Source organism: Sanguibacter suaedae, assembly GCF_016342785.1.
GTDB classification, from domain to species: Bacteria; Actinomycetota; Actinomycetes; order Actinomycetales; family Cellulomonadaceae; genus Sanguibacter; species Sanguibacter suaedae.
Genome location: NZ_JAEINH010000013.1, coordinates 1 through 57,671, shown reverse-complemented (window position 1 = coordinate 57,671; position 57,671 = coordinate 1). Strand labels below are relative to the sequence as shown.

The window sequence follows — 57,671 nt, the reverse complement described above, 5'->3', positions numbered from 1 at the left end:
CGGGCACCGCGGCCCGTGTGTGCGGTCGTCGTCGCGGGGCGCGTGGCGGGTCGCGACTGCTCGCCGTCGGACCACAACCAGTGTCCTGGCTGGTCACCGGCGGTGCGGGAGCGCGGGAAGGGGTCGGTCGTCACGGGGCAACGGTATGCCAGGAGTGTGCGGATCCGAAGGAGGCGTCGTCGACAGGACGGGTGGATGGTGGTGCGGGTGGGGGGCTCAGGTCGCTGGGACGAGGAACCCGTCGCGCACCAGGCCGCGGACCGCGGGCAGGAGCTCGGCGGCGAGGTCCGCGGAGCCCACGTCGAGGAGCGACGCGAGGGCACCGACGATCCGCCCCACGGCCAGCTCGCCGTCGCACGCCCCGACGAGGGCGGCGAGCCCCGTCGACGCCTGCACCCCGCGGCCGAGCCCGTCGCCCTGGCGGACGACGACGACGTTCGGGTCGCTCGCACCGGGCGTGTGGTACCGCTCCTCGGAGACGTCAGCGGCGACCAGGAGGTGGGCGGCGGCGAGCGCGGCGTCGTCGCGGGCCTCGAGCCAGTCGTGGGCGGCGAGGCTCGCGGCGAGGTGTGCGCCGAGGGGCTGGCGCACGGAGCCGGTGTGCTCCTCGAGACGGCGCAGGGAGGGTGCGCGGCCGTCGGCGGGGCGGCGGAGGGTGACGATGCCGAAGCCGACGGCCTCGACGTCGCGGGACGCGAAGTCGTCGAGCCACGCCCCGTACGCGTGCGCCCACCCGGCGGGCTCGCGCTCCGGGGTGGTGCCGCCGTCGCGGATCCACGTCTCGGCGTACTCGGCCGGGTCCTGCACCTCTCGCTGGATCACCCACGCGTCGAGGCCGGTGCCGTCGAGCCACGCGCCGACGCGGTCGCGCCAGTCCTCGCCGCGGCGGTGCTCCCAGTTGCCGAGGAGCTGCGCGACGCCGCCGGGGGCGAGGTGGGTGCCGACGCCGGTGACGAGGTCGCGGACCAGGTCGTCGCCGGAGCGGCCGCCGTCGCGGTACTCGTACGCGGGGAGACCGCCCTGACCGTCGGCGCCCCCCTCGCCCCCGGCGGCGCGCGGGGTGATGACGAACGGCGGGTTGGAGACGACGAGGTCGAACTCCTCGCCGGCGACGGGCTCGAGCATGGACCCGTGGCGCAGGTCCAGCGCGGTGCCGTGGAGGGCGGCGTTGAAGCGGGCGAAGCCCAGCGCTCGCCGCGAGATGTCGGTGCCGACGACGTGGTCGCCGTGCCGGGCGGCGTGGAGCGCCTGGATGCCGCAGCCGGTGCCGAGGTCGAGGACGCGCTCGCGGTGCTCGCGGACGGTCACCTGGGCGAGGGTGGTCGAGGCGCCGCCGGCGCCGAGGACGTGGTCGGCGGCGAGGCGGCGGCCGGTGGCGAGCTCCCCGAGGTCGGAGGCGAGCCACCAGGTGACGGGGCCTGCGGCGTCGACGGCCGCGTAGGGGCGTAGGTCGACGAGGGCGCGGACGGTGTCGTCGGGCGCCGCGCCGGAGCGTTCGACGAGCCCGAGGGCCTGGGCGCCGTCGGTGCCGAGCGTCGGCAGGGCTGCGTCGAGGGACGCCACGGGGACGGGGGCGCCGAGGACGAGGAGGCGCGCGAGGACGGCCCTCGGGTCCTGGGGTGCGCCGGCGGTGGCACGGAGGGCGGGCAGGGCGTTCTCGCGGTGCAGGGCCGCGGCGGCGAGGGGGCCGAGGACGTCCTCGACGCCGTCGACGGTGTAGCCGCTGCGGTGGAGGTCCGCCCGCAGGCGGTCGACGAGCCCGGGGTCCGCGGACGGTGTGTTCGACATGGTTCCCATGATCGCGCACCCGGGAGCGGCCTCCGGGATCGCGACGACGGCCGGGACGCGGACGAGGCCGCACCCGTGGGGTGCGGCCTCGTCGGTGGAGCGGCTCGGGTCACTCGGCGGCCGAGCACTCCTCCTCGATGAACGCGTCGACGTTGTCGCTCGCCTCGTTGACGCCCTCGGTGTCGATCTTCTCCATGGCGGCGGTCATCTCCTCCGCCTGCTCGGGGTCGGTGAAGTCGAGGCCCTCCATCGCTCCGTACATCTCGTCCATCGCGCCGGAGAGGGTCTCCCAGTCGTCCTCGATGTCGCTCGGCGGCTCGATGTTCTGGACCTCCTCGCGGGCGTCCGCGACGGCCGCGTCGACCGCGTCGCTGTCCGTGTAGTCGAGGTCCTCGAGGAACCCGGCGGACTGGACGGACTCCACGTCCGCGCAGAAGGCCTCGAGGTCGCCGCCGCCGCCCCCGCACCCGGTGAGGAGGGTCGCGACGAGGACCGCGGCACCGGAGGCGGCCGCGAAGGTCTTGCGGTTCGTGTGGGTTGTCATGCGCTCATCCTCCGGCCCCGTGGTGCGGTGCTGCAACCGGGTGCCACGGGGAGGACTCCCCACCGTCCCGGTCAGGACATGACGCGCAGGTGGGCCAGGAGTGGCAGGTGGTCGCTCCCCCTCCGGGCTGCGTCGCTGGTCACGACCCCGACGGCCTCCACGGCCACGGCGCTCCCGACGAGCACGGCGTCGATGCGTCGGCGCGGGTTCGCGACCGAGAACGTCACCTCGTCCGTGGCGGCCCCGGCGTCGCGCAGGCGGGTCCCGAGCGTCTGCCAGCTGGGACCGTCGGGCGTCTCGTTGAGGTCGCCCGCGACGACGCACCGCTCCGCACCGAGGCGGTCGACGACGTCGAGGAGCCGGGCGCAGTGGTCGGCCCGCTCACGGGCGTCGAGGCCCAGGTGGACGCTGAGGACGACCACGTCACCGAGGTCGACGAGGGCGTACCCGCGGCGGGTGGGCCACACGAGGCGCGCGCGGCGGTACCACCACCTCCACGGCAGCGGGCGGCCCACGGCGCGCACGACGCGCGCCTCCGTCCCGGGCGAGACGAGGACGGCAGTCGTGAAGGAGCCGAACGGCCCGCCTCCGGGGACGACGCAGCGCATCCCCGCACGGGCGGCGAGCCGGCGCATGCGTCGACGACCCGTGGGGTGCCGGGTGGCCTCCTGGACGGCGACGACGTCGGCCCCCGAGGCGCGCAGGACGTCGACGACGGCGTCCTCGTCGACCTTGAGCTCCTTGATGTTGTAGCTGAGCACGCGCAACGGGCGGCTGGGCTCGGGCTCGGGCTCGGCCGCAGGGGTGGTCGCGGGGTCCTGTGCCGTCATGCGCCTCACCCTAGGTCCGGCCTGTCAGGCCCGCTCGAGGAGCGTGAGGACCTCGGAGTGCGTGGTCTGCGGGAACATGTCGAGCACCTGGGCCCGTCGCGGGCGCAGCGAGGGCATGGCGGCCAGGTCGCGCGCGAGGGACCCGGCGTGACAGCTCGAGTAGACGACGTGCTCCACGGACGACTCCTCGAGCCACCGGCTGAGCTCGGGGCCGATGCCCCGCCGGGGCGGGTTGACGACGACGAGCTCCGGCGCCGCGGGAGCGCCCAGCGCGAAGACCGTCGCGTCGCCCGCCTCGAACACCGCACCGTGCCCGGCCTCCGCGGCCGAGAGGCGCGCGCTGGCCACGGCCTCCGCGCTCGTCTCGATGCCCACGACTTCGCGGCCGGGCTCCGCGCAGTGCAGGGCGAACCCGCCCACCCCGCAGTACAGGTCCCACACGGACGACGGGGACCGCTCCCCCACCCACGCGCGCGCCTGGCGGTACAGGGCTGCGGCGACGTCGGTGTTCGTCTGGAAGAAGCTCTGGGGACGCAGGTGGAGGTCGACGTCGTTGACCCGCATCCGCAGGGTCTGCGCCTCGGTCAGCACGATCTCCCGGTCGCCCTCGACGACGGCGCGGTGCTCGGGGAGGAGGTTCACGGACACGACGCGCAGCGTGGGCAGCGCGTCGTGGAGGGTGGGCAGGTGCTTGCGGATGCGCGTCACCGGCTCCTGGGAGCGGGTGACGAACCGCAGCATGAGCTCTCCGTCGGGCGACTCGGTGAGCAGGAGGTTCTTCAGCTCACCACGCCGCGAGGGGACGTCGTACGGGGCGAGGCGGGCGGCGCCCACGAAGTCCGCGAGCGCGGGCAGCGCCGCCTGGATGCCGGGCGTGTGCAGGCCGCAGCCACGGAGGTCCACCCCGTGACCGGTGGCGTCGAGGATCCCGAGGGTGGGATTTGCGGTGGTGCCGCCGACGACCATCTTGGCCTTGTTGCGGAACCCGGCCTCGGGGCTCGCCACGGGCGGCAGCCACTCGAGGTCGTCAGGGTCCCCGAGCTGCGTCTGCGCGTGCCGCTGCTTTCCGGTGAGCTGGACGGCGTAGGGCTGCTCGATCAGCGTGCACGACCCGCAGCGCTGCGCCTCGTGGTACGAGCAGTGCATGCCTCGAGTCTAGGTGCCGGGGCGAGGCCGTCCGGCTCCCCCGTCCCGGCAGGCGTCAGGTGGTGGAGGTGGGGCGGGCCTCGTGACCGGGGCGGCCGTTCGTGCGGTTGCGTTCCTTCATCTGCGCCTCGTAGACGTGGCGCCGTCCGTCGAGGACCTCGTCGCGCACGGTCTGCTCCCACCCGCGGAACGTGGACCAGTAGGAGTCGTCGTAGTCCTCGACCACCTGGAACGTCCACCGGCCGTCGATGACGTTGCGGCCCACGAGGTCCGCGCGGACGCGCTCGGCGAGGTCGGCGTGCCCGGCGGCCTCGAGCTGGTCGAGGGCGTCGGCGAGCTCGTTGTCGGCACGACCGGTGAGGCGGTGGAAGGCGTAGAGCATGCCGCGGGCGTGCTCGACGACCTCGAGGGCGGCGGTGATCTTGCCGACGGCCTCGACGGCGGCGTCGCTCACGCCGTCGGGCACCTGGTGCTCTGCGTCCGGGGCGTCGTTCGGGTGCGTCATGGGTCCATCGTGGTGCGCGGCCCCGGGCCTCGCACGTCGGGAGCGGCGCCCGCCCCGGCGAGGGGCTCGTCGTCGGCCCCGGCGTCGATGCGGGCCACGCGCAACCGGCTGAGGACGATCGCGGCGACGGCGATCCCGGCGGCGACGACGGCGATGCCGATGCGCAGGACGTGGTTCGCGTCGTCGGGGACGCTCATGGCGACCACCGCCGGGGCCACGAGGACGGCGACGAGGTTCATGACCTTGATGAGCGGGTTGATGGCGGGGCCTGCGGTGTCCTTGAAGGGGTCGCCGACGGTGTCGCCGATGACGACGGCCTCGTGGGCGGGCGACCCCTTGCCGCCGTGGCGGCCGTCCTCGACGATCTTCTTCGCGTTGTCCCACGAGCCGCCCGAGTTGGCGAGGAACACGGCCATGAGCACGCCCGCCCCGATGGCACCGGCGAGGAAGCCCGCGAGAGGACCCACGCCGAGGCCGAACCCCACGGCGATGGGCGCGAAGGCCGCGAGGAGACCGGGGGTGGCGAGCTCGCGCAGCGAGTCGCGGGTGCAGATGTCCACGACGCGCCCGTACTCGGGACGCTCGTCGTACGTCATGATGCCCGGGTGCTCCCGGAACTGGCGGCGCACCTCGAGGACGATGGCGCCCGCCGCCCGGGTCACGGCGTCGATGGCGAGGCCGGAGAACAGGAAGACGGTGGCGGCGCCGAGGATGACGCCCACGAGGGTGACGGGCGAGATGATCTCGAAGCTGAGCATCGAGGCGACGATGCCGCTGGGGGCGGCGCGCTCGCCGACGTCGTGCAGGGCCTCGTTCACGGCGTCGGCGTACGACCCGAAGAGCGCCGTCGCGGCGAGGACCGCGGTGGCGATGGCGATTCCCTTGGTGATGGCCTTGGTCGTGTTGCCGACGGCGTCGAGGTCGGTGAGGACCTGCGCCCCGGCGTCGTCGACGTCGCCCGACATCTCCGCGATCCCCTGGGCGTTGTCGGACACCGGACCGAAGGTGTCCATGGCGACGATGACGCCGACGGTGGTGAGCAGCCCGCACCCGGCGAGGGCTACGAGGAACAACGACAGCCACACGGACCCGCCCGCGAGGAGGAACGCCCCGCAGATGGTGGCGGCGATGATGCCCGACGTGTACACGGCGGACTCGAACCCCACCCCGATGCCGGAGAGGACGACGGTCGCGGCACCGGTGCGCGACGTGGCGGCGACGTGCAGGGTGGGCTTGGACGTGGTCCCCGTGAAGTAGCCGGTGACCCAGAGGATCACCCCGGCGAGGACGACACCGAGGACCACGGCGAGGCTGGCGACGAGGCGCGGGTCGCTGCCGACGTCCCCCAGGTCCGCCGTCCCGGGGGACTCCGCGAACGTCGCGGGCAGGTAGAGGTAGGCGGCGACGGCGGCGAGCACCGCGCCGAGGAGCGCGGAGAGGTAGAAGCCGCGGTAGATGGCCCGCAGGCCGCTCTCCGTGCCCCGCACCCGGGTGATGGCGACGCCCACGACGGCGACCACGGCCCCGACGGCGGTGACGATCAGCGGGAACACGAGGCCCTGCTCGCCCATGGTGGCGCGCCCGAGGATGAGCGCGGCGACGAGCATCACGGCGTACGACTCGAAGAGGTCGGCGGCCATACCCGCGCAGTCGCCCACGTTGTCGCCGACGTTGTCGGCGATGGTCGCGGCGTTCCGGGGGTCGTCCTCGGGGATGCCCTGCTCGACCTTGCCCACGAGGTCGGCGCCCACGTCGGCGGCCTTGGTGAAGATGCCGCCACCGACCCGCATGAACATCGCGAGGAGGGCTGCGCCGAAACCGAAGCCCTCGAGGACGGCGGGCGCGTCGGCCCGGAAGAGGAGGACGACGCCGGCCGCACCGAGGAGCCCCAGGCCGACCACGCACATGCCGACCACTCCCCCGGTGCGGAACGCGATGCGCGCTCCCTCCGCGCGCGCGCCGGGCCGCAGCGCGGAGGCGGCGACGCGGACGTTCGCGCGGACGGCGAGCCACATGCCGAGGTACCCGATGGCGGCGGAGAAGCCGGCGCCGACGAGGAAGGCGACGGAGCGTCCGACGCGGACGCCCGTGTCGCCGGGGAGCAGGAAGAGGAGCCCGAACACGACGACCGCGAAGAGCGCGAGGGTGCGGAACTGTCTGCTGAGGTACGCCGACGCACCCTCCTGGATGGCGAGGGCGATGGTCTGCATCGCGGTGGTGCCCTCGTCGGCGGCGAGCACCTGGCGGCGCAGGACGACCGCGACGACGAGGCAGAGCGCCCCCACTGCGGCGATGACGCTGACGATGACGACGCTGGTGGTTCCGAGCTCGAGCATCCGTCCTCCTTGACGACTGCGAGAGACGACGTCGTAGTGACGTACGTCACACGGCGTCGTGAGGTGTCCGGCAGTCTACGCACGAACCGGACATCTGGCACGGTGGCCGAAGGAGCGCGGGGGTGCGGCGCAGGACCCGCCCCAAGGTTCTGGGGCCGTCGCGCGTCATGAACAGTGACGGTCACCGAGGACAAGGGGAGCAGGACACATGGAGGACTGGGAACAGGCGATGGGAGAGCTGGTGCGCACACGGCACCGCGCCCTCCTCGGGTACGCCTACCTGTTGTGCAACGACGTGCGGGAGGCGGAGGACCTGGTGCAGGACGCCCTCGTCAAGGTGTTCTCGCGCAGGTCCGTCCCGCAACGCGAGGCCGGCGAGGGGTATGTCCGCAAGGCGATCTTCACGCTCTACCTCGACGCCTACCGCCGACGACGCCGCTGGGCGGGCATCAGGCACCTCGTGGGCACGGCCGACCGCCGGGAGAGCACCGACGCCGCGACCGGCGACCTGCTCGACATCACGGCCGCGATGCAGCGCCTCCCACCACGCCAGCGCGCCTGCGTGGCGCTGCGCCACCTCGACGACCTCACGGTCGCGCAGGTCGCCGCCGAGCTCGGCATCGCCGAGGGCACGGTGAGCCGCCACCTGCACGACGCGCACGCCACCCTCCGGCACCTGCTCGCCGACCTCGCCCCCGCAGCGGCCCGCGACACGGACCACCGCCCCGCCGACCCACGAACCACCACCGAGCAGAGGAGCCACCAGTGAACGACGACCTCCACACCTCGCTCGACCGAGCCGTCGACGACGCCGTCGCCCAGGCGGCACCGCCCGAGCAGGTCCACCGCACCGTCGCCCAGCGCATCCGCGACGTCCGCCGCCGCCGGCCGACGCTCGTCATCGGCTCCACCCTCGGCGGCCTCGCCCTCGTGGGCGGAACCGCGTTCGCCGCGGTGCAGCTCGTCGGAGGCGACGAACGCCGCGAGGTCCCCGACGTCATCAGCGCACCGCGACCCGACGCACCGGAGCCCTCCGCCGAACCGACGGAGGTGCCGACACCCGAGCCGTTGAGCCTCGAGTGCGGTGCACCGGTCGACGACCGGCCTGTGCTCACCACGCCGTTGAGCGTGGAGAGCGAGCTCACGGCCTCAGGTGAGGGCCCGTGGACCATCAACACCCAGGCGGCGTCGATCATCCCGACGTACCTGAGGAACACGACGTCCCAGTCGCTCGACCTCACCCTGGAGGAGAACGCTGGCGTGCATCTCGTGCAGGACGGGGTGGTGGTCGCCGAACCCGTCCGCGGCGCGGTGGATGCCCCGGACGTCACGCTCGAGCCGGACGAGCGGCAGATCCTGCTCGACGGCCGTGTGGTCATGTGCGACGGGAGCGTGGACGTCCGCCCGGGCGACTACCAGGCGTACGCGGCGCTCGAGGTGACGGTCGTCGGAGGGCCGTGGGCCGGCACCAACGACGTGGTCGGCGGTCCGTGGGCCGTGACGGTCCCCGCGCCGGACCCGGTCGTGGAGGCACCGGACGACGGTGCGCCCGACGCACCGTCCGGCGGGTCGGGCGGCGGGGAGTCCGTCGACGAGGTGTGGCCCGAGCCGGTCGACGAGGCCGTCGCGTTCCAGGGGCAGAACCCGGGGACGACGGCGGTGTGGTTCGCGGTCATCCCGCCGGCGGAAGCGACGGGTGGTGGCGACCACCCGGTCCTCGAGGCGGCACAGGCCGAGCTCGCGGCGCTGGGGTACGAGGTGACCCAGACACCGTTCATGTGCCAATTGTCGGCCTACGAAGTGTTGGGCGTCCCCGACCCGCAGCCAGGCGAGTGGGACGCGTGGGGCGTCGCACTCTTCTTCGCGTCGCGTGCCGACGCGGAACGGTGGGTGGAGCTCGCCGGGATGAACGTGGTCGGGATCGTGGAGGGCGAGGTGTTCTGCCACTTCGACTGACCCTGGTCACGACCCAACGTTCCGGGCCGCTCGAGCGTCCTGACCGTATGAGACGACCACCGACCCGCCTTGGCGGGTCGGTGGTCCCGGGACGACGAGAGGGAGCCGATGCCCGACAGGGACTCCGACCTGACCGAGCTGGTGCGCACCAGGCACCGCGCCCTGGCCGGGCACGCCTACCTGCTGTGCGGCAACGCACGGGAGGCCGAGGACCTCGTCCAGGACGCCCTCGTCAAGGTGTTCGACTCCCGGAAGCCACCGGCGTCGGGTGCGGCGGAGACGTACGTGCGTCGCGCGATGCTCACCATCTACCTGGACGGGTACCGGCGACGACGCCGGTGGTCGGGCATCCGGCACCTCGTCGGGGCGAGCGACCGCCAGGAGGCCGCCGACATCGCATCGGCCGATCAGCTCGACGTGGCCGTCGCCCTCGACGCCCTCACGCCGCGCCAGAGGGCGTGCGTGGTGCTGCGCTACTACGAGGACCTCACCGTCGCGCAGGTCGCCGACCGCCTGGGGTGCGCGTCGGGCACCGTGAAACGCCACCTCTTCGACGCGCACGCCGCCCTCCGCGGCCTCCTCGGGCCGTTCGTCGAGGACGACGAACCACCACCGGTCGCGCCGCGCGACCCCGCCACCCCGCACCGGTTCGCCCCCGCACAACCGAGCACGGCCCCCTCGAGGAGACTGTCATGAACCACGAGCTCCGCCGATCCCTCACCGACCTCGCCGACACCGGCGCCGGGCAGGTCGCCCCGCCCGAGACCATGATCCGCACCAGCCTCGACCGCCTCACCGCACGGCGGCGCCGACGCCGGCCCGCCGTCGTCGCAGGCGCCACCGCCGCGGCCGTGGTCCTCGCCGGGAGCGGGGCGTGGGCCGTCCAGCGCCTCGTCGAGGACCGTGTCGAGGATGCCGTCGTCGCGAACGTCCCCGACCTCATCGGGATGCCCGGCGGCGGGTTCAACCCGCGCGCCTACTGCGGGGCACCGGAGTCGTCGCTCCCCGAGCAGACGGCCACGGACCTCACCCTCGACCACGTCACCGAGATCCCCGAGACGAGCCCCAGCGACCCGAACCACAGCCGTTTTCTCGGGGACCTGCTGCTCGAGAACGGGACGAGCACCGCGCACGGGATCGTCCGGGGCACCTACCCGGGGTACTTCCTCCTCGAGGCCGGCGTGGTCGTGGCCACCCCGGCCCCCCCGACGGCGAACGCACCCGGGTTCGGTCTCGAGTCGACACCCGCAGGTGGCAGCACGGACGTCAGGTGGACCCTGCTGCCCTGCGGGGACGATCCCCGGGCGGACATCGCCCCGGGCGAGTACACGGCCTACGGCCTGGCTGCCGTGCAGGGCGTGAAGGACAAGGAGTCGTACGAGATCCTCGTCGGCGGCCCGTGGTTGGTCGACGTCCCCACCATCGAGGACCCCGTGCTCGCGACCGCCGACCCGGATGTGGCCGCGCCGTGGTGCGGTGCCGTCGTCCCGGACGCCGCGCGCACCGGGGACGGCTCCCTGGCGATCTCCACCGACGACCTCCCGGAGACCGCCCGGACAGGCGACCTGATCTCCTTCGGCGCGAGCCTGACGAACACCTCCCCGGACCAGCTCGTGGGGACCGCACAGACCCCTGTGTCCGTCGTCGCCGTCCGCGACGGAGTCGTGGTCGGCACGCAGCACGGCCAGATACCGAGCACGCTGGGCACCTACTCTCTCGACGGGTTCGACCTGCGCCCCTGGGATCCGACGGAATCCGTGTCGATGCTCCCGAGCGCCTCAACCACGACCGAGGTCTACCTATGGCTCGAGGCGTGCGACCCCGCCGAGGACGGGTCCAGCGTCTCCGGCAGCCCGACACGCCTTCCGGCCGGTGACTACGAGGTCTGGGCGACGTACGACCACCAGATCAACACCCGCACGCCGGTCGCCGCCGACGGGACTCCCGGCGAGGCCGTCGCCGCGGACGAGCTGGTGTCGGTCGTGACGAGGGTCGGGGACATCACCGTCGAGCCCGTGCCGGTCCTCGGGGAGGACGACGCCGAGGACTGACTCCCCCGGTGGTCGTCGGGAAAGAAGTTCCTCACCACCCCCAACGAACGGGGTGAGCTCTCCGTCATGCAGGGTGAGAGACGACGACGACCACCAGAAGGGGCCTTCATGGCTGACTGGGAATCCGCGCTGGACCACCTGGCGCGCACCCGACACCGTGCACTCATCAGGTACGCCTACCTGCTGTGCGGCGCGGTCCGCGAGGCCGAGGACCTCGTGCAGGACGCGCTCGTGAAGATCTACGCGCGCAAGCACCTGCCCGCTGCGGACGACGCCGAGGCGTACGTCCGGCGGGCCATCCTCACCATCTACCTCGACGGGTACCGGCGGCGCCGCAGGTGGTCCGGGATCAAGCACCTCGTGGGGATCAAGGACCACCAGGAGTCGCCCGAGCTCGCGACGAGCACCCAGGTGGACGTCGCCGTCGCGCTCGACGGGCTCAGCCCGCGGCAGCGCGCGTGCGTGGTGCTGCGCTACTTCGAGGACCTCACCGTCCCCCAGATCGCGACCACCCTGGACTGCGCCGAGGGGACCGTGAAACGTCACCTGTCCGACGCGCACGCCCGCCTCGCGACCGTCCTCGGGCCGCTTCACACGCCCGACGAGCCGGGACCTGCCGCACCGGCGGCAACCCCCAGCCCCATGAAGACCTTCCAGCCACCAGCCCGGTCCGACAACGCGACCCCGAGGAGCCAGTCATGAACCACGACCTGCGCCGGTCGCTGCACGACCTCGCCGACACGGGCGCCGACCACGCCACCCCCGCACCCGCGTTCGTGGGCTCCGTCACCGACCGTGTCGCCCGGACCCGCAGGCACCGCCCCTACGTCATCGCCGCCGCGACCACCGCCGGTGTGCTCACCGCGAGCGCCGCCGCCGCGCTCGGGTACTCGTTCCTGTCCGACTCCGACCGACCGGCCTTCCCCGACCGGATCACGCCGGGTCACGGGACGGAGAGCCCCTCGGAGACTCCCTCCGCCCCGGTGGGGTCCGTCGTCCTGGAGTGCGGTCAGCCGGTGGGGGACGTCCAGCCGTACAGCACCCCGCTGAACCTGGAGACCGAGCTCGCCGCCGAAGGGGACGGGCCGTGGAGCATCAACCCCCAGGCGGCGTCGATCATCCCCACGTACCTGACGAACACGACGTCCCAGACGCTCACCCTGACCTTGGAGGAGAACGCGGGCGTGTACCTGGTCCAGGACGGAGCGGTGGTCGCCGAACCCGTCCGAGGAGCTGTGGACGCGCCGGACGCCACGCTCGAGCCGGACGGGCGGCACGTCCTGGTCGACGACCGCGTGGTGATGTGCGACGGGACGGTGGACGTCCCGGCCGGCGACTACGAGGCCTACTCGGCGCTCGAGGTGACGATCGGCGACGGGCCGTGGGCGGGGACGGACGACGTCGTGGGCGGGCCGTGGCCCGTGACGGTCGCCGCACCTGATGCAGGCGTCGAGCTCGCGGAGCTCGACCCGTCGGCGGCCGCGCCGCAGTGCGGTGCTGCGATCACCGACCAGAGGGAGACGTTCCGTGCGTCGACGGGGGCCGATCTGGCCACGGTCCAGCCTGCTGCCGAAGGGGTGGATGTACCGCTGACCATCGGGAACCCGTTGTTCCAGCGGTTCTCCGGGACCGTTCCCCGGCCGACGCTCGTCGCCGTGCGGGACGGTGTGGTGGTCGGTGCGCTGCCCGTCGAGGACCCGCCCGTCGAGCCCTTCGACATGGAGGCGCTCGCGACCACCGAGACGAGCGGTCGCCTGAGCCTCCTCGCGTGCGGACCGGGGGGTGCGGCGGGTCCTCTGCCCGAGGGGCGTTACGAGGTATGGGTCCACCAGCCGTACCGGGTGACGTCGCGGACGGAACCCGACCGGTCCGGGTACGGCGGCGAGGGCATGCGCCCGGTGGACGAGACGCACACGATCCAGATGAAGGCGGGGTACGTGTGGATCGACGCCGAGGGGGCGTCCGTCCCCACCCCGCTCCAGGCAGCGGGGTGGCCCCGTGCCCTCGACACGATGCACGCGTTCCTCAACCCGGGCACCGGTCAGAGCGTCGTCTGGTTGTCCTTCGTGGAGGACGAGGCGGCTCGGGCGAGCCTGCGCGAGCTCGGCTACCCGGACACGCCGATCCCGGGGTACTGCCAGCCCGGGGTCGGGGACGAGACGTCCTTCCCGAACATCAACGAGGCGGGCATCGGCGTCGCGTTCACCGATCCGGCCGACGCCGCGGCGTTCGCGGACCTCTACGAAGGGACCGTCGCAGCGGTCGTCGATCTGGAGGTCTACTGCATCATCGACTGAACGGAGGCCTCCGGGCTCCGTGCAGGACCTCGACGGCACGGCTCCGCGAGGCACGTCACACCCCGTCGTCGATCGTCAGGTCGGTGGCACCCCGGTCCCCCCGGGGTGCCACCACCGGTCAGCCCGCCGGTGCGGCGGCGACCGCGACGAGGAAGCCGGGGGCGCGGAGCCCCTCGGACGCGAAGGCTGCCGCGACGTCGCCGGCGACCTGCTCCACCTCGGAGGCGTGCACGAGGGCGATGGCGGACCCGCCGAAGCCGCCGCCGATCATGCGCCCACCGAGCGCGCCGGCCTGGACGGCGGAGTCCACGGCCACGTCGAGCTCGTGGCAGCTCACCTCGTAGTCGTCGCGCAGGGACTCGTGGGCCGCGGTGAGCACGGGGCCCACGGCGGTGGTGCGCCCGGAGTCGAGGAGGTCGACGACCTCGCGGACCCGCTCGATCTCCGTCACCACGTGCCGCACGCGGCGGGCGACGACGGCGGGGTCCTGACCCGTGCCGTCGAGGGCGCCCGGTGCGGCGAGCGTCGCGAGTGCGGCGTCGAGGTCCGTGACCTCGCGCAGCGTCCCCACACCGAGGACCCGGGCGGCGGTCTCGCACGTGTCACGGCGGGCCGCGTACTGGCCGTCGACCAACTGGTGCTCGGCCCGGGTGTCGATGACGAGGAGCGCGAGGTCGTCGGCGGCGAGGTCGAAGGGGATGTGCCGCACGTCGAGGCTCACGCAGTCGAGGAGCAGCGCGTGCCCGGCCTGCGCGCGCAGCGACGCAGCCTGGTCCATGCCGCCCGTGGGCGCGCCCGCCATCTCGTTCTCCGCCCGGATGCACGCGGCGGCGAGGACCTTGCGGCCCGCGTCGGACACCGCGTCCACCGGTCCGGCGAGGCCGAGGCCGTGGACGGCGTCGAGGGCGACTGCGACGCTCGCCTCGAGGGCCGCGGAGGACGACAGGCCCGCGCCGTAGGGGACGCACGACGTCACGGCCGCGTCGAAGCCGCCCACGTCGTACCCGGCCTCGCGCAGCGCCCACGCCACACCCACGACGTACGCGGGCCACCCCGCCACACCGCCCGGGACGACGTCCGCGAGGGTGCCCTCCCAGGGGGTGGGTTCCTGCGCGGACGACAGGCGCACCCGGCCGTCGTCGCGGCGCCGCAGGGCGACGTACGTCCGGTGCGGCAGGGCGAACGGGAGCACGAAGCCGCCGTTGTAGTCGGTGTGCTCACCGATGAGGTTGCCGCGCCCGGGCGCGGACCACACACCGTCGGGCTGCTCACCGAAGACGTCGGCGAACAAGGTGGTCGCGGCCTGCGACCCGTCCTCGACGCTCCACGCGTCGAGCCACTCCGCGGGGAACTCGCTCACGACTCCTCCGTCCCGGCGCCGAGCTGCACGAGCCGGTCCGCGATGCGCTCCGGCGTCGTGTCGCTGATCCACGCGCCCATGCCGGACTCCGAGCCCGCGAGGTACTTGAGCTTCCCCGGTGCGCGGAGGATGGAGAACAGCTGCAGGTGGAGGCGCAGGTCATCACGGCCCTCGCCCACGGGTGCCTGGTGCCACGCCGCGATGTACGGGGCGCGCGTCGGCGTGCCGTCCTCCGCGGGCGGGAAGAAGCGGTCCATGCGGCCCAGGAGGTCGAGGTACACGTCCGCGAGGTCAGCGCGCTCCTCGTCGGTGAGGGCCGGCAGGTCGGCGACGTCGCGCCGGGGGGCGAGGTGGATCTCGATGGGCCAGCGTGCCGCGGCGGGCACGTACGCGACCCAGTGCTCGGACTCGAGGACGACTCGGCGCCCGGCCCGCAGCTCGGCGTCGAGGACGTCGCGCAGGAGGTTGCGGCCGGTGCGCTCCCGGTGGGCGCGCGCCTGACGGAGCATGACCTCCGTCTTGGGCGTGAGGTACGGGTAGGCGTAGATCTGCCCGTGCGGGTGGTGGAGGGTGACGCCGATCTCCTGGCCGCGGTTCTCGAAGCAGAAGACCTGCTCGATGCCCTCGACGGCGCTCAGCTCGCTCGTGCGGTCGGCCCACGCCTCGATGATGGTGCGCATGCGGCGCGTCCCCACCGTCGACAGGGACTGGGTGGAGTCCGGGGAGAAGCAGATGACCTCGCAGCGCCCGACGGCCGGGCGGACCTGCCACAGCTCCTCACCGTCCAGGTGCGTCACCTCGTCCGTGGTGCCGGGGACGCGCATGAGCGACGGGAAACGGTTCTCGAAGACGACGACGTCGTAGTCCTCCGCGGGGATCTCCCCGTCGGAGTACGCCGCGCCCGGCCTGGCGGGGGCGAGCGGGTTCGCGTCCGCCGGGGGCAGGTGCGTGCGGTTCATGCGGTGCGCGGCGTGCGGCACCCACTCGCCCGTGAGCACGTCGTACCGCATGGTGGGGCCGGTGACGGGCTGCGTCGTCTCCGCGCCGTCCGGGCCCGTGGTGACGATCGGGTCGTAGCGGCCCGGCAGGGGGCGCGGGTCGTCGAGGCGACGGGTCGCCTGCCCCGAGACGTACGGCTCGGAGTCGTCGAAGTAGAACAGGTCACGCCCGTCGGCCAGGGTGGTGGCCGTCCGGCGGACGGTCGGGCCGGTGGGGGTTGGTGCGTCGGTACTCATGGTGCCTTCCATGCTGGTCAGACGGCGGTGATGTGGAGCAGGACGAGGTGCTCGGGCAGCTGGACGGGCGCCTGGACACCGACACGGTCGAGGGTACGGCCCGTGAGCGTGACACCCTCGTCCCACCACGACAAGCGCTGGTGCCCGGTGCGGTCCCCGATGTCCCCGCCCGGGTCGAGGGGCGCCACCCGGTAGCGCCGGTCGGGGTCGAGCCCCGGCAGGCGTACGCGGCCCGGCGCCTCGGACGGGCCGGTGGCGAGCTGCACGACGGCCATGATCGCCTCGGTGCGGTCCGCGTCGACCACGCCGTGCACCCACGTGGTGGGCTCCGGGTGGTCGGCCCGCACCACGGTGCCGGTGTGCAGGAGTGGGCGGTGGCGCTTGTGCAGCGCGATCCAGCGCGCCAGCTCGGCCTTGTCGTCGGCGCCCGCCGACGTGAGGTCCCACTCGATGCCCAGGTGGCTGAAGAACGCCGTCCCGGCCCGGAACGACAGGTCGTGACGACGACCCGTGGTGTGCGAGTGCGGCGACCCGATGTGGGAGCCCATCATCTCCGGCGGCACGAGGAGGCCCGTGCCGGCCTCGATGCTCTGCCGCTCGAGGGCGTCGATGCAGTCCGACACCCAGATGCGGTCGGTACGGTCGAGGATCCCCAGGTCGGCACGACCACCGCCACCGGAGCAGGACTCGATCTCGACACGCGGGTGGCGGGCGCGGATCTCGTCGAGCAGGCGGTAGAGCGCCTCCGTCTGACGGTGCACGCCCGCCTGCCCGGTCGGCGAGTGGCCCGCGTCGACGAGGTCGCGGTTGTGGTCCCACTTGACGTACCGCACCGGGTACTCGCTGAGGATCGCGTCGATGCGCTCGAGCACGTGGTCGAACGCCCCCGGGTGACCCAGGTCGAGGACCTGCTGGTTGCGGGCCTCCGGCGGCAGGCGGTCCCCCGTCGCCATGATCCACTCCGGGTGGGCGCGCGCCAGGTCGGAGTCCGGGTTGACCATCTCGGGCTCGAACCACAGCCCGAACTCCATCCCCAGGCCCTCCACGTGCTCCACGAGGGGGTGCAGGCCGTCCGGCCACACGTCCTCGTCGACGTACCAGTCGCCCAGTCCCGCCGTGTCGTCGCGGCGGTGCCGGAACCAGCCGTCGTCGAGGACGTACCGCTCCACGCCGATCGCGGCGGCCTCGTCCGCGAGCGCCCGGAGCCTGTCGAGGTCGTGATCGAAGTACACGGCCTCCCACACGTTGATGTGCACGGGACGCTCGGCGCGACCGTTCGCGGTGCTCGGGTGCTGCGGGCGGGCCCGGAGCAGGGAGTGGAACCGGCCGGACATCTCGTCGAGGCCGTCACCGTAGGACCCGAGGACCCACGGGGTCGTGTACGTCTCGCCCGGGGCCAGGATCACCTCTCCGGCGAGGAGGAGCTCGCCGGCGGCGAGGTGGCGCGCCCCGCCCTGGATCTTCTCGGCGACGATGCGGGAGTTCCCCGACCAGGCGACGTGCACGGCCCACACCTCGCCGGAGCGGTACCCGAAGCCGGTGCGCCCGGCGGCGACGAGGAGCGTCGCGTCGTGCCCGCGGCCCTTGCGGACCTCGCGCAGGTGGGTGCCGAAGGTGAAGGGCTTGCGCTGGGCGGCGCGCTCGCGGATCCAGCGGCCGGTGAAGTCGAGGATCTCGTCGGCCTCGGTGGGGACGGGCAGGGAGAGGTCGACGGAGGAGAGCGTGTAGTCGGGGTGCTCGGCGCCGGTGGCCGCGGTGTTGGTGAGCGCTGCGCGGGTGCGGACGACGCCGGACGCGAGGAGGTCGACGTCGAGGGCGAGGTCGAGGGCGGCAGCCGTGTCGGTGGCGTGGACGGTGAGGCGCCGGGCGCCGGGGCGGTCGCCGTCGCCGAGGGTGGTGCCGGTGACGCGGAACGCGGTGGAGAACGCGCCACCGTGGCGGTGCCCGGTGACACCGGGGGTGCCGAGCCACCCGGCGGACTGCTCGGGGACGACGGACAGCGGGACGGGGTGGTCGAGCGTGCCGCCGACCACCTGGGGGACGCTCGCACCACGCAGGGCGAGGAGCTCGGCGTCGTCGACCGGGCCGAGGTCGGCGCCCCAGTGGAGGACACGCGGCAGGAGGGGGCCCTCGACGTCGAGGACGAGGCTGACACCTGCGGCGCGCAGGTGGACGATCGGGGCGTGCGTGGTCACGACGGTGACTCCTTCGTCTCGGCGGGCACGGCTTTATTTCTATTCCGAAACTTAGTCGTGTGTCAACATCCGGTACCCACCGCGCCGAGGACCGAGGCTGGCCGTGGCACCGGGCCGAGGAGATCGTTGACACATGGAATAAACTCCGTCCCGATGGACGCGCACCCCACCTGGACGCCGCTCTCGGGCGCTCCGCGCCGCGTGGCCCTCGAGGTCCTCCTCGACGGTCCGCTCGCGCGCAGCGAGCTGAGCCGACGCCTGGGCCTCTCCCCCGGGAGCCTCACACGGCTCACCCGGCCCCTCGTCGACTCCGGCCTCCTCGTCGAGCTCGCCCCCGTCGAGGCGACGCTCGGCCGGCCCACCCGGCCCCTCGCCGTCGTCCCCTCCTCCCACCACTTCGTGGGCGTCAAGCTCACCGGTGACCACGCCTACGGCGCCGTCACCGACCTGCGCGCCACCGTCGTCGTCGCCGAGGACACCGCCCTCACCGCGACCGACCCGGACGCCGTCGTCGACGTCGTCACGGACCTCGTCCGGCGCCTCGTCTCACGGCTCGCCGACGCGCGCCCCGGCGCCGGCGTCACCGGGCTCGGGGTGAGCCTCGGCGGTCACGTCGCCGACCAGACGACCGTCACCCACGCCTCCCACCTCGGATGGGACGACGTGCCGCTCGCCGCACGCCTGGGTCGCGCCACCGGGCTGCGGACCGTCGTGGAGAACGACGTCGTGGCGCTCACCGAGGCCACCCACTGGTTCGGCGAGGGGCACGGCAGCGACCGGTTCGCGCTCGTGACCATCGGTGCGGGCATCGGGTACGGGCTCGTCGTCCACGACTCGGCCGTGACCAGCCCCGAGGCCGGTCACAGCCTCCTCTCCCACTTCCCGGTCGCCCCCGCCGGCCCCCCCGGCCCCTGCGGGCACCACGGGTGCGCCACCTCCATGCTCACCATCGGGTCGCTCGTCTCCCGCGCCGCCGAGCGCCTCGGGCGGCCCGTCACCTACGACCAGCTCCTCGACCTCGCCGCCGCGGGCGACCCGCCCGCCCGCGCGCTCGTCGACGAGTCCGGGGCGGCGCTGGGCCGCATGCTCGCGGCCGTCGCGAACCTCACCATGCCCGAGCGCATCGTCCTCGGCGGTGAGGGCGTGCGCCTCGCGACCGTCGCGCACGACGCGCTCCTCGCGGGCCTGCGCAGCGAGCGCGACCCGCACACCGCCGTTCCCCGGATCGAGCTCCAGAGCCCCGAGCTCGCCCTGTGGGCCCGCGGCGCGGCCGTCGTCGCCATCCAGGCGTTCGTCCTCGGGAAGGAGGACACCGCAGAAGTCACCCGCTGACCAGCGCGCGGACGGTGCCGCGGACTGGCACGCTGGGCCCAGCGAGACACGACACGAGCTGGGGGACGCATGAACAGGGCACGAGCCGTCCGGCTGCTCGTGCCTGCCGCCGCGAGCGCGACCGGCCTGACCCTCGGTGCGGTGTTCCTCGTGGTCGCCCGCGTGCGCGGCAGCAAGCCCCTGCACCCCGACGGGATCGTGCTGCCCGCCACCATCCAGCTCACCGCCACCGACGACGTCCACGGTGCGCGCGAGCTCGGGTCCCCACGTCGCCTCCAGGCCGTGGTACGCCTGTCACGCTCCGCGGGGCTGCCCGACGGGTGGCCCGACGTCCACGGGATCGCGATCCGGTGGGAGCACGAGGGACAGCACCAGGACGTCCTGCTCTCGTCGTCCGGCCTCGGTCGCGTCTCGCGGTTCCTGCTCGTCCCCCGCCGGGCACCGCTCTCCGGCCCGTACTCGACGCTCATGCCGTTCCAGGGTGAGGACGGGCCTGTGCTCCTCGCCGCCGTCCCGGAGCGGCGCGGGAAGAGCCAGGTGGCGCGCGGCCCGCAGCGCACCCAGGACGTCACCTCCCTCGACCTCGTCCTCCTCACCGCCCGTCCAGGCGGGCGGTGGCACCGCCTGGGTCACCTCGTCGCCGAGGCCCTCGAGCGCCCGCACGACGTGCCCCTGAGGTTCGACCCGGTGGCGAACTGCCCCGACGGCCTCGCCACCTATGGCTGGCTGGCGCGACTGCGCAGGCCCGCCTACCGGGCGGCGCGTGCGGGTTTCACCGCCTAGCCGCAGAGCGGCGTCTCGGCAGCCGGCTGCTCCGTGGCAGGCGCTGGCTCCTCGACGGGAGCCTCCGGTGCCGCCGGCTCCTGCGGCGCGGGCACCTCGCCGTCCGCACCGGGGGCCTCCGGTGCGGGCTCCGGCTCCTGGACGATCGGCTCGTCCGCCGAGATCCGCTCCCACAGGACGTCGGCCTCGCTCGTCCACACGACCCTGTTGCGGTTCGTGGGCGCCGTGACGTTGGGCACGGTCACGGTCACCAGGGCGGACGGCTGCAGCCCCCTGAGGCTGTACCCGAGCCCGGCCAGCGACGGCAGGCTCGCCAGTCCCGGGCTCACCGCGAGCGACTTCGTCACCTCGTCGAGCACGGCCACCAGCCTCCCGGGGTCACCGAGGAGCGCGTCGCCCTGCACCTCCTCGAGGACCGCCGACATGAAGTACTGCTGACGCTCGATCCTCGCGAGGTCGGACCCGGCGTCGAGGCCGAACCCGCTGCCCTTGCGGGCACGGAGGAACGCGATGGCCGTGGTCCCGTCGAGCACCTGGTCGCCCGCGCCGATGCTCAGCCCGGCGTCGGACGACACCATCGGCTCGGGCAGGCACATCGGGATGCCGCCGAGCGCGTCGATGATCTTCACGACGCCGTCCATCTTCACGACGACGTGCTCGTCGGTGACGACCCCGGTCGCCTTCTCGAACGTGCGGCGCGAGCACGCCGCCGCGGACGTGAGGTCCTCGTCCGCGCCCGCACCGAGGGCGAAGGCGGAGTTGAAGCTCGACGACGCGTACGAGGGGCTCACCGAGCCGTCCGTGTGGGTGCACTCGGGGATCGGCAGGAGCGTGTCACGAGGGATGGAGACCACCTCGACACGCGAGCGGTCCCCGGAGATGTGCAGCAGGAAGGATGTGTCCGATCCCACACCGTCGGCCGCACCGCCGATCGCGACATTCTCCTCGTCCCGGATGTCGGTGCCCATGACGAGGATGTTGAGGTCCTTGCCGTCGAACTCGTCGTCCGGGTCCGGGTCACGGGTCGGGCGGTCCTCGCCGAGGAGCGCCTCGACGTCCCCCGTCTCGATGTTCCCCTGGAGACGCAGGTACGTGGCACCGACGCCCACCAGCGCGAACGCCACGGCGCCGGTGAGCACGAGCGCCACGGCACGGCCCACGGGCCCTACGGACCGACGGGGGCGGACGTGCCGGGCTGGACCGGTGCTGGTCGGGGCATCCACCTGCCCAGCGTATGTGCCCGGCGCACCGGGTCATGCCCAGGACTCGCGCACCGGTGGGAGAATCGACGACCGTGGCCCGTGTCGACGAACTCCTGACGGTCCTCCTCGCCGGAGGGCGGCGCGAGGGCCGGCTCACGCACGTCGAGCACCTGCCCGCACGGACCGGGACGCGGGGCGCGTGGCCCACCTGGGCCGACCCGTCGATCGTCGCCGGGTACCGGTCGCTCGGTGTCGAACAGCCGTGGCTCCACCAGGTCGAGGCGGCGCAGGCGGCATGGGACGGCCACCACACGGCGGTCGCGACGTCCACCGGCTCCGGGAAGTCCCTCGCGTTCTGGCTGCCGGCGCTCACGGCGGTGCGCGGTGACCGGGCGGCGGAGACCTTCGACCCCGGGCGCATCGAGTCCGCGCGCGACCGCGGTACGGTCCTGTACCTCAGCCCCACGAAGGCCCTCGCCGCCGACCAGCTCGCGTCCGTGACGCGCCTGCTCCGCGCGTCGGGCGTCCGCGACGTCCAGGTGGACACCTGCGACGGCGACACCCCCTTCGAGGCGCGGCGGTGGATCCAGGAACGGGCCGACGTGGTCCTCACCAACCCCGACTACCTGCACTTCTCGATGCTCCCCCAGCACGCCCGGTGGGGCAGGTTCCTGCGGTCCCTGCGCTACGTGGTGGTCGACGAGGGGCACGCCTTCCGAGGCGTGTTCGGGGCGCACGTCGCCCTCGTGCTGCGCCGCCTGCGGCGCCTGGCGGCCCACTACGGCCAGGGCGACGGGCCGACGTTCGTCGTGGCGTCGGCGACGACGGCCGACCCCGCGCAGAGCGTCGCCCGCCTCGTCGGGGCGGACGCCGCTGACGTCGTCGCCGTGACGGACGACGCGAGCCCCGCCGGCCGGCGGACCTTCGCCCTGTGGGAACCTCCCGAGCTGCCGGCCGTCCCGGGCGGCAGGGGCGCCGCCGGTCCCGGCGACGGAGACGACGGAGACGACGCGGACGTGGTCGACGCCGTCGACGTCGCCGGGCCGCGGCCTCGCCGCTCGGCCACCGCGGAGGCCGCGGACCTCCTCGCCGATCTCACAGCCCACGGTGCTCGCACCCTCGCGTTCACGCGGTCCCGGCGCGGGGCGGAGTCCGTCGCGGTCACCACCCAGGACCACGTCCGCGCCGTCGACCCGTCTCTGCCCGGACGGGTCGCCGCGTACCGGGGCGGGTACCTGCCCGAGGAGCGGCGCGCCCTCGAGGCCGCGGTGCGCAGCGGCGAGATCCTCTCGCTCGCCACGACCAACGCCCTCGAGCTCGGGGTGGACATCTCCGGGCTCGACGCGGTGATGATCATCGGCTGGCCCGGGACCCGCGTGTCCCTGTGGCAGCAGGCCGGCCGCGCCGGGCGGGCGGGCGCCGACGGCCTCGTGGTGCTCGTCGCCCGCGAGGACCCCCTCGACACCTACCTCGTGCACAACCCGGACGCGATCTTCCGCACCCCGGTCGAGGCCACCGTCTTCGACCCCACCAACCCGTACGTCCTCGCCGGGCACCTCTGCGCGGCCGCCGCCGAGCTGCCGCTGCGCACCAGCGACCTGCCCCTCCTCGGTGGTGACGTCGCCCGCACCCTCCTCGAGGGGCTCACCGAGCGCGGCACCCTGCGGCGTCGCTCGTCCGGCTGGTACTGGACGCACCACCAGAGCGCCGCCGGCTTCACGAACATCCGCGGCGAGGGCGGCACCCCGGTGTCCGTCGTCGAGACGGACACCGGGCGTCTCCTCGGCACCGTCGACGCCGGTGCGGCCGACGGGTCCGTCCACGACGGCGCCGTGTACGTCCACCAGGGAGAGACGTTCGTCGTGGACCGCTACGACCTCGCGGACTCCGTCGCGCTCGTCACCCGGCAGGACGTCGCCTACGGGACGTGGTCCCGGTGGGTCACGTCGATCGCGGTCGTCGAGGAGACGGAGGGGACGGCCTGGGCGGCAGGTGCCGCACCCGGGCCGCGAGCACTCGGCGGGCCGCGGGCCGCTGCTCTCCCGCCCGCCGCGGACGGCCGCGCCCACGTCGAGTGGGGGCTGGGCACCGTCGACGTGTCCACCCAGGTGGTGAGCTTCCAGCGACGACGCGTCCCCGGCCAGGAGGTCCTCGGCACGGAGACGCTCGACCTGCCCGTGCGCACCCTCCGCACCACCGCCGCCTGGTGGACCGTGTCCGCCGAGCTCCTCGAGGCTGCCGGCGTCGACCCCGACGCAGCTCCCGGTGCCCTCCACGCCGCGGAGCACGCGTCCATCGGCCTCCTGCCCCTGCTCGCCACGTGCGACCGGTGGGACCTCGGTGGGGTCTCCACCGCGGTGCACGTCGACACCGGACGGGCCACCGTCTTCGTCCACGACGCCTTCCCCGGCGGCGCCGGGTTCGCCGAGCGCGGGTACAACCTCGCCGCCCGGTGGCTGCGCGCCACGCGTGAGGCCATCGCCCGGTGCCCCTGTACCGACGGCTGCCCCGGGTGCGTGCAGTCCCCCAAGTGCGGCAACGGCAACAACCCCCTCGACAAGGGCGCCGCCGTGCGCCTCCTCGACGCCGTGCTCCTCCACGCACCCTGACACCGGGCATCCGGCCCGTCCGGTACGGACGCGGGACCACCCGCTCGCCCCCTCATGCCCGCACCGCGCGGGCCGATAGGTGGTCGAGGCCATGATGATCACCGAAGCACGCGAGACGACAGGCGCCACGGCAGCGCTGATCCTCCACCATGCCCGCACGCAGGGCGGGGAGGAGGCCGTCGCGGAGGTCCTGCGCCGCTCCGGTGTCCCCTACACGGCGGACGAGCTCTCGCTGACGTCGAACTGGACCAGCTACGCGACGCGCCTGCGCCTCCTCGAGGCCCTCACCGAGACGCTCGGCGACCCGCGCGCCGCGTTCGCCGCCGGCACGGCCGCCGCGACCGTCGGCGCCGACCACGCCGGACGCCTCCTCGTCCGCTTCTTCTCGTCACCCCGGGCCGTGTTCCGTCTCATGGGCCGCGGCATAGAGAACTACTCGGCGACCGCGCAGGTGGAGAGCCTCGCCACCACCCGCACGTCCGCGACCGTGCGCTACACGACCATCCCCCCGTACGAGCCGTCACGCCTCGACTGCCTCCTCACCCAGGGCTTCCTCGCGTCGTTCCCCGTCGGGTTCGGCCTCCCCCTCGCCGACGTCGAGCACGACGAGTGCCAGGCCGACGGTCACCCCGCCTGCGTGTACCGCTTCACGTGGGCGCGCCGCAAGCTCCGGCACCTGCGCAGGACGACCCACGCCGTCGCGCGCCTCGAGACCGAGGCGCTGCGCGGTCAGCTGCAGGACCTCCAGTCCGCCGCGTCCGACCTGGTGCGCAGCGAGCACGTCGTCGACCTTCACGAACGCATCGTGGACCGTGCCACGTCCCTCGTCCACGCCGCGTACGTCCTCGTCCTCGACGGCCCCGGCTCACCCGTCAGGTCGAGGTCCGTCACGGTGGACGAGGCCCTCGAGCTCGCCGCCACGGACACCCTGACCTCCCCTCCCGGTACGCGGGCGGTGGTCTTCGACGTCGCATCCACCCGGCGCACCTACGGGCGTCTCCTGGCGGTCCGCCGCCCCGACCTCCCCTTCTCGGACGCGGACCGCTCCCTCCTCGAGGCCTACGCCCGGCACGCCGCGGCCGCCCTCGACCTCGTCACCGCCCTCGAGACCAGCCGCCGCGAGGCCGCCCGCGCCACCGCGCTGCTCACCTTCGCCAACGACCTCACCAGCGCCCGCGGGGACCTCGCCGTCGCCCAGGTCGCCGCCCAGGTGCTGCCCGGCACCGTCGGCGGACGGACCTCCGCGGTGCTCCTGTGGGACGAGGACGACGGCGAGCTCCGGGTGGTCGCGACCGCCGGGCACGACGACGCCCAGACGCGTGCCCTCCAGGGTCGCCGGCTGCGCGCCGACGCCACACCCGAGCTCGTGGCGATGCTCACCCACCGCCTGCCCGCCGTCGTCGACGTCGCCGGCGCCAGCCCGGAGCTCGCCGCCCTGCTCCAGCTCGTCGGGACCGGCGCGATGATCGTCGTTCCGCTCCTCGCCGGGGACGCCCTCCTCGGGGTCGTGTCCGTCGGCTGGGCCGCGCCGCTCCCCGAGGAGGCCCAGCGCGAGGCCCTCGTGCGGCTCACCGGTGTGGCCGACCAGACAGCGACGGCCCTCCAGAACAGCCGCCTCGTCGCCACCGTCGAGCACCAGTCGCTCCACGACTCCCTCACGTCGTTGCCCAACCGGGTGCTCTTCGCCCGGCGCCTCGACACCGAGCTCCGCACCGCCGAGGAGGACCGCAGCACCGCCGTGCTCTTCTGCGACCTCGACCGTTTCAAGCAGGTCAACGACCGCCTCGGGCACGCCGCCGGCGACGAGATGCTCCGGCAGGTGGCCGTGCGGCTGCGCGGCCAGCTCCGTGACGGTGACACCGTCGCGCGCCTCAGCGGCGACGAGTTCGCCGTGCTCCTCACCGACGTCACCGACGAGCAGCACGCCGCGTCCGTGGCCCGGCGTCTCGTCGGGTGCCTCGACCAGCCGCTGCGCATCGACGGCCGCGAGGTCCGCATCACGTCGAGCATCGGGGTCGCTGTGCACCACGGCCCCGGCGGGCGGTCGGACAAGCTCCTCGGGGCGGCCGACTCCGCGATGTACGAGGCGAAGCTCCGCGGCCGTGACCAGGTGGCCCTCGCCGGCACCGTCGACACGTGCCTCGTGCCCCCGTCCTTCGAGAACGAGCTCTCCCGCGCCCTGAGCGACGGGCAGCTGCGCCTGCACTTCCAGCCCGTCGTGGACCTCACCGGACCCGAGGGCGGAACCGTCGTCGGCGCCGAGGCGCTCCTGCGGTGGGAGCACCCACGGCTGGGGCTCCTCGCACCCGGGTCCTTCCTGCCCCTCGCCGAGGAGACCGGGCGCATCGTCGACCTGGACCTGTGGGCCCTGGAGAACGCGTGCCGCGCGCTCGCCGGGTGGATGCCCCCGCCCCAGAAGGCCGGAGGCGTGCCGCCGTTGCGTGTCGCCGTGAACCTCGCACCCGCGACCCTCGTCGACGACCGCCTCGTGCCCGCCGTCCGCAGGGCGCTGAGCTCCAACTTCCTCGATGCCGAGCAGCTCCACCTCGAGCTCGTCGAGAGCAGGTCCCTCAGCGACGTCCCCGGCGTCGTGGCGCGCCTCGTCGAGCTCCGCAGGCTCGGTGTCCGCATCTCCCTCGACGACTTCGGCACCGGGTTCTCCACGCTCGCGTGGCTGCAGTCGCTGCCGGTCGACCAGATCAAGATCGACCGGACGTTCGTCAGCGCCATGAGCTCCGACGGGTCCCTGTCCCTGGTCCGTGGCGTCCTCGCGCTCGCCCGCGAGCTCGACATCGAGGTGGTCGCCGAGGGCGTCGAGGAGCCCGAGCAGCTCGCCATGCTCCGTGCCGCCGGGTGCGACATGGCCCAGGGGTACCTGCTCGGCCGCCCCAATCCCGGTTTCGGGCCGTCCGTCGAGGACCACACCGCGACCTGACGGGCCTCCCGTGGGACACTGGAGGGTCGTGCGCACACCCGCGCCACCACCCAGCCCGCGGCCACCACCCACGGTCGCCCCGAGGAGTCCGCATGAGCACCAGAGCGTCCGCCCGCGCCGGGACCCCGGTGGCGTCGGCGCCCCTGAGCGTCTTCGACATGTTCCGCATCGGCATCGGCCCGTCGAGCTCCCACACCGTGGGCCCGATGCGCGCCGCCCGCACGTTCGCCGAGGAGCTCGCCGCGACGGGCAGGGACGTCGCCCGCCTGCGGGCCGACCTCTTCGGGTCGCTCGGGGCGACCGGTCGCGGCCACGGTACGGACCGTGCCGTCCTCCTCGGCCTCGCCGGGCACGAGCCCGAGACCGTCGCCTCGGACGTGGTCGAGGGAGCCCTCGACGAGGTCGCCGGGAGCGGCACGCTCGACCTCCTCGGCGGGCGGCGCGTCGCGCTCGACCTCGCCCGCGACGTCGTGTTCCGTCCCCGTGACGTCCTCGACTTCCACCCCAACGGCCTGCGGCTCACCGCGTGGGGCGACGAGACCGGTGCGGAGGAGGACGCGGAGCCGGTCCTGTCGCGCACGTACTTCTCCGTCGGCGGCGGGTTCGTCGTGCCCGACCCCGAGGGCGATGCCCCCGCGGCGCCCCCCACCGACGAGACCGACGACGACCCGCACCAGCGCCCGCACGCCTTCGCGTGCGCGGACGACCTCCTGGACCGGTGCTCCGAGTCGGGCCGGAGCATCGCGGGCGTCATGCTCGCCAACGAGTGCGCCACCCGCACCGAGACCGAGGTCGAGACCGAGCTCCTGCGCATCTGGGCCGCCATGGACGAGTGCATCGACGCCGGGTGCGCCGCGACGGGCACCCTCCCCGGCTCGCTGCGCGTGCCCCGCCGCGCCCACGTCCTCCACGAGGCGCTCCTCGGCGAGGGCGCCAACGACGATCCCCTGCGCGCCATGGACTGGGTGAACCTCTACGCTCTCGCGGTGAACGAGGAGAACGCCTCCGGGCACCGCGTCGTCACGGCGCCGACCAACGGGGCGGCCGGCATCGTGCCGGCGGTGCTGCGCTACTACCGGACCTTCGTGCCCGGGGCCGACGACGCCGGCACGGTGCGGTTCCTCCTCGCCGCGGCGGCCATCGGGATCCTCGTGAAGACCAACGCGTCCATCGCTGGTGCCGAGGTGGGCTGCCAGGGCGAGGTGGGTTCCGCGTGCGCCATGGCCGCCGCCGGGCTCGCCGAGGTCCTCGGGGGCACCCCGGAGCAGGTGGAGAACGCCGCGGAGATCGCGATGGAGCACAACCTGGGGCTCACGTGCGACCCCATCGGCGGGCTCGTGCAGATCCCCTGCATCGAGCGCAACGCCATCGGCGCCGTGAAGGCCATCAACGCGGCCCGCATGGCGCTGCGCGGCGACGGCCGGCACACGGTGAGCCTCGACGCGGTCATCGAGACCATGCGTCAGACCGGCGAGGACATGCACTCCAAGTACAAGGAGACGTCGCTCGGCGGGCTCGCCGTGAACATCGTCGAGTGCTGAGGGGGACGCCATGCCGTTCGCTGACGAGCTGCTGGGGGTCGAGGCCGTCCACGGGCTGGTGGAGGTCCTGGAGGCCGCGTCGCCGGGCACCCGGTTCGAGCACGTCCGGGCGACGACCGGGCCGCTCGCGTCCCTCGCCCTGCGGGACCGCGCCCATCTCGTCAAGGACGCGCTGCTGGCCGACGTCCCGGGGACCGTCGACGACCTCGGCGCGCTGCTGCGCCGCTGCCTCACGGACGACCGCCTCACCGGCTGGATGGTCTGGCCGGTGACGGAGTCCGTGTCCGCGAGGGCGATCGCCGACGGCACGGACTCGGCGCTCGACACCGCCCTCGACCTCCAGGCCGCCCTCACGGGACGGCTCACCGCGGAGTTCGCGGTCCGCCCGCTCCTCGCGCACGACCTTTCCCGGTCCCTCGCCGCCGCCCGGCGCTGGGCGGACGACGGCGACGAGCACGTGCGGCGCCTCGCGAGCGAAGGCACACGACGCCACCTGCCGTGGGGGACCAAGGTGCCCGGCCTCGCGACGGACGCGACGGTCACCCTCCCGATCCTCGACGCCCTGTACCGCGACGAGAGCGAGTACGTGCGGCGCTCCGTCGCCAACCACCTCAACGACCTGAGCCGGGCGGACCCCGACGTCACGGTCGCCACGGCGCGCCGGTGGCTCGCCGATCCCGCGCCGACCACGCCGGCCCTCGTGCGCCACGCGCTGCGCACCCTCGTGAAGCGCGGCCACCCGGACGCGCTCGCCCTCCTCGGTTTCGCCCCTGCACCGCACGTCAGCGCCGAGCTCGCGCTCGGCGCCGCGCAGGTGCAGGTCGGGGAGTCGCTGGGCCTCACGGTCACGCTCCGCAACGACGGGCCCGCGACCACCCGTGTGGTCCTCGACTACGTGGTCCACCACCTCCGGGCCGACGGGTCACGGTCACCGAAGGTCTTCAAGCTCACCACCCGGGAGCTCGCACCCGGACAGACCGTGCACCTCGACCGAACGCACTCCTTCAAGGTCATCACGACGCGCCGCTACCATCCCGGCACGCACACGATCGGGCTGCAGGTGAACGGGCGGCCGACCGCCGGGGTCGACCTCGAGCTCCTCCCCGCGCCCGGGGCTGGGGCTGGGGCTGGGGAGGCGTAGCGTGCTCCGCCGACGTCCCGTCGTCAGCGGCCGAGCCGGGCCTCCACGGCGGCGAGGAGCACGCACGTCGCGACGCCGTCCATGGAGGTGGCGACGTCGTCGAGCGACGGGAAGCTCGGTGCCAGGCGGATGTTCGTGTCCTGCGGGTCCGTGCCCGAGGGGAACGCGGACCCGGCGGCCGTGAGAGAGATCCCGGCCTCCTTGGCGAGCCGGACGACGCGTCGGGCGGTGCCGGGCACCACGTCGAGGCTCACGAAGTACCCGCCCTCGGGCTCGGTCCACCTCGCGACCCCGGCGCCGCCGAGGCGGTCGTCGAGGATCTCCAGGACGCGGGCGAACTTGGGGGCGAGGATCTCGCGGTGCCGGGCCATGTGGGCGCGGACGCCGTCGGCGTCCCCGAAGAAGCGCAGGTGGCGCAGCTGGTTCACCTTGTCGGGGCCGATGCTCTTCTTGCCGTGGTGCTCCTGGTACCAGGCGATGTTCTGGGCGGACGCGCCGAAGAAGCTCACGCCGGCTCCGGCGAAGGTGATCTTCGACGTGGACGCGAGGACGAGGGGCCGGTTGGGGTTGCCGGCCTCGGCGGCGATCCCGAGGACGTCGTGCGCGGGCGCGCAGTCCTCGACGAGGCTGTGCACGGCGTAGGCGTTGTCCCACACGACGCGGAAGTCCGGGGCCGCGGCGGGCATGGACATGAGCGCGCGGGTGACGTCCTCGGAGTACACGGCGCCCGTGGGGTTGGAGTACGTGGGGACCGTCCACATGCCCTTGACGGCGGGGTCGTCGGCGACGAGCGCGCGGACGACGTCCATGTCGGGCCCGTCGTGGTGGAGCGGGACGGGGACGGTCTCGATGCCGAACGACTCGCTGATCGCGAAGTGGCGGTCGTAACCGGGGCTCGGGGCGAGGAACTTCACGGCGGGCTCCTGGGACCAGGGCCGCTCGGAGTCCGGGGTGCCGTGGAGGAGCCCGAGGACGACGAGGTCGTGCATGATCTCGAGGCTCGCGTTGTTGCCGGCGAGGAGGTTGTCCACCGGGACGTTGAGGAGCTCCGCGAAGATGGCCCGCAGCTCCGGCAGCCCGGCGAGCCCGCCGTAGTTGCGGGTGTCGAGGCCGGTGCCGTCACGGTATGAGTCGCCCGGCAGGGCGAGGAGGGCGTTCGAGAGGTCGAGCTGCTCGGGGGCGGGCTTGCCGCGCGTGAGGTCGAGCGAGAGGCCCTTCGCGACGAGCTCCGCGTACGTCGCGGACAGGCGTTCGTGCTCGGCGGCGAGCTCGTCGGGCGTGAGGGCGTCGATCGCGGGCTGTGACGGCATCCTGGGGCAACCTCTCACCGGCGCTGGGCCGGACGTGTGCACGGACAGGCCGGTGGGCCTCCTCGAACCCTAGCGGCCCGGGCGCCGCCGGGCAGGGACCGACCGTCCGGCGGGAGGGGCGGCCGGTCCGGCGGCCGTCACTGGAGGATGGCGCGGGTGACCGCTGCCTGCTCGGTGAGGACGCCACCGATGACGCCCTGCGTCTCGTTGATCTGCTCGACGACGCCGCGGATCTCGGCGAGCGCACCGACGACGCGCTCCACCTGGTCCTGGATCCCGCGGACCTTCTGGTCGACCTCGGTGGTGGCGCGGGCGGTCTCGCTGGCGAGGTCCTTGACCTCCTTGGCGACGACCGCGAAGCCGCGACCGGACTCGCCGGCGCGGGCGGCCTCGATGGTGGCGTTGAGGGCGAGGAGGTTCGTCTGGCCGGCGATGCGCTGGATGACCTTGACGACCTCACCGATCTCGGCGCTCGACTCGCCGAGGCCGGTGACGGCCACCTGCGCCTCGTCGGCGAGGCGCTGTCCGTCGGTGGCCACACCTGTGGCGGCGAGGACGTTGCGCTCGACCTCGCCGATGGACGCGACGAGCTCGTCACCTGCGGTCCGGAGGCGGTCGGCGCTCTCGAAGCGCTCCATGGCCTGGCCGAGGAGGACCGCGGTGTTGCGCAGCGCGTCGCGTCGGCCTTCGGTGAGGGTGAGGCGGGTGGTGGCGAAGAAGTCCATGGTGCCCACGACGCGGCCGCCCACGACGATGGGCAGGCACACACCGGAGCGGACGCCTGCGCGGCCGGCGGCGGGGGCGCGGACGCAGTCGGTGACCTCCGCGAGGTCGGGGGCGAAGACGAGGTCGCGGGTGCTCCAGGCGCGGCCGGAGAGGCCGACGCCCTCGACGAACGTGGCGGCGCGCGTGACCTCGCGGAACTCCTCCCCGGCGCTGCCCGACTCCTGGCGGAAGTGCAGGGCGTTGTCGCTCGGGTCGACGGCCCAGTACGAGCCGTAGGCCCATCCGAAGCCGGTGCGGATGGTCACGAGGGCCTCGGCGAGGGCCTCCTCGCGGCTGTGCGCGGTCACCACGCCGCGCAGCACGGAGTTCACGGCGGCCATGTCCTCGGCGGCCTCGGCCTGGCGCTCGGCGACGGTGAGGCGCTCCATCGCCTGGGAGACGAGGGTGCCGATGCAGCGGAGCGCGTCGAGGCGCTGCGGGGACGGGTCGATGGTCTCGAGAGCGAAGAAGTCCATGGTGCCGGTGACGCGGCCCGACTCGATGACGGGGAAGCACACGCCGCTGCGGACCCCGGCGCGTCGCGCGGCAGGGGCACGGACGCAGTCGCGGACCTCGCCGAGGTCGGGGACGAAGACGAGGTCGCGGGCGCGCCACGCCCGCCCGGAGAGGCCGACGCCCTCCGCGAAGGAGGCGGAGAGCGTCACCTTCTGGAACTCGTCGTTGACCGTGCCGGAGTCCTGCACGAACCGCAGGACGGAGTCGCCGTCGGGGATGCGCCAGTAGGAGCCGTACGCCCACCCGAAGCTCTCACGGATGACCTCGAGTGTGCGTCGCAGGGCGTCCTGACCGGTCTTCGCGGCGGCGATCTCGGCGACGACGGCGGTCACCGCCTCGACGTCTGCTCGCGCCTCATCGACCTGGACCTGGTCGGCTCTCGCTCGGGTCGTGCTGCGACGCATGGGGTCTCCTCGGATGCCGTCGGCGCACGATGCGCCTCGTGTGATTGCTAGATCGGCTAGTGACCGGGGGTATGTAAATCCTCAACTGTGTGATCTGCGCCGCGCGGCGGAGATCACCCGGTGGCCTGCACCGCCCAGGACGGGCCCCTCACGCCCCGCCCGGGAGCGCGTCGTGCGCACACACCGTTGACCTGCGCTCTCGAACGGGAACTGTTGCGACCGCCCGTGCGTTGCACCCACCATGGACGATGATTGTCATAGACCCGACGGCCACCGTGCCGTCCCCGACTCCTTCACCGCCCCCCAGACCCTCGGGGCCGAGCCCGCTCCCGCAGCACCTCTCCCGGAGGTGACCGCGTGACGACCGAGTGGCTCCTCCTGCTCCTCGTGGTCCTCCTCATCGGCGCGAACGCCCTGTTCGTCGCAGCCGAGTTCGCCCTCGTCACCGTCGACCGGCCCCGTGTGGCCCGTGACGCAGAGGCCGGCGACAAGCGCGCGGTCTCCGTGCAGAAGGCCCTGCGCACCCTGTCGACCCAGCTCTCCGGCGCGCAGCTCGGGATCACCGTCACCAGCCTCGTCGTCGGCATGATCGCCGAGCCGTCCATCGCGGCCCTCCTCGGGGGGCCGATCAAGGCCACCGGTCTCCCCGAGGCCACCGCCGTCGGAGTCTCCCTCACAGCCGCGTTCCTCATCGCGACGATGACCCAGATGGTCTTCGGGGAGCTCGTCCCCAAGAACTGGGCCATCTCCGAGCCGTTGCGCGTCTCACGCGCCGTCGCCGGGGCCCAGCGCGGCTTCACCGCCGCCACGAAGCCCCTCATCAGCTTCCTCAACGGCTCGTCGAACGTCCTCGTGCGCGCCCTGGGCATCGAGCCCCGCGAGGAGCTCGCGTCGGCCCGGTCCGCCCAGGAGCTCGGGGCTCTCGCCACGCGCTCCGCGACGGAGGGCCTGCTCGACTCGGCGCTCGCCGTGCGTCTCGCCCACGCCGTGGAGTTCACGGAGCGCACCGCGGAGGACGTCATGACGCCCCGCACCCGGGTGCGGTTCCTGCCGTCCGACGCGTCGGTCGCGGAGGTGCTGCGGCTCACGGCATCCACCGGGCACGCGCGCTTCCCCGTGGAGGGCGAGTCCGTGGACGACGTCGTCGGGGTCGTCCACTTCAAGGACGCCCTCACCGTCCCGGTCGCCGAACGCGAGGGCCGCACCGTCGACGAGATCATGCACGAGGTGCGTGCCGTCCCCTCCGCGATGCCCCTGGACGCCGTGCTGCAGGAGCTGCGCAGCGGCCTGCAGCTCGCGGTGGTCGTCGACGAGTACGGCGGCACCGACGGCATCGTGTCGCTCGAGGACCTCGTCGAGGAGATCGTCGGCGAGATCGACGACGAGCAGGACCGCCCGAGCGCCAAGCCACGCCGGTTGCCCGACGGTGCGTGGTCGCTCCCGGGCCTGATGCGCCCGGACGAGGTCGGTGAGGCGACCGGTCTCGAGCTGCCGGAGGCGGAGGACGCCGCGACGCTCGGCGGGCTCGTCACGGAACGCCTCGAGCGGTTCCCCGAGCGGGGTGACACCGTGGACGTCGACGCGTGGGACACCACGAACCCTGACGAGGACGGGCTGCCCACCCCGGCGCTCGTGCGGCTCACCGTGACCCGCACGGACGGCCACCGCACCGCCCAGCTGCGCATGCGACGCCTCGACACCACGGAAGGGAGCTCCTCGTGAGCACCACGCTCGGACTGCTGGTCGGTGTCGCTCTCCTCCTCGGCAACGCCTTCTTCGTCGGTGCGGAGTTCGCGCTCATCTCGGCGCGCCGCACCCAGATCGAGCCCCGCGCCGCGAGCCGCGCCCCGGGAGCGCGGCTCGCGCTGCGCGCCATCGACAACGTGTCGCTCATGATGGCCGGTGCCCAGCTGGGCATCACCATGTGCTCCCTGGGGCTCGGTGCGGTGGCGGAGCCTGCGGTGGCGCACCTCATCGAGGTGCCCCTCGGTGCGGCCGGGGTGCCGGAGTCGCTGCTCCACCCGATCGCCCTGGTCATCGCCCTGACGTTCGTGGTGTTCCTGCACATGACGTTGGGCGAGATGGTGCCGAAGAACATCGCGATCGCGGGGCCGGAACGCTCGGCTCTCCTCCTCGGCCCGCCTCTGTACATCATCGTGCAGGTGCTCAAGCCGCTCATCGTCACCATCAACTGGATCGCCAACCACATCCTCCGGGCCCTCAAGGTGGATCCCAAGGACGAGGTGTCGTCGACGTTCACCGCGGACGAGGTGGCGGGCTTCATCGCGGAGTCCCGCCAGGAGGGCCTCCTCGACGAGGACGAGCACACGCTGCTCACGGGTGCTCTGACCATGAGCGACGAGGTGGTGCGTTCGGTGATGGTCCCGGTGGACGACGTCGTGTCGCTGCAGTTCGGGGCCACGTACGCGGACGCGGAGGCGGCGTGCGTGCGCACCGGGTTCTCCCGCTTCCCGGTGAAGGACCACGGGGGCGGGTTCGCGGGGTACGTGCACCTCAAGGACCTCCTGGCGCACGACGACCCGCCGCACGCCGAGGTCCCCGAGCGCCTCATCAGGCCGCTCGTGTGCGTCGACGCCGAGGACGCCCTCGACACTGCGCTCGCCACCATGCAGCTCCACGGCAACCACGTGGCCCTCGTCACCGACGGCGACGACGTGGTGGGAGCAGCGATGCTCGAGGACGTCGTCGAACGCCTCGTCGGCGAGATCGCCGACGCCGCCCAGCTGGCTCACGCGGAGGAGCCGGTGCGGTGAGCATGGCCGCCCCGCATCCCTCGTCGCGTCCTGGAGTCCTGTGCCAGCGCGACGAGGGATGTGGATTCCACCGGCGGTTGATCTGGGTGCGTCGGGCCACGGATCGCGTCATCCGATCGTAAGGGGCAGGTCGCAGACCAGCGGCCGGTTCGCGACGAAGCGAAAGGCCGAGACCGGTCTCAGCCGTCCAAATTTGTGCGCCGGATTTCGGGACACGAACGAGCACCTACCCTTGCGGAACATTCAGGCGGCTATGATGTCTTCGTTCGTAGCCTGAAAGCTGGGGGAAGACCCAGTTCAGGCCTGGGGCGTCCTAGAGGTTGTGGTGGCACTGCTGCTTCTCGGCGTCGTTCGCCTACTGAGTGACTGGTCAATGACCGATAGCGAAGATGACGACGGCGATGAGGACAGGAGGTTCATCATGAAGGCAAACATGCTGAAGAAGTTGCATGACAAGGTGACCGCTTGGCGGTCACAGTGGTCCGGACGCAAGTTCTGGCAGTACGCGATGGAATCCATGTGGGCTTACGGCGCTGGTGTAATGGCAGCACACCCCCTTCCTTGAGGCTGCGAACAAGCGGAGGCTCCGGCATTATGCCGGAGCCTCCGAATTTGTTCCGCGCCGATCGTCGCACTCTCCAACGAGCATGACCAGATACGGGACGGCGGTGGGCTAGGCAAATCCTGCGCTCCGCCGACTACTAACTCGTGCACACAAGAGCTTTTCGAATGTCGGCGCACTCGCTCCTTCACGTACGCATGTCGCAACACCTGATCACCAGCGGGCCTTCACCACCGCCGCGGACGACCGCTTCAGCGCCAGCGCCGCAACCGTGCCCTCTCCGGATGAATTCCATCCCTCGAAGGGAGGAAATGATCTGAAAAACGCCGCAAGTTTACACGGAATCTCATGGGCTCGATGGCCTGCCGCTCGACAAACCCAGAGCTTCTGTCGCCTCGTTAACGAGATCTCGAGGTTCAGCGCTGCTGACATCGCTGGCGTGTTTTGCGGCGTCCCGGTGCGAGAATCTCGACAGGAGGTTCTTAACCAGAACTGCATTCCCTACCTGCACCCGCGCATCAAGCCGTACTTCGTCGTCAGAGTTTGCGTAGAACGGAGCCAATGCTCTCAGCGATAGCGCGACGTCCTCCGCGGTGTCCGCCTCGCGGAAATGTCGACTTGACTCGCGGAGCAGGAGCGCTCCGAATGCGCCGATCACGACGGCTACGGAAGCGCGAAGAACGCCTCCCCCAACCGATATCTCGAAGTTGTTAGCGATTGCCTCCCTAACAATAAAGTAGCCGATAGCCCCGGCAAAAACAAACGCAGCCGCTGCGCCGAATCGAATCCATTGCGCAGCCCGGCGCTCGCGCTTGGCTCGGCCGTACCAGTCAGTCGCGCTCAGATCACCCGCAGCGTGCTCCGCGAGCACCTCGCCCGCCTTCGTCACCGCTGCAAGCGTCGCAATGTTCTCGAGTGCCTCGGCGTCGTGCGCAGCATCGGTCTTCCTACGCTCCTGCTTCCAGTCCTCGAGCGATTCATTCCATGCCGACCGCATAGCGGTTTCGGCCGATGCACTGACCTCGTTGATCACCTCCCGTTGAGCCTGGATCTCGCCTCGCAGCTCGGCCACCTTCCCGGAGATCGTGTGCAGTTCGTCCAAGCGCTGCTGGAGAGACCCTTCGGTATCCCGCACGCGCTCTTCAAGCTGTCCAAGTAGCGCAGTTCGGGCCTCAACTTCTTGATCGAGCTGATGGACATATGCGGCCTTCAGGTCTCGCGGCGGTGGAAGAGGAAGGCCACGCAGTGCTTGCTCCAGAACCTGGAACGCGTGACCGACATGCCGCCGGTTCGCAACAAACTGCCGGAACTGAGCCGTCTCGATAGGCAACTGGTTCAATGCCTCGCTGAGGTAGTCGAGCGAGCTGAGGTAGAGCGTAGGCTGTTGAGTGACCTTGGTCTTGAGGGCCTCGTCGAGCCACTCGATAATGTCCGCTCGGGCTTGCTCAGATGCGGCGTCGTCGTAGCGGGCGGCGTTGAGGGACTCTCGCTTCAGCCTCAGCGTGTCCCAGACTGCATGCTTGCGGTACCGCTCATATCCTGTTGCCATCAATCGTGACACCTCGCTTTCATTGCGCACTGCCCTCATGTTGTCTTGAGCCACCGACGTTATTGACATGACCGAGTGCAAGACGGCCGTCTCGGCGCCTACTCGTCCAAGCTTCGCAGCACTGCATGTTGTCATCCGCGTTCCACCAAGAGATGCACTACGGACTCCTCAACACACCCGAGGCTCGCCCGGCAATGATATGTCTACAACTTGATTGCTTTCGTCTCGCGACACAACGAACCGCATCGACGGGCCGTCGTCGCGCCCTCTTAGCCGTGGCTACCTTGAAGCATCGCGCGCTCCTCGTTGGCCTCGGAATCTCACCATGGTTGCCCGCCTGTGCTGACGCGTGGCGGCTTCAGCCGCGGCGGTCAGGCGTCTCGGACACCGCACGCGACGCGGGCCCGGCCCTCGCGGTCGCCGTCGCGGTCCCGCCTGCCGCGTCGTCATCCCCCGCCGCAGCCGCTGGGGCCGTAGCTCGGGCGACGGCGGACGTGCGCATCTGCGAGTTCTCCGCGACGCGCGTAGGCAGGACGGCCACGAGCAGGAGAACGACGCGGGCAGCGCGACCGCACGTTCGGCTGCGACCGCCGCACCACGCTCACGGTCGTCGCGCACCGTCACGCGAAGCACAGCGCCGAGGTGATAGGGCCAGTGAGGAGCCCGCGGACGGTCTCGCTCTTGAGGACCGTCGGGCTGCGTTCCCGCCCTGCTCTCGCGGCCGGTCAGGACGCGGGGAGAGACATAGATCGGGACGAGAAGAAGCGGCTCCAGGAGCGCATTGGCGAGCACCTGGAGGTATCCGGCGCACGCCTCACGGACGAAGAGGCGTTGCAATTGACCGACCCCGTGAGAAATTTCGACGGCTACCGGGCAGACCGAGCCGCGGACCAGCAACTACGCCAGCAGGAACTCCGGTGGGAAGTGCAGACGCGAGGTGGCCGTCACGCAAACGTTTCCCGACGATCTCGGCATCAGGACGGACTCGTCGCATACGGACGACGACGGCCAGAGCGGAGGGTCGAGCACCTCGACTAACGACGCACGTGACATCTTGAACTGGCTCCGCAAACTCCGCTAGGCCGCTGTCGGAGCGAGGGGCGAGACTGAGCCCATGCCTCGCCGACAGCACCTCCCCCACGACCTCACGCCCAGCCAGGTCACCGCGCTGCAGGACGCTCTGCTCGCCAACGCCGACCGTCTGCTCCAAGCGGCGGTGGCGATGCTTGAGGGCGACAGTGCACCGCTGGCGCGGTCGCTGGCGATCCTCGGCATGGAGGAGTCGGGTAAGGCGATCGCACTACACGAGCGCCGCGTCCGCATGGCCTACGCGACCGAGGGCGAGCCCTTCATCGATGAGCGGCTCGAGAAGGTCTGGGGCAACCACGGCCTGAAACTCGAGGCGGTGCATCGCTTCCTGGTGGCAGAGGAGTATTGGTTCGGCGTGGAGCCGTCTGATCCCGAAGAGAACGCTCGCGTCCTCGGCGCGATCGAAGAGTGGCAACGCGACCACAATCAGCTAAAGCAGCGGGGATTCTACGTTGACGTCTCGCCGGAGGGCGATCCAGTCACGCCTAAGGACGTGGCTGACGTCGACGCCGTGCGCGAGGTAGTCGGCCATGTCCATCAGATCGGATGGCAGCTGCGCCTCGGCGAGCACATCGAGGGCGAGCGCCGGTTGGGGATCGAACGCGACGTCCCGGCCGCAACTGAGGAACAAGTCGAGAACATGCGGCGGGTCGTGCGCAACCTCGACCCCGTAACAGCCGAGCGGATAGTCGCGTCCATCCGCGAAGGGACGAAGGGCAAGAAGCTCAGCAACGCGGCGTACGCGTTTGCGCTGCCGGAGAACCCCTTCGAGACCGTAGGCAAACCCGGGCATGAAGCCGAGGACCGGGAACTCCGCGCCCTGAAGGGGCAGGTCGATAGCGACGTGCGCACCGGCTCAGAGGAGACGCGCTGAAACCTATTCTTCGGACACCGGATGAACAGGTTCTCGGTGAGGTTGCAGCCGAGCGCGGTCTGTCAAGAGCACACATTGTCCTCTCCCACCTCCCGAGCATCAGATGCGGTAGGCGAGCCGAGATCGTCGTCGTGGTCCTCGACCACGCGCACGCGCTCGATTCGACCGACTGTAGAGAGCGAGTGAGTCGTGTCGATCACCTAGCCCGCAGAGCACCCACCGAAATCATCACAAAATGCACGCGCCGTACACCGGTCTACCTGTACGAGTTCGCCTTGCGGCTAGCTGCAATCCTCGAGGCCATCCCGTCCCGCCCGCCGTGAACGCGCCCGCCACCTGATCATCCCGCAGCCGACGCGGGCCCGGCCCTCGCGGTCGCCGTCGCGCTCCGGCCCGCCGGGGCGGGTGCGGTCGTCGTGATCGTGTAGATGCCGTCGCCCTCGGCGACGCACGCGGTGACCGTCGCCCTGTTGCGCTGCGCCACCTCGGTCGCCCGGCCGCACGGGTCGCCGCTCGCGTGCATGTCCGCTCCGGCGGCTCCGAGGGCGGCGAGGTCCGCGGCCGCCTGCGCCGCCCCGCGAGCGCTCGCGGACCCGGCGAGGAGCGCGACCGCGCCGGCGAGGACCACGAGGACGCACACGACGGCGAGCATGAGCACCGTGCCGCTCCCCCGGTCGTCCCGCACCCACCCGGTCACGGGACGCCCTCGGCCGCGACGGCGGACTCCAGCCACGCGCTCGACTCCGCCGATGCCGTGAACCCACCCAGCCACCCACCCGCGACCGGCGTCGCCACGGTCACGGTGACCCACGGGTCCGCCCTCGATACCGACACCGAGGCCTCGGCACCGCCGACGTGCGTGGCGACGGCGACCACCTGTGCGTCGTCCTCCCCGGCCGCGGCCGCCCGGGCCGCAGCCCGGGCGGCGTCCGACGTGCGCATCTGCGTGATGCCCGCGACGCACGTGAGCAGGACGGCCACGAGCACGAGGACGACCGCGGGCAGCGCGACCGCGAGCTCGGCCGTGACCGCGCCCCGCTCACGGTCGTCGCGCACGGTCACGCGACGCTCAGCGCCGAGGTGATGAGGCTCGTGAGGAGCCCGCGGACGGTCTCGCTCTTGAGGACCGTGATGAGGAGCCCCGCGAAGCCCACGGCGGCGATGGTCGCGATCGCGTACTCGGCGGTCGCGAGGCCCGCGTCGGGGCGCTCCCGGATCTCCTCGACGCGGGTCCGGATGGTGCGGGTGAGGGCTTTCATGGCTGGTCCTTCCACTGGGTGTCGGGCCACGCCCGGCGTGCCGGTGCGCGTCCCCCGCACCAGGTCGGTGCGGTGCGTCGAGACTGGCCCGTGCGCCCCCGCCGCCGACGCCGCCCACCGGGCCGGTGTGGACCGTCGGACGGCGCCCGAGACTGTGGGCGACCAGCCGCGGGACCCGTCACCGCGTCCCGCACCGTCACCGAGAGCCGTCATCCCCCGAGGACCCCGCTGCCGAGGGCGAGGAGCACGGGCACGAGCCCCACGAGGACGAAGGCCGGCAGGAAGCACGCCCCGAGGGGGAGGACGAGCCGCACCGCCAGCCGCGCCGCTGCCGTCCGGGAGCGGGCCCGGGCGTCCTGCGCGACCTGTGCCGCCGCGAGCCGCAGCGCGTCCCGGGGCGCGGCGCCGTGCGTCCACGCCGTCCGCAGGGCGTCGGCGACGGGCCGGAACCGTGCGGGGGCGGCCGACCACGCCGTGTCCCAGTCCGTCCCGAGCAGCAGGGCAGACCCCACGCCCCGCAGCGCCGCCCCGTCCGGCCCGCCGAGCGCATCCCCCGCGCAGGCGACCGACCTCGGCAGGGCGGCCCCGGCCCCGATCGCGGCGGCGAGGAGGTCGACGACGACCGTGAGTTCCACCGCGGACTCCCCCGCAGCGCCACCCTGCCCGCCCCGCACCCGCCGCGACCGCGCACCACGTCCCACCCCGACGCGCGACGCCCGCGACCGCCCGGCGGACCACGGCGCGCAGCCGACACCGACGAGCACCGCGACCACCACCCCCGCCACGACCGGCGTCATCCCGGCGCCCCCGCCCGCCGCGCGCCGTCGACCAGTCGACGCGTCCACGCGCGCCCCACGGCGAGGAGCACCAGACCGAGGACGGGGCCCACCGCCCCGGGCCCGCCTGCGAGGACCAGGCCCAGCGGATCCGCACCGAGCGCCATGCCGAGCACGACGCCCACCGCGGGCAACCACAGGAGGATGCGTGCCGTCGTCCGTGGACCGGCGAGCGCAGCGTCCCGCTCCGCCGAGGCCTCGGCGGCCGCCACGAGCGTCGCGACCACGGACTCGAGGACGGTGGCGAGGGGTGCCCCGACGTCGGCGGCGAGCCGGCACGCGGCGACGACGGCCGCGGCCTGGGACCGGGCTGCGTCGCTCGGTGCGGCCTCCGCGCCCGTGAGGCGGGCGAGGAGACCTCGCAGGCCGGGAGGGTGTGCGGTGCCGATGCGTCGGGCGAGGCTGTCGGTGTCGGGGATGCCGTCGGGCCCGACGAGCACCCCGTCGACGCCCTGCCACGCGGTGACGGGCGGCAACCCGCCGCGGAGCAGCGCGGCCACGTGGGTGACGATCACCTCCGCGGGCGGCGGGCCGTCGGCGGCGTCGTCACGATGGAGGTCGGTGCGCACCCGGTGCAGGACGGCGCGGAGCCGGTCACCGCGCGTGGCGCGGCCGGCGACGTGGTGCCACGGCCTGCCGGGCGGGCGGGACGCGGCGACCACCCCGAGGGCGACGAGCGCCCCGGTACCGAGCGCCGCGCTCACGCTGCGAACCCCAGCCGGTGGGCGAGCCCGGACCACTCGTCGTGCTCCTGCGGGGCGCCCACCCCGTTCCAGGTGAGGGCCGGCCGGACCACGAACCGGTCGCCCGCACCCCGACGGACCACGGCGATCTCGCCGACGAACCGCCGCCGGGTGCCGTCGGCGGCGACCTCGCGGCGCAGGTGGACCACGGCGTCGAGCGCCGAGAGGGCCTGCGCGGCGAGGCTCTCCCGGGTCATGCCCGCGAGCGCGCCGAGCGCCTCGAGGCGGGCGGGGACGTCGGCGGCGGTGTTGGCGTGGAGGGTGGCGCACCCGCCGGAGTGCCCGGTGTTCAGTGCGGTGAGGACGTCGCGGACCTCGGGCCCGCGGCACTCGCCGAGGACGATGCGGTCGGGGCGCATGCGCAGGGCGTTGCGGACGAGGTCGCTCAGGGTGACGGTGCCGCTGCCCTCGACGTTGGCGTGGCGTGCGGCGAGGGCCACGACGTGCGGGTGGTGCGGGGTGAGCTCGTGGGCTTCCTCGATGGTGACGATGCGCTCAGCGGGGTCGACGAGGGACAGGAGCGTGGCGAGGAGGGTGGTCTTCCCGGTGCCGGTGGCGCCGGTGACGAGGAAGCTGGCGCGTTCGTCGACGAGGGCGCGCAGGACGGGTTCCCAGGTGGGCGGGATCATCCAGCGGGTCACGAGGTCGTCGAGGGTGAAGGCGCGGGCGCGGACGGTGCGCAGGGAGATCACGGCACCGGTGGCGCACAGGGGTGCGAGGAGGGCGTGGAGGCGGGTGCCGTCGGCGAGGCGGGCGTCGACCGTGGGGCTGGCGTCGTCGAGGCGTTGCCCGCCCGCGGCGGCGAGGCGGACGGCGAGCTCGCGGACCGCGCCGGGCGTCCCGAGGTCGAGGTCGGTGCGTTCGAGGCCGCGCCCGCGGTCCACCCAGACGTCGTGGGGTGAGTTCACGAGGACGTCGGTGACGTCGGGGTCGTCGAGGAGGTGCTGGAGGGGGCCTGCGCCGAGGAGCTCGGCGCGCACCTCGCGGACCATCTCCTCGAGGGCGAGGGTGCCGAGGACGACGCCGCTGGCGCGCAGAGCCGTGACGACGTCGTCGGGGGTGGGACGACCGCCGGTGCGCGCGAGGTGGGCGCGGACGGTGCGCAGGAGGTCGTCGTTCACGGGGCCACCGGGGCGCGTGCGGCGAAGGCGCGCGCGTGGGTGAGGAGCGCGACGGCGGTGCGACGCAGGTCGCCGCCGGCCCCGCGGCGGGCCCGCACGGGTGGTCCCTCGCCGCGCTCGACGGCACCGGGGAGGGCCCGGTCGCGCCGGACCTCGCCCCAGAGCGGGAGGCCGGTGGCGTCGGCGACGTCGTGGGCACCGAGCCTGCCGGGTGCGGGTCCGCGGACCACGAGGCCCGCGGGTGTGGCCCCCAGGGCGTCGCGCAGGGCGACGGCCCCGGCGACGGAGGTGAGGTCGCAGCGGGCGACGACGACCACGGCGGTGCAGCGGTCGGCCCACGCGGCGAGGTCGGGTGCCCGCAGGTCGTGGACGACGACGTCGCCGGTGCGCTGCAGGGCTCGCAGGACGTCCGTGGGGACGTCGGGGGTAAGGGCCCAGGGTCGGGTGCGGTCGGCGCTGAGCACGCGGACCCCGTGCCAGGCGGGGAGCAGGGGGACGACGTCCTCGGCGGAGACCTCGCCGCGCGCGGCGTGGAGGTCCGGCCACCGCAGGCCGGGGTCGTCCTCGATGCCGAGGAGGACGTCGAGCCCGCCACCCCGGGCGTCGCCGTCGACGAGCAGCGCACGATCGTCGGCCCGGGCGGCGACACGCGCGAGAGCGGCCGCGAGCACGGACGCGCCCGCCCCACCGCACGCACCGACCACGCCCAGGTGCGGGCCGCTCCGCGCCGCGCCCTCGGGCGCGGTCCGCCCACGCCCGGTGCCGTCGCGCCACTGTCCTCGTCCGCGTCTCTCGTCCACCCGGTCAGGCTGCCGACGGAGCCCGGTGACGCGTGCCCGAGGACACGCTCCTGTGCACCGCGCGCAGCACGCCCCGCCTGTGGGGGACGACGAACCTCCCACCACCACGACGACCACGACCGATAGGCTCACCCCGTGACCCTCGACACCGAGAACCCCGCCCACGGGTCGCGGCCCACCGCCGCGTTCTTCGACCTCGACAAGACGATCATCGCGACCTCGTCCGCCGCCGCCTTCTCCAAGCCGTTCTACGCCGGCGGCCTCCTCACCAGGGCCAGCGTGCTGCGCAGCGCCTACGCCCACTTCCTCTACATGGTGGGCAACGCCGACGAGGACCAGACCGAACGCATGCGCGCCCACCTGTCGAACATGGTCGCCGGGTGGCCCGTGGACCAGGTGTCCACCATCGTCGCCGAGACCCTCCACGAGTACATCGACCCGTACGTGTACGCCGAGGCCGTGGACCTCATCGCGTCCCACCACGCCGCGGGCCGCGACGTCGTCATCGTGTCCGCGTCGGGCGTCGAGCTCGTCGAACCCATCGCCGCGGTCCTCGGCGCGGACCACTCCATCGCGTCCCGCATGCAGGTCGAGGACGGCCGGTACACCGGCCACATGGACTTCTACGCGTACGGCCCGCACAAGGCCACCGCCATCCTCGAGCTCGCCGAGGAGCGCGGTTACGACCTCGCCGGGTCCTACGCGTACTCCGACTCCATCACCGACGCCCCCATGCTCGAGGTCGTCGGCCACGGGTTCGCCGTCAACCCGGACCGCACCATGCGCCGCGCCGCCGCCGAGAAGGGCTGGGGCGTCCTCACCTTCGAGCGTCCCGTGACCCTCCGACGAGGCCTGTCACCCCGCGCGTCGGTCCTGACCAGCGTCGCCGCCGTCGCGGTGGGCGTCGCCGCCGTCCTCACCGTCCGCGCCCTGCGCCGCAGCTCCCGGGCAGCCTGACGAATCACCCCGATGCACCCCTTCCCACGGGGCCGGGACAGGAGTAGAAAGGGAAGCACAACAGCACACAGGGCGAGCGGAACCCACGCGCGAACCATCCACGCATAGGACGCGCTGACCGGGCTGGTCCCGTAGCAGCGACGACGTTGCACGCTTGATAACCCCGCCCCGCTGACCTTCACGGCGTCTCCCCCGGGGGCGCCGTTAAGGTGTGTCCATGAACTCCGCACCGAGCGTGTCGTCGTCCATCACGGTCCGCCTCGAGGTGCAGGCCCGCCCCACGGCGGTGAGCGAGCTGACCACGGCCATCGAGCAGACCGGTGGCATCGTCACCGCCCTCGACGTCACCGCCTCCGGCAACGAGCGCATCCGCGTGGACCTCACCTGCGCGACCCGCGGCGACGAGCACGCCGGGACCATCGTCGACGCCCTGCGCGCGCTGCCCGGCGTCGACGTCGGCCCCGTGAGCGACCGGACGTTCCTCCTGCACCTCGGCGGGAAGCTCCAGATCGAGTCGAAGGTCCCCATCCGCAACCGCGACGACCTGTCGATGATCTACACCCCGGGCGTCGCGCGCGTCTGCCAGGCCATCGCCGCCAACCCCGACGACGCCCGCCGCCTCACCATCAAGCGCAACACCATCGCCGTCGTCACCGACGGCACCGCCGTCCTCGGCCTCGGGGACATCGGCCCCCTCGCGTCCCTGCCGGTCATGGAGGGCAAGGCCGCGCTCTTCAAGCGGTTCGCCGACATCGACGCCTTCCCCATCGCCCTCGACACCACGGACGTCGACGAGATCGTCGCCGCCGTCAAGGCCATCGCCCCCGTGTTCGCCGGGATCAACCTCGAGGACATCTCCGCGCCCCGCTGCTTCGAGGTCGAGCGCCGCCTGCGCGCCGAGCTGGACATCCCCGTGTTCCACGACGACCAGCACGGCACCGCCATCGTGGCGCTCGCCGCCCTCACGAACGCCCTCAAGGTCGTCGGCAAGGACATCGGCACCGTGCGCATCGTCCTGTCCGGGGCGGGCGCGGCCGGGACGGCCGTCCTCAAGCTGCTGCTCGCCGCCGGGGCCCACGACGTCGTGGTCGCCGACATCGCGGGCGTCGTGAGCGTCGACCGCGAGGGCCTGGACCCGTCGCTGCGGTGGATCGCGGAGCACACCAACCCGCGCGGGCTCACCGGCACCCTCAAGGACGCCGTCGTCGGCGCGGACGTCTTCATCGGCGTCTCCGCCCCCGACGTCATCACCGGCGACGACGTGGCCCGCATGGGCGACGACGCCATCGTCTTCGCGATGGCCAACCCCCGGCCCGAGGTCGACCCCGTGGAGGCCGCGAAGCACGCCGCGATCGTCGGCACCGGGCGCAGCGACTTCGCCAACCAGATCAACAACGTCCTCGCGTTCCCCGGGGTGTTCCGCGGGCTCCTCGACGCCCAGTCCCACGAGGTCACGGACACGCTGCTCCTCGCCGCCGCGCACGCCCTCGCCTCGGCCGTCCACGAGGACGAGCTCAACCCGACGTACATCATCCCGTCGGTGTTCAACCCCCAGGTGACCACCCTCGTCGCCGCGGCCGTCGAGGCCGCCGCACGCGAGGAGGCGGGGAAGCCCGCCGACGACACGCCCTGAGGCCCGGGGAACGCACCGGCGACCAGCTCGCCCGTGCGGTGGCGGCCGGACCCGGCACCGTCGAGGATCGGACCATGATCGCCAGACTCGAGTCCCTCGTCCTCGACGCCGCGGACACCGAGGCCCTCGCCCGCTTCTACGAGCAGCTCCTCGGCTTCGAGCGCGTCCGGCAGGACGGGGCCTGGATCGACCTCGACTCCGGTCAGGGGTGGACGCTGTCCTTCCAGCACGCACCCGACCACCGGCCCCCACGCTGGCACGACCCCGACCGTCCGCAGCAGTCGCACCTGGACCTGCGCGTCGACGACATCGACGCCGCCGAGGCGCAGGTGCTCGCGCTCGGCGCCGCTGCCCTCCCCAAGGACCCGAGCGACGCCGACGCCAGGTTCCGCATCTACGCGGACCCGGCGGGCCACCCCTTCTGCCTCGTCTGGGACGCCGACCAGGCGCAGGGCTGACGCCGCCCGGTCAGCGCCAGGCGGCGCGCTGGTACTGGGGCGGCCACGGGGCGTCCGAGCGGTCCACCCCGAGCGCGTGGGCCGCGCGCAGCGGCCACATCGGGTCGCGCAGCGCCTCACGGCCCAGCATCACGGCGTCGGCCGCACCGTCGGCGAGGACCTGCTCCGCCTGCTGCGGGTCGGTGATGAGACCGACCGCGCTCACCGGGAGGCCCGACACCTCGCGCACGTCCCGCGCCATGGACACCTGGTAGCCGGGCCCGACGGTGATCTCCGCGGGCGCGGCGCCACCGGAGGAGACGTCGACGAGGTCGACGCCGTGCTCACCGAGCACCTTGGCCACCTGGGCGACGTCGTCCACCCGGAGGCCGTCCTCGCGCCAGTCCGTCGCGGACACGCGCACGAAGAGGGGCCTGTCGGCGGGCCACACCGCGCGCACGGCGTCGACGGTCTCCACGAGCAGGCGGGACCGGTTCTCCAGGGAGCCGCCGTACTCGTCCGTGCGCGTGTTGGCGAGCGGCGTGAGGAACTGGTGGAGCAGGTATCCGTGGGCGGCGTGCACCTCGACCACGTCGAAACCCGCCTCCAGCGCACGCACCGCCGCGTCCGCGAACTGCTGCGGCACAGCGCGCACCTCGTCGAGGGTCATCTCCCGGGGCTCCGCGTACCCGGGGAACGCCACGTCCGACGGGCCGACCGTGGCCCACCCTCCCTGGACCTCCGGGACGGTGCCCTGGTACGGCTCCCACGGACGGAACGTCGACGCCTTGCGGCCCGCGTGCGCCAGCTGGGTGCCGATGCGGGCGCCCTGCCCGTGGACGAAGTCCACGATGCGCGCCCACGCCCGCGTCTGCTCGTCCGACCACAGACCCGCGTCCTGCGGCGAGATGCGCCCCTCCGGGACCACCGCGGCCGCCTCCGTGAGGAGCAGCCCGAACCCGCCCTGGGCGCGTGCCCCGAGGTTCACGAGGTGCCAGTCGCCCGGGACGCCGTCGACCGCCGAGTACTGGCACATCGGTGCGAGCCAGACGCGGTTGGGGATCGTCAGACCACGGAGCGTCATCGGGGAGAGGAGCAGGGGTGTCGTCATGCCCGGGACAACGCCCGGCCGCCACGGACCATTCCGGCCGTTGGTCCCAGGACCACGCCCGACGCCGGGAGGATGCTGGGTCCGTGCTCACGATCCCCGAGGCTCTCGCCGTCCAGCAGCAGACCGCCGTCGCCAAGGTGCGCTCGACCCGACGCCCCGTGGCGTACACGGTCCAGTCGATGCTCGCCGGCGCCTACATCGGCATCGCCGTGGTGCTCATGGTGAGCGCCGCCGGCCCTTTCCTCGCCGCCGGCTCCCCCGCCGCGAGGCTCGTCTCCGGGCTCGTGTTCGGCATCGCGCTGACGCTCGTCGTCATCGCCGGTGGTGAGCTCGTCACGTCGAACATGATGACGCTCACCCAGGGCGCGCTCGCCCGACGCATCGGGTGGGGCCAGGCCGGCGGCACCATGCTCTTCTGCTTCGCCGGGAACCTCCTCGGGGCCTTCGCGTTCGCCGGCGTCGTGCACCTCTCCGGGGTGGTCGCGCCCGCGACGCCCGGCGGCGCCATGATCGCGTCGCTGCTCGAGGCCAAGGGTGGCGAGTCCTCCACCGCCCTGTTCTTCCGGGCGATCCTCTGCAACGTCCTCGTCTGCCTCGCCGTGTGGTCCGCCGTGCGCCTCACGTCCGAGGGCGCGCGCCTCGTCGTGATCTTCTGGTGCCTCCTCGCGTTCATCACCTCCGGCTTCGAGCACGTCGTCGCGAACATGACGACCTTCGGGCTCGGGGTCATCGGGGGCCTCCCCGAGACGTCGTGGGCGGAGCTCGGCCGGAACATGCTCGTCGTCGGACTGGGGAACCTCGTCGGCGGGGCCGTCGTCGTCGGGCTCGGCTACGCCGTGGTCGCCGGACCGCTCCGCGCCGCGACCTCGACCGCGGGCACGACACCCGACGCAGCACCCGCGCCGGCGGAGCCCGCGCCCGCAGCGGCGCCCGCGCCCGTCACCGCCGGCTGACTTTCTTCGGCGCGCCGCCCGCACTCGGCGGGGAAGGACCGAAACGTTTCACCCGTGGCTCGGGGCCCGACGGCGCTGGTAGACCATCAGGGCAGGCACACCGACGTGCCGGAGGACCCACCACGAGGAGCCCACCACCATGCAGGCCAGACACCGCTTCACCGGCTTCGCGGCAGCCCTCGCCGCCGCGGCCCTGCTCGTCCCGCTCGCCGGCACCGCCCAGGCCGCGGACGACGGCATCCACGTCGACGACGGCCGCCTCTACGAGGCCGACGGGACCGAGCTCGTCCTTCGTGGCGTCAACCACGCCCACACCTGGTACACCCACCAGACGCAGTCCTTCGCGGACATCTCCGCCCTCGGCGCCAACTCCGTGCGCACCGTCCTGTCCAGCGGCGACCGCTGGGAGCGCAACGACACCGCCGACGTCGCGAACGTCATCCAGCTCGCCAAGGACGCCGACCTCATCTCCGTCCTCGAGGTCCACGACACCACGGGCTACGGCGACCAGGAGGGCGCCGCGACCCTCGACCAGGCCGTCGACTACTGGATCTCCGTCCAGGACGCCCTCGAGGGCCAGGAGGACTACGTGCTGCTGAACATCGGCAACGAGCCCATCGGCAACGACGCCGCCGCGGTGGCCGGGTGGGCCGACGCGACCTCCGACGCCATCGTCCGTCTGCGCGACGCCGGGTTCGAGCACACCATCGTCGTCGACGCCCCCAACTGGGGTCAGGACTGGTCCGGCACCATGCGCCGCGACGCCGCCGAGGTCTACGCAGCGGACCCGCAGGGCGACACCGTCTTCTCCGTCCACATGTACGGCGTGTACGCCCAGGGCTCGACGGTGACGTCATACCTCGAGGACTTCCGCGCCCAGGGCCTGCCCATCATGGTCGGGGAGTTCGGGGACTACCACTCCGACGGCGACGTCGACGAGGACACCATCCTCGCCGAGGCCCGCCGCCTCGGCATCGGCTACCTCGGGTGGTCCTGGTCCGGCAACGGTGGTGGTGTCGAGTACCTCGACCTCGCCGTCGGGTTCGACCCCGAGAACCTCAGCCCGTGGGGCGAGCGCCTGTTCAACGGCCCCGACGGCATCGCCGAGACCTCCGAGACCGCGGCGATCTTCGGGGGCGGCAGCGACCCGGACCCCACCCCGGACCCCACGGACGAGCCGACCGACCCGGAGCCGACGCCCGACCCCACCGACGAGCCGACCGACCCCGAGCCCACCGACCCGCCCACGGACGAGTGCACCGCGACGTTCGCGACGCTCGGCTCCTGGGGCAACGGGTTCCAGAGCGAGGTGCGCGTCACCGCCGGTGACGACGCCCTCACCGGCTGGACCGTGACCTGGACCCTGCCGTCCGGCACCTCCGTCTCCCACGCCTGGGGCGGACAGGCCACGACGTCCGGCTCGACCGTCACCGTGACCAACGAGGCCTGGAACGGCTCCGTCGCTCCCGGCGGCACGGCCACCGTCGGCTTCATCGGCTCCGGCGCGGCGCCCGCGTCGGCCCCCGCGGTGAGCTGCTCCGCCCGCTGATCCCGTGCCTGCCGCCCGAGTCCGGTCCGGGCGGCAGGCACGTCCCAGACCCGCCGAGGCCGTCTCCACCCCTGTGAGGCGGCCTCGGCGCTCCCCTGCCCGTGGTCACGTCCGGCGTGCGCGCCGGTGCCCCCGATAGACTCGCACCAGGGGCAAACGTCCCTTTCGCACCAGAGTCGATGCGCCGGAGGTAGCTGTGCCAGAGGACAAGCAGTCCCAGGGTCTCGAGAACCTGCTCCACGAGAAGCGGGCCTTCCCGCCCAGCCCGGAGTTCGCGGCACAGGCCAACGCGTCCGCCGACCTCTACGACACCGCCGCCACGGACCGGGTCGCCTTCTGGGCCGACCAGGCCCGCGAGCTCGTCACCTGGAAGACCCCGTTCACCGAGACCCTCGACTGGTCCGGTGCCCCCGTCGCCCGCTGGTTCGCCGACGGGACCCTCAACGCCGCCTACAACGCCGTCGACCGGCACGTCGCCGCCGGGCACGGCGACCGCGTCGCCATCCACTTCGAGGGCGAGCCCGGGGACACCCGCACCATCACCTACTCCGACCTCCTGCGCGAGGTCTCCCGCGCCGCCAACGCCCTGGCCGCCCTCGGCGTCGAGGCGGGCGACCGCGTCGTGATCTACATGCCGCTCCTCGTCGAGTCCGTCGTCGCCATGCTCGCGTGCGCGCGCATCGGCGCCCCCCACTCCGTCGTCTTCGGCGGGTTCTCCGCCGACGCGCTGCGCAGCCGCATCGCCGACGCCGACGCGAAGGTGGTGATCACCGCCGACGGTGGGTACCGCAAGGGTGCCGCGTCCGCGCTCAAGCCCGCCGTCGACGAGGCGATCGCCGAGCGGGAGGGGCAGCCCGCCACGAGCGTCGAGCACGTCCTCGTCGTGCGGCGCACCGGGCAGGACGTCGACTGGGCCGAGGGCCGCGACGTCTGGTGGCACGAGGCCGTCGAGGTCGCCGACGTCGAGCACACCCCCGTGTGGGTCGAGGCCGAGCACCCCCTGTTCATCCTCTACACGTCCGGCACCACCGGAAAGCCCAAGGGCATCCTCCACACCACCGGCGGCTACCTCACGCAGGCCGCGTACACCCACCTCAACGTCTTCGACCTCAAGCCCGAGACCGACGTCTACTGGTGCACGGCCGACATCGGGTGGGTCACCGGGCACACGTACGTCACGTACGGGCCCCTGCTCAACGGAGCCACCCAGGTCATCTACGAGGGCACGCCCGACACCCCCCACAAGGGACGCTGGTGGGAGATCGTCGAGAAGTACAAGGTGTCCATCCTCTACACCGCACCCACGGCCATCCGCACGTGCATGAAGTGGGGCCAGGAGATCCCCGGGGGCTTCGACCTGTCGTCCCTGCGCCTCCTCGGGTCGGTCGGCGAACCCATCAACCCCGAGGCCTGGATGTGGTACCGCCGGGTCATCGGCGGAGACACCGCCCCCGTCGTCGACACCTGGTGGCAGACCGAGACCGGCGCCATCATGATCTCCCCCCTGCCCGGGGTCACCGCCGCCAAGCCCGGCTCCGCGCAGACCCCCCTGCCCGGCATCGCCGCCGACGTCGTCGACGACGAGGCCCGCCCCGTCCCCGACGGCGGTGGCGGCTACCTCGTGGTCACCGAGCCGTGGCCCGCCATGCTCCGCGGCATCTGGGGCGACCTCGACCGGTTCAAGGACACCTACTGGTCCCGGTTCCGCGACGTCTACTTCGCCGGCGACGGTGCCAAGAAGGACGAGGACGGCGACATCTGGCTCCTCGGCCGCGTGGACGACGTCATGAACGTCTCCGGGCACCGCCTGTCCACCACCGAGATCGAGTCCGCGCTCGTCTCCCACCCCATGGTCGCCGAGGCCGCCGTCGTCGGCGCCACCGACGAGACCACCGGCCAGGCCGTCGTCGCGTTCGTCATCCTGCGCTCCGAGTTCGCCGAGGGCGCCGTGCAGGACGAGGTCCAGGAGACGCTCCGCACCCACGTGTCCAAGGAGATCGGGCCCATCGCCAAGCCCCGGACCATCCTCGTGGTCCCCGAGCTCCCCAAGACCCGCTCCGGGAAGATCATGCGACGCCTCCTGCGCGACGTCGCGGAGAACCGAGCCGTCGGGGACGCCACGACCCTGGCAGACTCGTCGGTCATGACACTCATCGCGAGCGGGCTCGCCAAGCCCGCGACCACCACCGACGAGAGCTGAGGCCCGTGGCACCCACCGAACCCGCCGTCATCGACTCCCTCGCACGCAAGGCCGTCACCGCCACCGAGGAACCCGAGTCCGGAGCGAGGTGGTCGGCGCTGTGGCGCCGCGTCCTGCTCCTCGAGTCCTGGTACTTCGTCCGTGACGGTTCCGAGCAGCTGCGACCGGCGGCCGTCAAGGTCGACGACAAGCTCGCCATCCCCGTCTTCACCGACGAGGCGCGCGCCACCGCCTTCGCGGAGGACGGGCACGGTGGCGCCGAGCGCGTCTTCTCCTCACCGCCGCGGGAGATGCTCTCGGCCGCCGAGCAGCTGTCGTCGTCCGGCATCGAGGTCCTCGTGTTCAACCCGCAGGACGCACCCTTCGGCGCCCCGCCCCAGGTGGTGCGCACCCTCGCCGAGAACCTCGACCGGGCCCGACGCGCCGCCCGCGGCGGCCAGGGCGCCGTCGGTGGTGGAGGAGGCGGTGGCGCCGCCGACATCCCGGCACTCGCCGGGGACACCCTCGTCCTCGACGACGCCCCGACCATCGACGCGCTCGCCGCAGCAGCCCGCGAGCGCCCCACCGAGGCCGCCGCCCAGGGCCCGCTGTGGCACGCGGTGCTCTCCCTCGAGCGCTGGTACTTCGTGCCCAGCGGCGAGGGCGACTCCGTGAAGCCGCTCGCGGTGAAGACCGACCACGGGCCCACCGTGCTCGCGTTCACGGCACCCGACCGGGCCGCGGAGTTCGCGACCGCGCGCGGGCTCGACAACCCCGAGCGGCTCCTCGCGGTGCCCGTCGGGGCGGCCGTCGAGTGGCTCTCCGCCCTGGGCGAGGCAGGGGTCGAGCTCGTCCAGTTCGACACCCAGCACACCGCGTTCGCGGCGCCGGTGACCACCCTCCCGACGATGCTCGAGCAGGTGTCTCCCGGCTGAGACGATGACAAGCGGGCACACGGGCCTCAAGATCGTCCTATGACACGCACACCACCTCCCGTCGGCACACCCCCCGCCGACATGCTCACGGACTCCGCCGTCGAGCTGGCGCAGCACTGGATGGCGGCCACGGCGGGAGGTGGGAGCGGCGCAGAACGCCGGGCCGCCGACCGTCTCGGGCAGCTCGTCTCCGACCCCGCCGGCCTCGAGCTCGCCGTCGCGTTCGTCGACCGGGTCGCCCGTCCGGACGACGTCCACGTCGCGGCGCGCGAGCTCGGGCGGCTCGCCGACGTCGCCGGGTCCGCCAGCTTCCTCGGCCCGGCCGACCGGGCGCTCCTCGTCCTCGGCGCACGCCTCGCGCCGCTCATGCCGCACGTCGTCGTCCCCGCCGCCCGCACGCGGCTCCGCCAGCTCGTGGGGCACCTCGTCGCCGACGCGGGTCCCGGCCTCGGGCGTCACCTCGCCCGCACCCGCGCCGACGGGTTCCGCCTCAACGTCAACCTCCTCGGGGAGGCCGTGCTCGGCGAGCGCGAGGCCGTGAGCCGCACCGAGCGCGTCCTCGACCTCGTGCGCCGGCCGGACGTCGACTACGTGTCCGTGAAGACGTCCGCCGTGGTGAGCCAGCTGTCCACGTGGGACACCGAGGGCAGCGTCCGCCGCGTCCTCGACCGTCTGCGCCCCCTGTACCTCACGGCCCGCGACAACGGCACGTTCATCAACCTCGACATGGAGGAGTACCGCGACCTCGACCTCACGGTCCGCGTGTTCGAGGAGCTCCTCGCCGACCCCGAGCTCGCCGACCTCGAGATGGGCATCGTCCTCCAGGCCTACCTGCCCGACGCGGGCGCCGGGCTCGACGCCGTGACCGCGGCGGCGACCCGGCGCGTCGATGCCGGTGGCGCACCGGTGAAGGTCCGCCTCGTCAAGGGCGCCAACCTCGCCATGGAGCGGGTCGAGGCCGAGCTCCACGGCTGGGCCCAGGCCCCCTACACGACCAAGGCGGACGTCGACGCGAACTACGTGCGCCTCGTCGACCGGGCGCTCGCCCCAGAGCGGACGCGCGCCGTGCGCGTCGGGGTCGCCAGCCACAACCTCTTCCACGTCGCCCACGCCCACCTCCTCGCCGCGTCGCGCGGCGTCGAGGAGGCCCTCGACATCGAGATGCTCCAGGGCATGGCCCCCGCCCAGGCGCGTGCCGTCCGCGACACCGTGGGTCGTGTCCTGCTCTACACCCCGGCCGTCGCCCAGGAGGACTTCGACGTCGCCGTGTCCTACCTGGTGCGCCGCCTCGAGGAGAACGCCGCCGAGCAGAACTTCCTCCACGCGGCCTTCGCCGGGGGCGACAGCGCCATCGACCGGCAGGAGGCCGCGTACCGGGAGTCCGTGCGCGCCGCCGCGACGGTGTCCACCGAGCCGCGCAGGCGCGCCACGCAAGCAGACGACGCCACCGCCGCCGCGGGCGGGGCGGGCGGGGACGTCGCGCCGTTCGACAACGCGCCGGACACCGACGCGGCCGTCGCCGAGTCCCGCCGCTGGGCGCTCGGGCTCATCGACCCCGTGACCGACGAGCGCCTCCTCGCCGAGCTCCCCCCGGTGACGACGCTGAGCACCGCCGACGACGCCGACGCGGCCGTCGCCCGGGCCGTCGCGCAGACGAGCACATGGGCCGAGACCCCCGTCGCCACCCGCGCCGCCGTCCTGCGCTCGGTCGCCGACCACCTCGAGGCCGCCCGCGGCGACCTCGTCGCCACCATGGTCCACGAGGCCGGCAAGACCGTCGGCGAGTCCGACCCCGAGGTGTCCGAGGCCGTCGACTTCGCCCGCTGGTACGCGGAGCAGTCCCTGCGCCTGGACCCTGAGCACCCCGACGCCGACCCCGGCGCCGTGTTCCACCCCCACGGCGTCACCGTCGTCACCCCACCGTGGAACTTCCCCGTGGCGATCCCCCTCGGGTCCGTCCTCGGGGCGCTCGCCGCAGGGTCACCGGTGATCATCAAGCCGTCGCACGTCACGCCCCGCTGCGCGCGCGTCGGCATGGCCGCCGTGCACCGCGCCCTCGACGACCACGGCATCGACCGCGACGTCGCGCAGGTGGTGCTCTCCGACGAGGGCGACGTCGGGCAGCGCCTCGTCACCCACCCCGACGTGACCCGCGTCATCCTCACCGGCGCCATCGAGACGGCCCGGCGCTTCACGTCGTGGCGGTCCGACCTCGAGGTCCTCGCCGAGACGTCCGGGAAGAACGCGCTCGTCGTCACGCCGTCCGCGGACGTGGACCTCGCGGTCGCCGACGTCGTGCGGTCCGCGTTCGGTCACGCCGGGCAGAAGTGCTCCGCGGCGTCGTTGCTCATCCTCGTCGGGTCCGCCGGGCGGTCCGACCGCCTGCGCCGCCAGCTCGCCGACGCGGTCTCCACCCTCCGGGTCGGGTACGGCACGAGCCTCTCGACGACCATGGGACCCCTCACGGAGGCTGCGTCCGGGAAGCTGCTGCGCGCCCTCACGACGCTGGAGCCCGGGGAGCGGTGGCTCGTCGAGCCGCGACGCCTCTCCGACGACGGCCACCTGTGGACCCCCGGCGTGCGGTACTGGGTGGCCCCCGGGTCCTTCTTCCACATGACCGAGGTGTTCGGACCCGTCCTCGGCGTGATGCGCGTCGACACCCTCGACGAGGCCATCGCCCTGCAGAACGCCGTGGAGTTCGGCCTCACCGGCGGGATCCACTCCCTCGACGAGGACGAGATCGACCACTGGCTCGAGCGGGTCGAGGTCGGCAACGCGTACGTCAACCGCCACATCACGGGGGCCATCGTCCGCCGCCAGCCGTTCGGCGGGTGGAAGGCCTCCGTGGTGGGCCCCGGCGCCAAGGCCGGCGGACCCGACTACGTCGCACAGCTCGGTGTGTGGGAGGACTCGCCCGCGGTGCCGTCCGCGGACACCGCACCTCAGGAGTGGCTGGACTGGGCGCGCGCCGACGACGGCCGCTGGTGGCGTGACCACTTCTCCGTCGAGCACGACCCGTCGGGCCTCACCGTCGAGTCGAACGTGCTGCGCTACCGCCCCCTGCCGCACCTCACGGTGCGCGCCGGCGACGGCGCCGCGCAGCACCACGTCGACCGGGTGCTCGCCGCTGCCCACCGGGCCGGTGTTCCCGTCACCGTGAGCACCGCCACCGAGGAGAGCCACGAGGCCTTCGCGCGACGCGTCGCCGACGGCGAGGTCACGGGCCGGGTCCGCCTCGTCGGGGACGCCCCCGGGCTCGCCGACGCCGCCGCGCCGCTCGCCGGCCAGGTCGAGGTGGACACGAGGCCGGTCCTGGCGTCGGGACGTCGGGAGCTCCTCGCCGTCGTCCGCGAGCAGGCCGTGTCCCGCACCCGCCACCGCTTCGGCCACCTGGACGCCCGCACGACGGGCGCCTGACCCGGCGGTCCTGACCCGGCCGTCGCTCCGCTGGCGCTCGAGTTCGTCACTCCGAGTCGAGCTCGTCACCGCTAGGTGACGAACTCGACCGGAACTGACGAACAAGAGCGCC

Annotated in this window: 46 protein-coding genes (1 of these 46 running past the window's edge); 24 read left to right on the top strand and 22 right to left on the bottom strand. The window is 73.1% G+C overall.

Going from position 1 to position 57,671, the window contains the following annotated elements; translation table 11 throughout:
* The 7 genes from JAV76_RS13390 to JAV76_RS13360 all read right to left on the bottom strand — a co-directional run.
* On the bottom strand, window positions 1–134 hold the beginning of the coding sequence (locus JAV76_RS13390) for a phosphatase PAP2 family protein (RefSeq protein WP_307844237.1). 874 nt of this gene lie to the left of the window's left edge; the window shows 134 of its 1,008 coding nt (coding positions 1–134); it begins with the start codon at window positions 132–134; its stop codon lies beyond the left edge, outside the window.
* Between the two features lie 82 nt (window positions 135–216).
* A complete protein-coding gene (locus JAV76_RS13385; protein WP_198734576.1) occupies window positions 217–1,788 on the bottom strand; it encodes a DUF7059 domain-containing protein in 1,572 nt (523 codons plus the stop codon).
* 109 nt (window positions 1,789–1,897) lie between these two features.
* Entirely contained in the window at window positions 1,898–2,332 is a 435-nt protein-coding gene (locus tag JAV76_RS13380; protein WP_198734575.1) for a hypothetical protein, read from the bottom strand.
* 71 nt (window positions 2,333–2,403) lie between these two features.
* A complete protein-coding gene (locus tag JAV76_RS13375; protein ID WP_198734574.1) occupies window positions 2,404–3,162 on the bottom strand; it encodes an endonuclease/exonuclease/phosphatase family protein in 759 nt (252 codons plus the stop codon).
* A 24-nt stretch (window positions 3,163–3,186) separates the two neighbouring features.
* On the bottom strand, window positions 3,187–4,308 hold the full coding sequence (rlmC, locus tag JAV76_RS13370) for a 23S rRNA (uracil(747)-C(5))-methyltransferase RlmC (RefSeq protein WP_198734573.1): 1,122 nt from the start codon (window positions 4,306–4,308) through the stop codon (window positions 3,187–3,189).
* 55 nt (window positions 4,309–4,363) lie between these two features.
* Window positions 4,364–4,813, bottom strand: coding sequence for a hypothetical protein (locus JAV76_RS13365; protein ID WP_198734572.1), 450 nt, complete (start codon window positions 4,811–4,813; stop codon window positions 4,364–4,366).
* Window positions 4,810–7,149 carry a sodium-translocating pyrophosphatase gene (locus JAV76_RS13360; RefSeq protein WP_198734571.1) on the bottom strand — a complete coding sequence of 780 codons (2,340 nt, stop codon included), beginning with the start codon at window positions 7,147–7,149 and terminating at the stop codon, window positions 4,810–4,812. The genes JAV76_RS13365 and JAV76_RS13360 overlap by 4 nt, the downstream gene beginning before the upstream one ends.
* Before the next feature lie 208 nt (window positions 7,150–7,357).
* Here JAV76_RS13360 and JAV76_RS13355 point away from each other — a divergent pair, with 208 nt between their 5' ends.
* From JAV76_RS13355 to JAV76_RS13330, 6 genes are all read left to right on the top strand, one after another.
* Window positions 7,358–7,918 (top strand): RNA polymerase sigma factor, encoded by a 561-nt coding sequence (locus JAV76_RS13355; RefSeq protein WP_198734570.1) that lies wholly within the window; start codon window positions 7,358–7,360, stop codon window positions 7,916–7,918.
* The gene (locus JAV76_RS13350) at window positions 7,915–9,105 is read left to right on the top strand and encodes a hypothetical protein (RefSeq protein WP_198734569.1); all 1,191 of its coding nucleotides are present in this window, start codon (window positions 7,915–7,917) and stop codon (window positions 9,103–9,105) included. Before JAV76_RS13355 ends, JAV76_RS13350 begins: the two co-directional genes overlap by 4 nt.
* Before the next feature lie 108 nt (window positions 9,106–9,213).
* Complete coding sequence (locus JAV76_RS13345; RefSeq protein ID WP_198734568.1) at window positions 9,214–9,801, top strand: sigma-70 family RNA polymerase sigma factor; 588 nt, start codon at window positions 9,214–9,216, stop codon at window positions 9,799–9,801.
* Window positions 9,798–11,156, top strand: a complete 1,359-nt coding sequence (locus JAV76_RS13340) for a hypothetical protein (RefSeq protein ID WP_198734567.1) — start codon at window positions 9,798–9,800, stop codon at window positions 11,154–11,156. Before JAV76_RS13345 ends, JAV76_RS13340 begins: the two co-directional genes overlap by 4 nt.
* A gap of 108 nt (window positions 11,157–11,264) precedes the next feature.
* Window positions 11,265–11,858 carry a sigma-70 family RNA polymerase sigma factor gene (locus tag JAV76_RS13335; protein WP_198734566.1) on the top strand — a complete coding sequence of 198 codons (594 nt, stop codon included), beginning with the start codon at window positions 11,265–11,267 and terminating at the stop codon, window positions 11,856–11,858.
* Window positions 11,855–13,453, top strand: coding sequence for a hypothetical protein (locus JAV76_RS13330; protein ID WP_198734565.1), 1,599 nt, complete (start codon window positions 11,855–11,857; stop codon window positions 13,451–13,453). Before JAV76_RS13335 ends, JAV76_RS13330 begins: the two co-directional genes overlap by 4 nt.
* 118 nt (window positions 13,454–13,571) lie before the next feature.
* Here JAV76_RS13330 and galK read toward each other — a convergent pair whose 3' ends face one another.
* Genes galK through JAV76_RS13315 form a run of 3 tightly spaced genes read right to left on the bottom strand, consistent with a single transcriptional unit; the run spans window position 13,572 to window position 18,243 of the window.
* Complete coding sequence (galK, locus tag JAV76_RS13325) at window positions 13,572–14,813, bottom strand: galactokinase (RefSeq protein WP_198734564.1); 1,242 nt, start codon at window positions 14,811–14,813, stop codon at window positions 13,572–13,574.
* Window positions 14,810–16,048 carry a galactose-1-phosphate uridylyltransferase gene (galT, locus tag JAV76_RS13320; protein WP_198734563.1) on the bottom strand — a complete coding sequence of 413 codons (1,239 nt, stop codon included), beginning with the start codon at window positions 16,046–16,048 and terminating at the stop codon, window positions 14,810–14,812. The genes galK and galT overlap by 4 nt, the downstream gene beginning before the upstream one ends.
* Before the next feature lie 17 nt (window positions 16,049–16,065).
* Complete coding sequence (locus tag JAV76_RS13315; protein ID WP_198734562.1) at window positions 16,066–18,243, bottom strand: alpha-galactosidase; 2,178 nt, start codon at window positions 18,241–18,243, stop codon at window positions 16,066–16,068.
* 153 nt (window positions 18,244–18,396) lie between these two features.
* Between JAV76_RS13315 and JAV76_RS13310 the strand changes: the two genes are divergently transcribed.
* Entirely contained in the window at window positions 18,397–19,575 is a 1,179-nt protein-coding gene (locus tag JAV76_RS13310; protein ID WP_198734561.1) for an ROK family transcriptional regulator, read from the top strand.
* Window positions 19,576–19,644: 69 nt separating this feature from the next.
* Window positions 19,645–20,358, top strand: coding sequence for a hypothetical protein (locus JAV76_RS13305; protein ID WP_198734560.1), 714 nt, complete (start codon window positions 19,645–19,647; stop codon window positions 20,356–20,358).
* Here the strand turns inward: JAV76_RS13305 and JAV76_RS13300 are convergent.
* On the bottom strand, window positions 20,355–21,581 hold the full coding sequence (locus JAV76_RS13300; protein ID WP_198734559.1) for an LCP family protein: 1,227 nt from the start codon (window positions 21,579–21,581) through the stop codon (window positions 20,355–20,357). The genes JAV76_RS13305 and JAV76_RS13300 overlap by 4 nt on opposite strands.
* Window positions 21,582–21,613: 32 nt before the next feature.
* Here JAV76_RS13300 and JAV76_RS13295 point away from each other — a divergent pair, with 32 nt between their 5' ends.
* The 4 genes from JAV76_RS13295 to JAV76_RS13280 all read left to right on the top strand — a co-directional run bounded on the left by JAV76_RS13295 (window position 21,614) and on the right by JAV76_RS13280 (window position 29,786).
* On the top strand, window positions 21,614–24,169 hold the full coding sequence (locus tag JAV76_RS13295; RefSeq protein WP_198734558.1) for a DEAD/DEAH box helicase: 2,556 nt from the start codon (window positions 21,614–21,616) through the stop codon (window positions 24,167–24,169).
* A 94-nt stretch (window positions 24,170–24,263) separates the two neighbouring features.
* Window positions 24,264–27,104 (top strand): putative bifunctional diguanylate cyclase/phosphodiesterase, encoded by a 2,841-nt coding sequence (locus JAV76_RS13290; RefSeq protein WP_198734557.1) that lies wholly within the window; start codon window positions 24,264–24,266, stop codon window positions 27,102–27,104.
* A 92-nt stretch (window positions 27,105–27,196) separates the two neighbouring features.
* Complete coding sequence (locus JAV76_RS13285; protein WP_198734556.1) at window positions 27,197–28,645, top strand: L-serine ammonia-lyase; 1,449 nt, start codon at window positions 27,197–27,199, stop codon at window positions 28,643–28,645.
* A gap of 10 nt (window positions 28,646–28,655) precedes the next feature.
* Window positions 28,656–29,786 carry a DNA alkylation repair protein gene (locus JAV76_RS13280; protein ID WP_198734555.1) on the top strand — a complete coding sequence of 377 codons (1,131 nt, stop codon included), beginning with the start codon at window positions 28,656–28,658 and terminating at the stop codon, window positions 29,784–29,786.
* Window positions 29,787–29,809: 23 nt separating this feature from the next.
* On the opposite strand, the gene JAV76_RS13275 is transcribed toward JAV76_RS13280, so the two are convergent.
* A complete protein-coding gene (locus tag JAV76_RS13275) occupies window positions 29,810–31,096 on the bottom strand; it encodes an aspartate aminotransferase type Ic (RefSeq protein ID WP_198734554.1) in 1,287 nt (428 codons plus the stop codon).
* Between the two features lie 137 nt (window positions 31,097–31,233).
* Entirely contained in the window at window positions 31,234–32,781 is a 1,548-nt protein-coding gene (locus JAV76_RS15150; protein WP_198734553.1) for a GAF domain-containing protein, read from the bottom strand.
* 357 nt (window positions 32,782–33,138) lie between these two features.
* On the opposite strand from JAV76_RS15150, the gene JAV76_RS13265 reads away from it, so the two are divergent.
* The 3 genes from JAV76_RS13265 (at window position 33,139) to JAV76_RS13255 (ending at window position 36,120) form a co-directional block, all read left to right on the top strand.
* On the top strand, window positions 33,139–34,503 hold the full coding sequence (locus JAV76_RS13265; RefSeq protein ID WP_198734552.1) for a hemolysin family protein: 1,365 nt from the start codon (window positions 33,139–33,141) through the stop codon (window positions 34,501–34,503).
* On the top strand, window positions 34,500–35,555 hold the full coding sequence (locus tag JAV76_RS13260; protein ID WP_198734551.1) for a hemolysin family protein: 1,056 nt from the start codon (window positions 34,500–34,502) through the stop codon (window positions 35,553–35,555). Before JAV76_RS13265 ends, JAV76_RS13260 begins: the two co-directional genes overlap by 4 nt.
* Window positions 35,556–35,880: 325 nt before the next feature.
* Entirely contained in the window at window positions 35,881–36,120 is a 240-nt protein-coding gene (locus JAV76_RS13255) for a hypothetical protein (protein WP_198734550.1), read from the top strand.
* 343 nt (window positions 36,121–36,463) lie between these two features.
* Here the strand turns inward: JAV76_RS13255 and JAV76_RS13250 are convergent, their stop codons facing one another.
* A complete protein-coding gene (locus JAV76_RS13250; protein WP_198734549.1) occupies window positions 36,464–37,666 on the bottom strand; it encodes a DUF6161 domain-containing protein in 1,203 nt (400 codons plus the stop codon).
* Window positions 37,667–38,780: 1,114 nt separating this feature from the next.
* On the opposite strand from JAV76_RS13250, the gene JAV76_RS13245 reads away from it, so the two are divergent.
* Window positions 38,781–39,629 (top strand): AbiV family abortive infection protein, encoded by an 849-nt coding sequence (locus JAV76_RS13245; RefSeq protein WP_198734548.1) that lies wholly within the window; start codon window positions 38,781–38,783, stop codon window positions 39,627–39,629.
* Between the two features lie 340 nt (window positions 39,630–39,969).
* On the opposite strand, the gene JAV76_RS13240 is transcribed toward JAV76_RS13245, so the two are convergent.
* From JAV76_RS13240 to ssd, 7 genes are all read right to left on the bottom strand, one after another.
* Complete coding sequence (locus JAV76_RS13240; RefSeq protein ID WP_307844235.1) at window positions 39,970–40,326, bottom strand: Rv3654c family TadE-like protein; 357 nt, start codon at window positions 40,324–40,326, stop codon at window positions 39,970–39,972.
* The gene (locus JAV76_RS13235) at window positions 40,323–40,691 is read right to left on the bottom strand and encodes a TadE family type IV pilus minor pilin (protein WP_198734547.1); all 369 of its coding nucleotides are present in this window, start codon (window positions 40,689–40,691) and stop codon (window positions 40,323–40,325) included. The genes JAV76_RS13240 and JAV76_RS13235 overlap by 4 nt, the downstream gene beginning before the upstream one ends.
* On the bottom strand, window positions 40,688–40,888 hold the full coding sequence (locus JAV76_RS13230) for a DUF4244 domain-containing protein (RefSeq protein ID WP_198734546.1): 201 nt from the start codon (window positions 40,886–40,888) through the stop codon (window positions 40,688–40,690). Before JAV76_RS13230 ends, JAV76_RS13235 begins: the two co-directional genes overlap by 4 nt.
* 209 nt (window positions 40,889–41,097) lie before the next feature.
* The gene (locus JAV76_RS13225; protein WP_198734545.1) at window positions 41,098–41,685 is read right to left on the bottom strand and encodes a type II secretion system F family protein; all 588 of its coding nucleotides are present in this window, start codon (window positions 41,683–41,685) and stop codon (window positions 41,098–41,100) included.
* On the bottom strand, window positions 41,682–42,428 hold the full coding sequence (locus JAV76_RS13220) for a type II secretion system F family protein (protein WP_230402302.1): 747 nt from the start codon (window positions 42,426–42,428) through the stop codon (window positions 41,682–41,684). The genes JAV76_RS13225 and JAV76_RS13220 overlap by 4 nt, the downstream gene beginning before the upstream one ends.
* Window positions 42,425–43,588, bottom strand: a complete 1,164-nt coding sequence (locus JAV76_RS13215; RefSeq protein ID WP_198734543.1) for a TadA family conjugal transfer-associated ATPase — start codon at window positions 43,586–43,588, stop codon at window positions 42,425–42,427. The genes JAV76_RS13220 and JAV76_RS13215 overlap by 4 nt, the downstream gene beginning before the upstream one ends.
* Entirely contained in the window at window positions 43,585–44,388 is an 804-nt protein-coding gene (gene ssd / locus JAV76_RS13210) for a septum site-determining protein Ssd (protein WP_198734542.1), read from the bottom strand. Before ssd ends, JAV76_RS13215 begins: the two co-directional genes overlap by 4 nt.
* Before the next feature lie 135 nt (window positions 44,389–44,523).
* Between ssd and JAV76_RS13205 the strand changes: the two genes are divergently transcribed.
* The 3 genes from JAV76_RS13205 (at window position 44,524) to JAV76_RS13195 (ending at window position 47,436) form a co-directional block, all read left to right on the top strand.
* The gene (locus tag JAV76_RS13205) at window positions 44,524–45,345 is read left to right on the top strand and encodes an HAD family hydrolase (protein ID WP_198734541.1); all 822 of its coding nucleotides are present in this window, start codon (window positions 44,524–44,526) and stop codon (window positions 45,343–45,345) included.
* A 217-nt stretch (window positions 45,346–45,562) separates the two neighbouring features.
* Complete coding sequence (locus JAV76_RS13200) at window positions 45,563–46,978, top strand: NAD-dependent malic enzyme (protein WP_198734540.1); 1,416 nt, start codon at window positions 45,563–45,565, stop codon at window positions 46,976–46,978.
* A 74-nt stretch (window positions 46,979–47,052) separates the two neighbouring features.
* Window positions 47,053–47,436, top strand: coding sequence for a VOC family protein (locus tag JAV76_RS13195; protein ID WP_198734539.1), 384 nt, complete (start codon window positions 47,053–47,055; stop codon window positions 47,434–47,436).
* 10 nt (window positions 47,437–47,446) lie between these two features.
* On the opposite strand, the gene JAV76_RS13190 is transcribed toward JAV76_RS13195, so the two are convergent.
* Window positions 47,447–48,526: an NADH:flavin oxidoreductase/NADH oxidase gene (locus JAV76_RS13190; RefSeq protein WP_198734538.1), complete on the bottom strand. Its 1,080-nt coding sequence runs from the start codon at window positions 48,524–48,526 to the stop codon at window positions 47,447–47,449.
* An 83-nt stretch (window positions 48,527–48,609) separates the two neighbouring features.
* Between JAV76_RS13190 and JAV76_RS13185 the strand changes: the two genes are divergently transcribed.
* The 5 genes from JAV76_RS13185 to JAV76_RS13165 all read left to right on the top strand — a co-directional run bounded on the left by JAV76_RS13185 (window position 48,610) and on the right by JAV76_RS13165 (window position 57,559).
* Entirely contained in the window at window positions 48,610–49,479 is an 870-nt protein-coding gene (locus JAV76_RS13185) for a formate/nitrite transporter family protein (protein ID WP_198734537.1), read from the top strand.
* A 139-nt stretch (window positions 49,480–49,618) separates the two neighbouring features.
* Complete coding sequence (locus tag JAV76_RS13180; RefSeq protein ID WP_198734536.1) at window positions 49,619–51,028, top strand: cellulase family glycosylhydrolase; 1,410 nt, start codon at window positions 49,619–49,621, stop codon at window positions 51,026–51,028.
* 196 nt (window positions 51,029–51,224) lie between these two features.
* Window positions 51,225–53,228, top strand: coding sequence for an acetate--CoA ligase (gene acs / locus JAV76_RS13175; protein WP_198734535.1), 2,004 nt, complete (start codon window positions 51,225–51,227; stop codon window positions 53,226–53,228).
* A 5-nt stretch (window positions 53,229–53,233) separates the two neighbouring features.
* Entirely contained in the window at window positions 53,234–54,142 is a 909-nt protein-coding gene (locus tag JAV76_RS13170) for an SseB family protein (protein ID WP_198734534.1), read from the top strand.
* Between the two features lie 39 nt (window positions 54,143–54,181).
* The gene (locus JAV76_RS13165) at window positions 54,182–57,559 is read left to right on the top strand and encodes a proline dehydrogenase family protein (RefSeq protein WP_198734533.1); all 3,378 of its coding nucleotides are present in this window, start codon (window positions 54,182–54,184) and stop codon (window positions 57,557–57,559) included.
* Window positions 57,560–57,671 lie beyond the last annotated feature (112 nt).

Coding starts and splice junctions, on each gene's coding strand:
- JAV76_RS13245 (WP_198734548.1), top strand. CDS start 38,781: ATGCCTCGCCGACAGCACCTCCCCCACGACCTCACGCCCAGCCAGGTC.
- JAV76_RS13280 (WP_198734555.1), top strand. CDS start 28,656: ATGCCGTTCGCTGACGAGCTGCTGGGGGTCGAGGCCGTCCACGGGCTG.
- JAV76_RS13225 (WP_198734545.1), bottom strand. CDS start 41,685: ATGACGCCGGTCGTGGCGGGGGTGGTGGTCGCGGTGCTCGTCGGTGTC.
- galT (WP_198734563.1), bottom strand. CDS start 16,048: ATGAGTACCGACGCACCAACCCCCACCGGCCCGACCGTCCGCCGGACG.
- JAV76_RS13365 (WP_198734572.1), bottom strand. CDS start 4,813: ATGACGCACCCGAACGACGCCCCGGACGCAGAGCACCAGGTGCCCGAC.
- JAV76_RS13200 (WP_198734540.1), top strand. CDS start 45,563: ATGAACTCCGCACCGAGCGTGTCGTCGTCCATCACGGTCCGCCTCGAG.
- rlmC (WP_198734573.1), bottom strand. CDS start 4,308: ATGCACTGCTCGTACCACGAGGCGCAGCGCTGCGGGTCGTGCACGCTG.
- JAV76_RS13250 (WP_198734549.1), bottom strand. CDS start 37,666: ATGGCAACAGGATATGAGCGGTACCGCAAGCATGCAGTCTGGGACACG.
- JAV76_RS13305 (WP_198734560.1), top strand. CDS start 19,645: ATGAACAGGGCACGAGCCGTCCGGCTGCTCGTGCCTGCCGCCGCGAGC.
- JAV76_RS13375 (WP_198734574.1), bottom strand. CDS start 3,162: ATGACGGCACAGGACCCCGCGACCACCCCTGCGGCCGAGCCCGAGCCC.
- JAV76_RS15150 (WP_198734553.1), bottom strand. CDS start 32,781: ATGCGTCGCAGCACGACCCGAGCGAGAGCCGACCAGGTCCAGGTCGAT.
- JAV76_RS13275 (WP_198734554.1), bottom strand. CDS start 31,096: ATGCCGTCACAGCCCGCGATCGACGCCCTCACGCCCGACGAGCTCGCC.
- JAV76_RS13165 (WP_198734533.1), top strand. CDS start 54,182: ATGACACGCACACCACCTCCCGTCGGCACACCCCCCGCCGACATGCTC.
- JAV76_RS13360 (WP_198734571.1), bottom strand. CDS start 7,149: ATGCTCGAGCTCGGAACCACCAGCGTCGTCATCGTCAGCGTCATCGCC.
- JAV76_RS13380 (WP_198734575.1), bottom strand. CDS start 2,332: ATGACAACCCACACGAACCGCAAGACCTTCGCGGCCGCCTCCGGTGCC.
- JAV76_RS13310 (WP_198734561.1), top strand. CDS start 18,397: ATGGACGCGCACCCCACCTGGACGCCGCTCTCGGGCGCTCCGCGCCGC.
- JAV76_RS13230 (WP_198734546.1), bottom strand. CDS start 40,888: ATGAAAGCCCTCACCCGCACCATCCGGACCCGCGTCGAGGAGATCCGG.
- JAV76_RS13180 (WP_198734536.1), top strand. CDS start 49,619: ATGCAGGCCAGACACCGCTTCACCGGCTTCGCGGCAGCCCTCGCCGCC.
- JAV76_RS13385 (WP_198734576.1), bottom strand. CDS start 1,788: ATGTCGAACACACCGTCCGCGGACCCCGGGCTCGTCGACCGCCTGCGG.
- JAV76_RS13345 (WP_198734568.1), top strand. CDS start 9,214: ATGCCCGACAGGGACTCCGACCTGACCGAGCTGGTGCGCACCAGGCAC.
- JAV76_RS13190 (WP_198734538.1), bottom strand. CDS start 48,526: ATGACGACACCCCTGCTCCTCTCCCCGATGACGCTCCGTGGTCTGACG.
- JAV76_RS13355 (WP_198734570.1), top strand. CDS start 7,358: ATGGAGGACTGGGAACAGGCGATGGGAGAGCTGGTGCGCACACGGCAC.
- JAV76_RS13195 (WP_198734539.1), top strand. CDS start 47,053: ATGATCGCCAGACTCGAGTCCCTCGTCCTCGACGCCGCGGACACCGAG.
- JAV76_RS13295 (WP_198734558.1), top strand. CDS start 21,614: ATGCCCAGGACTCGCGCACCGGTGGGAGAATCGACGACCGTGGCCCGT.
- JAV76_RS13285 (WP_198734556.1), top strand. CDS start 27,197: ATGAGCACCAGAGCGTCCGCCCGCGCCGGGACCCCGGTGGCGTCGGCG.
- JAV76_RS13335 (WP_198734566.1), top strand. CDS start 11,265: ATGGCTGACTGGGAATCCGCGCTGGACCACCTGGCGCGCACCCGACAC.
- JAV76_RS13340 (WP_198734567.1), top strand. CDS start 9,798: ATGAACCACGAGCTCCGCCGATCCCTCACCGACCTCGCCGACACCGGC.
- JAV76_RS13330 (WP_198734565.1), top strand. CDS start 11,855: ATGAACCACGACCTGCGCCGGTCGCTGCACGACCTCGCCGACACGGGC.
- JAV76_RS13290 (WP_198734557.1), top strand. CDS start 24,264: ATGATCACCGAAGCACGCGAGACGACAGGCGCCACGGCAGCGCTGATC.